The sequence below is a fragment of the Mycobacterium sp. genome, from assembly GCF_035570115.1.
In the GTDB taxonomy this organism is placed as follows: domain Bacteria; phylum Actinomycetota; class Actinomycetes; order Mycobacteriales; family Mycobacteriaceae; genus Mycobacterium.
Genome location: NZ_DATMLH010000316.1, coordinates 1 through 57,671 on the forward strand (window position 1 = coordinate 1; position 57,671 = coordinate 57,671).

51 protein-coding genes (1 of these 51 running past the window's edge) are annotated in these 57,671 nt (G+C 64.1%); 35 read left to right on the plus strand and 16 right to left on the minus strand.

Going from position 1 to position 57,671, the window contains the following annotated elements; genetic code table 11:
* From VNW74_RS29515 to VNW74_RS29540, 6 genes are all read right to left on the minus strand, one after another.
* Positions 1-425, minus strand: a 425-nt coding sequence (locus VNW74_RS29515) for a DUF5078 domain-containing protein (RefSeq protein ID WP_325683515.1), incomplete at its 3' end; no start/stop codon positions are given.
* 57 nt (positions 426-482) lie between these two features.
* Positions 483-833: a DUF732 domain-containing protein gene (locus VNW74_RS29520; RefSeq protein ID WP_325683517.1), complete on the minus strand. Its 351-nt coding sequence runs from the start codon at positions 831-833 to the stop codon at positions 483-485.
* Positions 830-3,745, minus strand: a complete 2,916-nt coding sequence (locus tag VNW74_RS29525) for an MMPL family transporter (protein ID WP_325683519.1) — start codon at positions 3,743-3,745, stop codon at positions 830-832. Before VNW74_RS29525 ends, VNW74_RS29520 begins: the two co-directional genes overlap by 4 nt.
* Complete coding sequence (locus VNW74_RS29530; protein WP_325683521.1) at positions 3,742-4,182, minus strand: MmpS family transport accessory protein; 441 nt, start codon at positions 4,180-4,182, stop codon at positions 3,742-3,744. The genes VNW74_RS29525 and VNW74_RS29530 overlap by 4 nt, the downstream gene beginning before the upstream one ends.
* Before the next feature lie 215 nt (positions 4,183-4,397).
* The gene (locus VNW74_RS29535; RefSeq protein WP_325683523.1) at positions 4,398-4,685 is read right to left on the minus strand and encodes a hypothetical protein; all 288 of its coding nucleotides are present in this window, start codon (positions 4,683-4,685) and stop codon (positions 4,398-4,400) included.
* Positions 4,682-5,365, minus strand: a complete 684-nt coding sequence (locus tag VNW74_RS29540) for an NADPH-dependent F420 reductase (protein WP_325683525.1) — start codon at positions 5,363-5,365, stop codon at positions 4,682-4,684. Before VNW74_RS29540 ends, VNW74_RS29535 begins: the two co-directional genes overlap by 4 nt.
* Before the next feature lie 150 nt (positions 5,366-5,515).
* Here VNW74_RS29540 and VNW74_RS29545 point away from each other — a divergent pair, with 150 nt between their 5' ends.
* The 26 genes from VNW74_RS29545 to VNW74_RS29670 all read left to right on the plus strand — a co-directional run bounded on the left by VNW74_RS29545 (position 5,516) and on the right by VNW74_RS29670 (position 31,978).
* Positions 5,516-6,151 carry a TetR/AcrR family transcriptional regulator gene (locus VNW74_RS29545; RefSeq protein ID WP_325683527.1) on the plus strand — a complete coding sequence of 212 codons (636 nt, stop codon included), beginning with the start codon at positions 5,516-5,518 and terminating at the stop codon, positions 6,149-6,151.
* Positions 6,152-6,414: 263 nt separating this feature from the next.
* Complete coding sequence (locus VNW74_RS29550; protein ID WP_325683658.1) at positions 6,415-7,647, plus strand: cytochrome P450; 1,233 nt, start codon at positions 6,415-6,417, stop codon at positions 7,645-7,647.
* A gap of 139 nt (positions 7,648-7,786) precedes the next feature.
* Complete coding sequence (locus VNW74_RS29555) at positions 7,787-8,113, plus strand: 2Fe-2S iron-sulfur cluster-binding protein (protein ID WP_325683529.1); 327 nt, start codon at positions 7,787-7,789, stop codon at positions 8,111-8,113.
* A gap of 332 nt (positions 8,114-8,445) precedes the next feature.
* A complete protein-coding gene (locus tag VNW74_RS29560; RefSeq protein WP_325683531.1) occupies positions 8,446-8,739 on the plus strand; it encodes a Dabb family protein in 294 nt (97 codons plus the stop codon).
* A gap of 12 nt (positions 8,740-8,751) precedes the next feature.
* Entirely contained in the window at positions 8,752-9,909 is a 1,158-nt protein-coding gene (locus VNW74_RS29565) for a serine hydrolase domain-containing protein (protein WP_325683533.1), read from the plus strand.
* A 54-nt stretch (positions 9,910-9,963) separates the two neighbouring features.
* Positions 9,964-11,187 (plus strand): cytochrome P450, encoded by a 1,224-nt coding sequence (locus VNW74_RS29570; protein WP_325683535.1) that lies wholly within the window; start codon positions 9,964-9,966, stop codon positions 11,185-11,187.
* 72 nt (positions 11,188-11,259) lie between these two features.
* Positions 11,260-12,093, plus strand: coding sequence for an SDR family NAD(P)-dependent oxidoreductase (locus VNW74_RS29575; RefSeq protein ID WP_325683537.1), 834 nt, complete (start codon positions 11,260-11,262; stop codon positions 12,091-12,093).
* A 79-nt stretch (positions 12,094-12,172) separates the two neighbouring features.
* Complete coding sequence (locus VNW74_RS29580; RefSeq protein WP_325683539.1) at positions 12,173-12,937, plus strand: glucose 1-dehydrogenase; 765 nt, start codon at positions 12,173-12,175, stop codon at positions 12,935-12,937.
* A gap of 61 nt (positions 12,938-12,998) precedes the next feature.
* Positions 12,999-14,234, plus strand: a complete 1,236-nt coding sequence (locus VNW74_RS29585) for a cytochrome P450 (protein ID WP_325683541.1) — start codon at positions 12,999-13,001, stop codon at positions 14,232-14,234.
* Between the two features lie 47 nt (positions 14,235-14,281).
* Positions 14,282-14,698, plus strand: a complete 417-nt coding sequence (locus VNW74_RS29590; RefSeq protein WP_325683543.1) for a limonene-1,2-epoxide hydrolase family protein — start codon at positions 14,282-14,284, stop codon at positions 14,696-14,698.
* A 90-nt stretch (positions 14,699-14,788) separates the two neighbouring features.
* Complete coding sequence (locus VNW74_RS29595) at positions 14,789-15,340, plus strand: isochorismatase family protein (RefSeq protein ID WP_325683545.1); 552 nt, start codon at positions 14,789-14,791, stop codon at positions 15,338-15,340.
* Positions 15,341-15,371: 31 nt separating this feature from the next.
* Positions 15,372-16,973 (plus strand): thiamine pyrophosphate-binding protein, encoded by a 1,602-nt coding sequence (locus VNW74_RS29600; protein ID WP_325683547.1) that lies wholly within the window; start codon positions 15,372-15,374, stop codon positions 16,971-16,973.
* Positions 16,974-16,992: 19 nt separating this feature from the next.
* Positions 16,993-17,808 (plus strand): HpcH/HpaI aldolase family protein, encoded by an 816-nt coding sequence (locus tag VNW74_RS29605; RefSeq protein WP_325683549.1) that lies wholly within the window; start codon positions 16,993-16,995, stop codon positions 17,806-17,808.
* 12 nt (positions 17,809-17,820) lie between these two features.
* Positions 17,821-18,648 carry a hypothetical protein gene (locus tag VNW74_RS29610; protein WP_325683551.1) on the plus strand — a complete coding sequence of 276 codons (828 nt, stop codon included), beginning with the start codon at positions 17,821-17,823 and terminating at the stop codon, positions 18,646-18,648.
* Between the two features lie 63 nt (positions 18,649-18,711).
* Complete coding sequence (locus VNW74_RS29615; RefSeq protein ID WP_325683553.1) at positions 18,712-21,165, plus strand: AMP-binding protein; 2,454 nt, start codon at positions 18,712-18,714, stop codon at positions 21,163-21,165.
* A 117-nt stretch (positions 21,166-21,282) separates the two neighbouring features.
* The gene (locus VNW74_RS29620) at positions 21,283-21,609 is read left to right on the plus strand and encodes a 2Fe-2S iron-sulfur cluster-binding protein (protein ID WP_325683555.1); all 327 of its coding nucleotides are present in this window, start codon (positions 21,283-21,285) and stop codon (positions 21,607-21,609) included.
* Complete coding sequence (locus tag VNW74_RS29625; protein WP_325683557.1) at positions 21,606-22,811, plus strand: NAD(P)/FAD-dependent oxidoreductase; 1,206 nt, start codon at positions 21,606-21,608, stop codon at positions 22,809-22,811. Before VNW74_RS29620 ends, VNW74_RS29625 begins: the two co-directional genes overlap by 4 nt.
* Positions 22,812-22,879: 68 nt before the next feature.
* Positions 22,880-24,043, plus strand: a complete 1,164-nt coding sequence (locus tag VNW74_RS29630) for a thiolase family protein (RefSeq protein WP_325683559.1) — start codon at positions 22,880-22,882, stop codon at positions 24,041-24,043.
* Between the two features lie 8 nt (positions 24,044-24,051).
* Positions 24,052-24,456 carry a Zn-ribbon domain-containing OB-fold protein gene (locus VNW74_RS29635; protein WP_325683561.1) on the plus strand — a complete coding sequence of 135 codons (405 nt, stop codon included), beginning with the start codon at positions 24,052-24,054 and terminating at the stop codon, positions 24,454-24,456.
* A complete protein-coding gene (locus tag VNW74_RS29640) occupies positions 24,456-25,619 on the plus strand; it encodes an acyl-CoA dehydrogenase family protein (RefSeq protein ID WP_325683563.1) in 1,164 nt (387 codons plus the stop codon). The genes VNW74_RS29635 and VNW74_RS29640 overlap by 1 nt, the downstream gene beginning before the upstream one ends.
* Positions 25,616-26,440: an enoyl-CoA hydratase/isomerase family protein gene (locus tag VNW74_RS29645; protein WP_325683565.1), complete on the plus strand. Its 825-nt coding sequence runs from the start codon at positions 25,616-25,618 to the stop codon at positions 26,438-26,440. Before VNW74_RS29640 ends, VNW74_RS29645 begins: the two co-directional genes overlap by 4 nt.
* Before the next feature lie 34 nt (positions 26,441-26,474).
* A complete protein-coding gene (locus tag VNW74_RS29650) occupies positions 26,475-27,260 on the plus strand; it encodes an enoyl-CoA hydratase-related protein (RefSeq protein ID WP_325683567.1) in 786 nt (261 codons plus the stop codon).
* Between the two features lie 19 nt (positions 27,261-27,279).
* Positions 27,280-28,029, plus strand: a complete 750-nt coding sequence (locus VNW74_RS29655) for an SDR family NAD(P)-dependent oxidoreductase (RefSeq protein ID WP_325683569.1) — start codon at positions 27,280-27,282, stop codon at positions 28,027-28,029.
* Complete coding sequence (locus tag VNW74_RS29660) at positions 28,026-29,837, plus strand: CoA-transferase (protein ID WP_325683571.1); 1,812 nt, start codon at positions 28,026-28,028, stop codon at positions 29,835-29,837. Before VNW74_RS29655 ends, VNW74_RS29660 begins: the two co-directional genes overlap by 4 nt.
* A gap of 418 nt (positions 29,838-30,255) precedes the next feature.
* On the plus strand, positions 30,256-31,518 hold the full coding sequence (locus VNW74_RS29665) for a hypothetical protein (RefSeq protein ID WP_414686822.1): 1,263 nt from the start codon (positions 30,256-30,258) through the stop codon (positions 31,516-31,518).
* Between the two features lie 46 nt (positions 31,519-31,564).
* Positions 31,565-31,978 carry a hypothetical protein gene (locus tag VNW74_RS29670; protein ID WP_325683573.1) on the plus strand — a complete coding sequence of 138 codons (414 nt, stop codon included), beginning with the start codon at positions 31,565-31,567 and terminating at the stop codon, positions 31,976-31,978.
* Between the two features lie 152 nt (positions 31,979-32,130).
* On the opposite strand, the gene mmsB is transcribed toward VNW74_RS29670, so the two are convergent.
* Genes mmsB through VNW74_RS29690 form a run of 3 tightly spaced genes read right to left on the minus strand, consistent with a single transcriptional unit; the run spans position 32,131 to position 35,746 of the window.
* Complete coding sequence (gene mmsB, locus VNW74_RS29680) at positions 32,131-33,015, minus strand: 3-hydroxyisobutyrate dehydrogenase (protein WP_325683575.1); 885 nt, start codon at positions 33,013-33,015, stop codon at positions 32,131-32,133.
* Between the two features lie 21 nt (positions 33,016-33,036).
* Entirely contained in the window at positions 33,037-34,212 is a 1,176-nt protein-coding gene (locus VNW74_RS29685; RefSeq protein ID WP_325683577.1) for an acyl-CoA dehydrogenase family protein, read from the minus strand.
* A 13-nt stretch (positions 34,213-34,225) separates the two neighbouring features.
* Positions 34,226-35,746 carry a CoA-acylating methylmalonate-semialdehyde dehydrogenase gene (locus VNW74_RS29690; RefSeq protein WP_325683579.1) on the minus strand — a complete coding sequence of 507 codons (1,521 nt, stop codon included), beginning with the start codon at positions 35,744-35,746 and terminating at the stop codon, positions 34,226-34,228.
* Between the two features lie 155 nt (positions 35,747-35,901).
* On the opposite strand from VNW74_RS29690, the gene acs reads away from it, so the two are divergent.
* Positions 35,902-37,878 (plus strand): acetate--CoA ligase, encoded by a 1,977-nt coding sequence (gene acs, locus VNW74_RS29695; RefSeq protein WP_325683581.1) that lies wholly within the window; start codon positions 35,902-35,904, stop codon positions 37,876-37,878.
* Positions 37,879-37,900: 22 nt separating this feature from the next.
* Here acs and VNW74_RS29700 read toward each other — a convergent pair whose 3' ends face one another.
* From VNW74_RS29700 to VNW74_RS29720, 5 genes are all read right to left on the minus strand, one after another.
* Positions 37,901-38,725 (minus strand): helix-turn-helix transcriptional regulator, encoded by an 825-nt coding sequence (locus VNW74_RS29700; protein WP_325683583.1) that lies wholly within the window; start codon positions 38,723-38,725, stop codon positions 37,901-37,903.
* Between the two features lie 166 nt (positions 38,726-38,891).
* Complete coding sequence (locus VNW74_RS29705; RefSeq protein WP_325683585.1) at positions 38,892-40,022, minus strand: alpha-hydroxy acid oxidase; 1,131 nt, start codon at positions 40,020-40,022, stop codon at positions 38,892-38,894.
* Between the two features lie 52 nt (positions 40,023-40,074).
* Positions 40,075-43,545, minus strand: a complete 3,471-nt coding sequence (locus tag VNW74_RS29710) for an indolepyruvate ferredoxin oxidoreductase family protein (RefSeq protein ID WP_325683587.1) — start codon at positions 43,543-43,545, stop codon at positions 40,075-40,077.
* Positions 43,546-43,757: 212 nt separating this feature from the next.
* Positions 43,758-47,264: a carboxylic acid reductase gene (car, locus tag VNW74_RS29715; protein ID WP_325683589.1), complete on the minus strand. Its 3,507-nt coding sequence runs from the start codon at positions 47,262-47,264 to the stop codon at positions 43,758-43,760.
* An 81-nt stretch (positions 47,265-47,345) separates the two neighbouring features.
* Positions 47,346-48,584, minus strand: a complete 1,239-nt coding sequence (locus VNW74_RS29720) for a cytochrome P450 (protein WP_325683591.1) — start codon at positions 48,582-48,584, stop codon at positions 47,346-47,348.
* 117 nt (positions 48,585-48,701) lie between these two features.
* Here VNW74_RS29720 and VNW74_RS29725 point away from each other — a divergent pair, with 117 nt between their 5' ends.
* The 3 genes from VNW74_RS29725 (at position 48,702) to VNW74_RS29735 (ending at position 51,895) form a co-directional block, all read left to right on the plus strand.
* A complete protein-coding gene (locus VNW74_RS29725) occupies positions 48,702-49,535 on the plus strand; it encodes an SDR family oxidoreductase (RefSeq protein WP_325683660.1) in 834 nt (277 codons plus the stop codon).
* A 66-nt stretch (positions 49,536-49,601) separates the two neighbouring features.
* Positions 49,602-50,405 (plus strand): SDR family oxidoreductase, encoded by an 804-nt coding sequence (locus VNW74_RS29730; protein WP_325683593.1) that lies wholly within the window; start codon positions 49,602-49,604, stop codon positions 50,403-50,405.
* Between the two features lie 290 nt (positions 50,406-50,695).
* Positions 50,696-51,895 carry a helix-turn-helix domain-containing protein gene (locus tag VNW74_RS29735; RefSeq protein WP_325683595.1) on the plus strand — a complete coding sequence of 400 codons (1,200 nt, stop codon included), beginning with the start codon at positions 50,696-50,698 and terminating at the stop codon, positions 51,893-51,895.
* Positions 51,896-51,952: 57 nt separating this feature from the next.
* Here VNW74_RS29735 and VNW74_RS29740 read toward each other — a convergent pair whose 3' ends face one another.
* Complete coding sequence (locus VNW74_RS29740) at positions 51,953-52,720, minus strand: SDR family NAD(P)-dependent oxidoreductase (protein WP_325683597.1); 768 nt, start codon at positions 52,718-52,720, stop codon at positions 51,953-51,955.
* Between the two features lie 706 nt (positions 52,721-53,426).
* Here VNW74_RS29740 and VNW74_RS29745 point away from each other — a divergent pair.
* From VNW74_RS29745 to VNW74_RS29760, 4 genes are all read left to right on the plus strand, one after another.
* Complete coding sequence (locus tag VNW74_RS29745) at positions 53,427-54,368, plus strand: SDR family NAD(P)-dependent oxidoreductase (RefSeq protein ID WP_325683599.1); 942 nt, start codon at positions 53,427-53,429, stop codon at positions 54,366-54,368.
* Positions 54,369-54,580: 212 nt separating this feature from the next.
* Entirely contained in the window at positions 54,581-55,243 is a 663-nt protein-coding gene (locus tag VNW74_RS29750; RefSeq protein WP_325683601.1) for an HdeD family acid-resistance protein, read from the plus strand.
* A 62-nt stretch (positions 55,244-55,305) separates the two neighbouring features.
* Positions 55,306-55,929, plus strand: coding sequence for a sigma-70 family RNA polymerase sigma factor (locus tag VNW74_RS29755; protein ID WP_325683662.1), 624 nt, complete (start codon positions 55,306-55,308; stop codon positions 55,927-55,929).
* Positions 55,930-56,167: 238 nt separating this feature from the next.
* Positions 56,168-56,932, plus strand: a complete 765-nt coding sequence (locus VNW74_RS29760) for an alpha/beta hydrolase family protein (RefSeq protein ID WP_325683603.1) — start codon at positions 56,168-56,170, stop codon at positions 56,930-56,932.
* 27 nt (positions 56,933-56,959) lie between these two features.
* Here VNW74_RS29760 and VNW74_RS29765 read toward each other — a convergent pair whose 3' ends face one another.
* Positions 56,960-57,454, minus strand: a complete 495-nt coding sequence (locus VNW74_RS29765; RefSeq protein WP_325683605.1) for an ester cyclase — start codon at positions 57,452-57,454, stop codon at positions 56,960-56,962.
* 107 nt (positions 57,455-57,561) lie between these two features.
* Here VNW74_RS29765 and VNW74_RS29770 point away from each other — a divergent pair, with 107 nt between their 5' ends.
* Positions 57,562-57,671, plus strand: the 5' end (the start) of a protein-coding gene (locus VNW74_RS29770; RefSeq protein ID WP_325683607.1) for a TetR/AcrR family transcriptional regulator. It continues 496 nt past the right edge of the window; 110 of the gene's 606 nt are visible here — the first part of the coding sequence; the start codon lies at positions 57,562-57,564; its stop codon lies beyond the right edge, outside the window.

The window sequence follows — 57,671 nt, forward strand, 5'->3', positions numbered from 1 at the left end:
CAGTGGTCGGTTTCCTTTGCGGCGACGCCCTTGTTGTTGAAGAAGATCTTCGCCCAATTGGGCCATGCCGCCGTCATGGGATCGGCAAAGTTGGTGACCATTTGTTCGGAGTAGGTTCGCCGGTCTGCAGGGTTGAGTGAATAGAAGTGGTGCGCACTGTCGATGGCGGCCTGTTGAACCTGGGGTGACTTGTTGTGCTTGTCTATCATGTAGCGCTCGTAATAGATTGGCGCGAAATCGCGTGCGGCGGCGAGGATCTGCTCGGTGGTGCACGTCGTGACGATCATCCGGCGGGGGATCGGGTAATCGTCGGTGGAGTCGGCCATCGCGGTGGCGGGCAACGCCGTCGTCGCGACCGTGGCGGTAAGCGCGGCGATCCCGGCTCGCAGAACCGAACGTGCTCGTGGTCGCCTCGGTCGGTGCATGGCTATCTCCTCTCTGGTCGATGCGGCAGGTTGGTGTCGCGCCCTTGGGCTACAACATCATTGGTGGCGTGCGGCCGCCGCGGTCAGGATCGGTACCTGGTCGGGGCAGTAGGTGCTGATTGCGGCGGCGAGGAATTGGTAGCTTTGGGCGATGGTCGTACGGCGCGGCAGGTTGACCAACGCGAAGTGGGCGGACTTGTCCGCGGTGGTGTCTAGGCCGTTGTGTAGTCGTTCACAGGTGATCTTGCCCAGCCACGCGTTGTAGTCAAGGGGGCCGTAGATGCCTTGCCCGTGAAGCTGATTGGCGAAATCGGTATCCGGGTCGGCGTGCGTCGGGGCGGCTAGGGCGACTAGGGCGACTAGGGCCGCCCCGACCATTACCAGCACTGAGAGCCTCGTTGATCTCATTGCGGTCCTTGGTGACTCGGCGCACCGACGAGGAGCGGCTGGGTCGCGGCGGTGTCGTCGGTCGGCTGCTGAATCCGGGGCAGGTTGCGGTCACCGCGGGGGTAGATGACTTGCGGCCACCAGAACCAGCGGCCCAGCAGGGTGGCGATTGAGGGCATCAGTAGGGTGCGCACGATCAGGGTGTCGAGCAGCAGTCCGATGGCGATGGTGGAACCCATCTGCGCGATGATCCGCAGACTGCTGCCGAGCATGGAGGCCATGGTGACGGCGAACACCAGGCCGGCAGCGGTCACCACGCCACCGGTGCCGGCCATGGCCCGGATATATCCGGTCTTCAGTCCGGCGTGGATCTCTTCTTTGAACCGGGAGACCAAAAGCAGGTTGTAGTCAGCCCCGACAGCTAACAGGATGATGACCGACATCAACATCACCAGCCACTCGATTTTCATGCCGAAAATGTCCTGCCAGATGAGCACCGAAAGCCCGAAAGATGCCGCGATGGAACTGGCGGCGGTGCCGACGATGACGGCCGCAGCGACCAGGGCTCGGGTGAGGATCAGCATGATCAGAAAGATCAGCGTGAGCGAGGACACCACCACGATCATGAGGTCATATTTGGCGCCGTCGGCCATGTCGGCGTAGGTGGCGGCCGTCCCACCGAGATAGATTTTGGCGTCCGACAGGGAGGACATTTTCAGTCCGTCCTGCGCGGCGGTTCTCTCCGCGCCGACACGCGCGATTCCCTGCGGGGTCATCGGATCATCCTGGTGGGTGATGAAGGCGCGAGCGGACTTGCCGTCGGGTGAGAGGAACATTTTCAAGCCCCGCTGGAACTCCGGGTTTTGGAACGCTTCGGGTGGCAGATAGAAGAGGTCACCGTCCTTGGCGGTGTCGAAACTCTGCCCCATGACGATCGCGGTGTTATTGAGCGCCGCATTTTGGTTCTGTATTGCCGTCATGGTGCTTAACGTCGACAGTATCAATCCCCTGGTGTTCCTCGTGGTTTCGATAATCGGGGGCAGCAGTGCGACCGTCTGCGGCAGAAGGGAATCCAGTTTTTGGGTGTCTTGGTTGACGTTGTGCACCTTGTCGGTGAGCTCATCTATGCCGTCCAAGGCGTCGAATAACGACCTCAGCGACCAGCAAACTGGAATGTCGAAGCAGTGCTTGTCCCAGTAGAAGTAGGACCTGATCGGACGATAGAAATCATCGAAATCCGCAATGTGATCGCGCAATTCGTCGGTGATACCCGTCAGGTCGTTCGTGTTTTGAGCCAGGTCGTGAGTGGTCGCGACGACCTGCTGCAGAACGCCGTACAGCCGCTCGGTGTTCTGTGCGAGGAACTCCAAATCGTCGGCCGTCTTCCGCAGATTAGCGAGGCTAGTTTGCTGAAACGGATATTGCTGCATGGTGCTCTGGCCCCCCATGCTGTTCTGGAACGGTATCGAACTGTGCTGAATCGGAATCCCCAGCGGCCGGGTGATGTCCTGGACCATGGCGATACCGTGGGTGTTGAGGACGTTTCTGACCACCCTGTCCAGAACCAGCATGTCGGCCGGATTACGCATGTCGTGGTCGGCCTCGACCATCAAGATGTCCGGATTCATCCGGGCCTGTGTGAAATGCCGGTCGGCGGCAGCGTATCCGAGATTGGCCGGGGAACTGGCGGGTTGGTAGTAGCGATCGTTGTAGCTCGTGACATAGCCGGGCAGCATGACCATGCCGATCAGCACGACGATGGCACTGGCGACCAGGATCGGGGCGGGCCACCGGACCACCGCGGTACCCACCCGGCGCCACAGCTGGCCGCGCGCCGCACGCTTGGCTTCGAACCATCCGAAGCGGCTGCCGACGAAAAGAACCGCCGGCCCCAGCGTGATCGCGGCCGCCACCAAAACGAGCATTCCGATCGCCACGGGTGCACCCATCGTGGAAAAGTAGGGCAGCCGCGCAAAGCTCAGACAGAACGTCGCCCCGGCAATTGTCAAGCCGGAACCCATGATCACCGGAGTAACCGATCGAAAGGTGGTGTAGTACGCGGTTTCGCGATCCTCGCCGGCCCCACGCGCCTCTCGATAGCGGCCGAAGATAAATATCCCATAGTCTGTCGCCGCCGCGATCGCCAGCATGGTCAGGATGTTCGATACGAACGTGGTCAGCCCGAAGATGTTGTTGTTGCCCAGAACCGCGACCACACCCTGGGACGACATCAACCCGATCGCGGTCAGGAAAAGCTGGATCAGGGTGGTGACGATGGAGCGGTAGACCAGTAGCAACATGATCGTGATCGCCACCAGAGTAAACAGAGTGATCTTCTTCAGGCTGGCGTTGCCGATGACGTGCTGATCAAAGGCGAGCGCAGCCGGGCCGGTGACATAGCCCTTGACCCCGGGCGGGGCAGGCGTTGCTGCCACGGCATTGCGGACAGCCTCGACGGATTTGTTGGCTTGTGTCGTCCCTTGGTTGCCGGCGAGATTGATCATCACGTAGGCGGCCTTGGCGTCCGCGCTCTGAGCCCCGGCCGCCGTCAGCGGATCCCCCCAGAAGTCCTGAATGTGCTCAATGTGCTGGGGATCCCGCCGTAGCTTGGCAATGATGCTGTCGTAGTAACGGTGCGCATCCGGGCCGAGCCGCTGCTGGCCCTCGAGCACGACCATCACCGTGCTGTTGGAATTGAATTCCTTGAAGTTATGGCCCATCCGCCTCATCGCGATCATCGACGGCGCATCCTCCGGGGCCATCGGCGACGAATGCGCCTCCCCGACCACGGCCAATGAGGGCGCGATCGTATTCACTACGACGGTGATGGCGACCCAGAACAGAATGATCGGCACCGCCAACACGCGGATGGTGTGCGGGATGAACGGCCGACTGGCCTGCGGCATGGCGTGTTTGGTGCTCGAGTCGGTCATGCGGACTTCACCAGGCAAAAGGTCTGCGCGTGCACACCATCGGTGCTTTTCTGGTCGCGCACCACCCCGTCCACGGTGACACGACAGCCGATCTGATCGCCGTCACCGCGCACCATGATGTTAGCGCTGACCGCGGGCAGGGTCGTTGATATCGTGGTCGACCACGGCAGAACCGCATTGACTTCGTGGGTGTTGGCGTCCGCGTCGAAGTAGTCGATCATGGCGGTGGTCCCTGGCGGCCCGAACACGTCATAGACCACAATCTTTGGGTTGAACTGCACTATCTCGATACCGGCGCCGGCAGCAGCATTGAGGTCCTGGGAGCCAAAGACTTTGTGCAGCCGCACAACAATCAATCCCGAGACAGCCAACACCACCACGATCACCAGCGGTATCCATGTGCGTGCGGCAACGCCTGTGACTGGAATGGCCTTCACCTAAATACCTTTCGTTCAGTAACACGCCGTCGCCGGCACCACTTGTTAGCTGTCACCAGCACCGCGAAGCTCCGGCAGCCGCCCTGCCCGCCGGGCTGTAGACCTCACGGAACATGCCTTCGGATGCCGTGCATGGTGTCGGAGTCGAGACGGTTTCGGCCCCAACGTGATCCGCGCGCGAGCTTGGAAGGCGCGCGGAGGGGCGTGGCGCGCCCTCACAGCCCGTCCATCGCCCGAGACATCCGCGCCGCCTCGAAATAGGCAAGCTGACGACGCGGGCGGTGCGGCCGTGGCTGTGTCAGTGCGATGAGGATGCGGCCAAGTCCGCCCATCAGGGCTGTGCCCAGCCACCGGCGGCGGGTCGACGCGACTGGCCTGGCCGCTGCCGTGCTAAATGCGACTTGGTTCTCGGTGATGAGGACCGGTACGTGCTTTCGTAGCGTGCAGGCAGCTGTCACCGGAACCGACTCGGTGTCTGAAGTTGCCAGAGGCGCGGGTGTCACGTGCGACATGGGAGTTCGCTTGTGAATGGCCCTTTATCGAGGGTCGTCCGCATACCATGTGGGCTGAACAGTCCCAAGAGGCCGGGGAATAGCACTCCGCCGGGATCAATGGGCGCCGAGTGGGCCAGCGTGCCGACTCGGATCGGCGCGAACCCGGTTTGGGTGATGATTTCGGCGGTGATCCAGGCGGTATCGTTGTCGTCGGCCGCGTACCCGATACCCCATCGACCAGGTTCCCGGCGACCTCGCAGCCACAGCGTTTCGGCGAGCTGGTGTGAGAAGGCCCGTGCCACCGATGATTTCGGGAATAACTCAGCGGTCACCGTGCCGGAGGTCTTGCCTCCGAGATCCTTGAGGGTCATCACACCGTCGTCGTGCCAGCGGAACGGGTTCGAAGGATCAATGATGACCGCGCCGGCCAACCGGTCGCGATAAACCTCGGCGAACGGCGCCACGGCGGCGTTCGGGATCGCGAGAATCGCCACTTCCGCCCCGGCGATTGCTGCCTCAATCGTGTGGACCGGATAGTCGATGTCTTCCCGCTGATAGTCGGGTGGAGTGAAGGCGTCAGGGCGTCGCGTTCCAATGGTGACCTTGTTTCCGGCCAGGATCAGGTGACCGGCCAACGCCGACCCGATCGGCCCGGCGCCGACGACAGCGATCCGGTGCTGCAGTCTCATTGGCATCTCCGCGTTCCTGACTGACGAAAAACGAAAAGTGTCAGCGGTCAGTATGGATCTATCAATCGCGATGTGTCAAGCAGTGCCGCAGCGAAAGACAGGCCGCATTGATGTCAATAAACGATTGACGTATGTAGTAATATGACCCGTGTGCCTCGCCTACCGACCAATCAGCCAGCCGCCCCTACGAGCACAGACGACGCACGCGAGCGCATCCTGGCCGCCGCCGAACGCTGCATTGATCGCCATGGGATCCGCAAGACCACGATGGACGACGTCGCGTGTGAGGTTGGATTGTCGCGGCCCAGCGTCTACCGCTATTTCGCCGACCGCGACGATCTGCTCATCGAGCTGATCAACCGGCACGCGCGGGGATTGATCGCCCGGGCACACAAATCGACCTCCCGGCAGAGCAGCCTTCGGGATCAGATCGTCGAGACTGTGCTCTACACCGCCGAACACAGCCGCCGCGACCCCCTGACGCGGCACATCATCGACCCGGATGGCACGAGCCTCGGCAAACGAATGGTCGCTTCGGGCACGAGGGAGATGATGCGAGCCGAGATGTGGGATCCCGTTCTCGACGCGGCCGTGGCGAACAATGAACTGCCACCTGGGCTGGCGCGGTCGGACATCCATTTGTGGCTGGGCGACGTCACGGTGATTGTGATGCGCGGCCTCGAGGACGGTGAGGGCGACGTCAGGCGCTACCGGTCCATACTTCGTCGCTTCGTTGCGCCCGCTTTCGTCAGCTCATCCGGCGACATCGCCACCACGATCAAGTAGCCCGCCGCGAAGGGGTGCGGCAGCGCTGCCCAAGCCGGCACGCGTCGCAGTCGCAGGTCGCCCTACTAGACGGAAATCCGGTCCTTCACCGACGGCGACAGAGTGGCCCGTGGGACACTTGCCCGCCACCAGGACACAGGATACTGTATACAGAATAAGGTGACGGGGCGCACAAAACGGGAACGGCTGGCCCACCCGGCTTTGGGCTCGTCTGAACACGACAGGCGCCGCGCCGCCCAACATGGAGGTGACCATCAGTGACGATGCTGACAGATAGCACGATCGAGATTCCCGACTTCACCGATCCTGCCACCTACGTCGCGGGCGTGCCGCACGCGGCTTTCGACGAGCTACGCTCGCGACCCGGTCTGTACTGGCAGAAGGCGGATGAGGGCACCTTTAACGGCGGATTCTGGGTTGTCACACGGTTCAACGAGATCATCGAGATCGAGCAGCAGCCGGCGGTGTTCAGCTCGGTGCCGGGGGCGTTTTTCCCGCTGGCCAACATGAGCGGCGACAGCCCGATGCGCAAGCACATCTTGTTCATGGATCCGCCCGAGCACAGCCGTGTGCGGCGGGTGGCGATGAAATCGTTCGGCCCGCGGGTGGTCGCTCACTTTGATGGGTGGATCCGCGAGATCGTCAACGAAACGCTTGACGACGTGCTACGCCGCGACAGCTTTGACTGGATCGCCGATGTGGCCCGGCTGATTCCCTCGCGGGTGATCGCGGCGGTGATGGGGGTGCCTCGCGAACTACGCGGCCAGGTGGTGGAGTGGTCGGACGCCATTTTCACCAGCACGGTGACCCAGGACGACGACGGCGCCGCCATGTCGCGCGCGTTCGACGAAGTCAACGTCTACATGGCCAAACTCGGTGAGGAAAAGCTGCGGGATCCCCAGGACGACACGGTGACTGTGTTGGCGCAGTGCCTGGACCGCGGCGAGATCGACGAGGCGGAGTACGCCATGTACACCACGGCGTTGCTGATCGCCGGCTACGAGACGACCCACACGCTTATCGGGCAGTCGATGCTGCTGATGTTGGAGGACGAAGACATTCAGCGCACCTGCGACGCGGTGTTCGACGCCGGCGAGTTCAACGCCGTTGTCGATGAATTCTTGCGCTATGTCACACCGGCGATGAATGTCACGCGCACGGCCACCGGCGACGTGGAGTTCCATGGTCAGACCATCCGTCGCAACGACACCATGCAATTGATGCTGATCGCGGGCAATCGTGACCCTGAGGTGTTTGCCGATCCGCACCGATTCGATCCGTTGCGGCCGCGGGCCAAGACACTGTCCGGCGACGGTGTGGCGTTCGGCAGTGGGTTGCACCGCTGCGTGGGCAATGTGCTGGCCAAGATGGACACCCGCATCTTGTTCGAGGAGCTCTACCGCAGGGGTGTGTCGTTAGAACTCGACGGCGAGCCCGAACGCGGCTGGAGCACGCTGATCAACCAACTACTTTCGCTGCCCGTCCGTGTCGGCTAACGGTGTGGTTGAGGGACTGCATGCTCGCCGTCGCGAGGCATGCTCGGCCCAGCGTGCCGACCCAAACGGTAGCGAAGTGGCACGCGACGACATGGGTGACCATTCAGAGCCACCGGCTATGACGCGGCAAGGAGTTACTGTGCCCCGGATCGTTTTCATCAAAGCTGACGGCGAACGCCACGAGGTCGTTGCCGGGGCCGGAGAGTCGGTGATGCAGGCCGCGGTTAACAACCTCGTCGACGGGGTCGTGGGCGAGTGTGGCGGCGACTTGTCGTGTGCGACATGCCATGTCTTCGTCGCCCCGGACTGGTTTGAGGCACTGCCCGAGGCCACCGCAGAGGAAGAAGACATGCTCGAAGCCACCTCCGAGGAACCCACGAAGTTCAGCCGTCTGTCGTGCCAAATCAAGTGTGCTGCCAAACTCGACGGGCTCGTCGTCCACGTTCCTGCCAGCCAACGGGTCTGACCCGGCGCCGACACCACCCCCCGCCGGGTCGGGCCCCCGGCGACGCCGTCGCCAGGGGCGCCACGACAAGCGATTTCGGGGCACGCGCATCGATGCGGCCCAGAATCCAGCCCAACCGGGTGGCTGGCCGCGAAGTCGGCCGCACCGCAACGGCGCGTTGTGGCGATGGACAGCTGCTCGGCGGCCAGACCGGGGGACCGACTTTACTCAGCGTTCTTGCCAACTCAACCGTAGACCGGATACTGTATACAGAATGTCGGATGTGTGGACATCCACGGCGAAGCAGGTCTGCTGAGCACGGCCACCGTGCACCGACCACAAATGAGGAGAACATGACATTTCGTCATGCAGTACTGATCAACTTCAATGCCAACGCCGACGAGTCATATCACGCCGAGCTCGCACAGAAGGTCAACGCCCTGCCGCAGGCCATTCCGGAGGTGCGTGCGGTGGCCTGCGGGGCCGACGCCGGCCTGACCTCTGGCAGCAGCGATTTCGCGATCATCGTCGATCTGGAGTCAGCCGATGATTATGCGAGCTACGAAAGCCATCCGGCGCACCTTGACCTTGTCGACCTTATCCGTCGAGGGGTCGCGAGCCGCACCGTCGTCGATTTCCAATTCTAGAGAGGAAAGTCGTTGTCAGCGACGGGTACTGAACCGATGAGCCGCGGTGGTTCGGCACTGCAGAAGGTGCTGCAGACCGCGATCGACCGCGGTGAACGCGGGGTGCAGGTCGCGGCCTACCTTGGCGATGAACTGATCATGGACGGCTGGATCGGCCAGGCTGATTCCCGCGGCACCGCGGTCACCGCGACCACGCTGTTTCCCATCTTTTCGGTGACCAAAGGTCTGACCGCCACCGCCATTCATCTGCAGGCCGAACGGGGATTGATCGACTACGACACCCCAGCGGCGGCTTATTGGCCGGAGTTCAAAGTCAACGGCAAACAGGACATCACGGTGCGCCAACTGCTGACTCATCAATCCGGTCTGCCTCAGATGCCGGCCGGTGTCACCGCCGAACGCCTACGTGACTGGGACTGGTGCGTGGAAAGCATTGCCGCGCTGGAACCGATACTGCCGGTGGGCGGCAGCGCCTACGCGTCGCTGAGCTACGGATGGCTGCTGGGCGAACTTGTCCGTCGCACCGATCCCGCGCACCGGGGTTTCGCCGAGTTCACCCGGGAAGACATTCTCGAACCGCTAGGCATCGACGACTTTTATGTTGGGATGAACGGTCGCCAGCATGAGCGTGTCGCTGAACTGGTGACCACCGGCACCTTGCGCACCGACCCGCCACCGTTACGCGCGCTGGCCATGCCACCCGCGGTCGAACCCGGGGTGTTGTGGAACAATCCGGTGCTCTACGACGCCGTCGTTCCCGGCGCCGGCGGTATTGCCAATGCGCGCTCTGTAGCAAGGCTTTTCGCGATGCTGGCGGGCAAGGGCAGCTTGGGCGGACACAGGATCCTCAGCAAAGAACGGGTGATGGCCTGCACCCAGCCGCGACCCAATCCTGATCAGCTCGACCCCGTGTTGGACCAGGTGCCCTGGATCGGTGTGGGCGGGTACTGGCTTGGCGGTGAGACCCCGCCGGCCGAACCGGTGATCGGCACCGGAGCGCACACGCTGGCCTCCAACGGCGCCGGCGGATCAATCGCCTGGGCGGATCTGGACACCGGACTGGCCGTGGCGATTTGCCACAACCGGATGTTTCGGATCAGCCCGCCGCTTCCGCCCGACGAGCATCCGTTTCACGAGATCGGCGAGTATGCGCGGTCGTTGGTCGGTTGACGCAGCGAAGACCACCGTCGGTCACATCGAAGGCGAATGAGGAGCAAGCGACACATGAGTGAGGCGATCCACTACCTGGGTGACACCGTCGACAAGTGCCCGTATGACTACTACGCCGAAGCCCGGGCACGCGACGCGGTCACCTGGGAGCAACCTACGCAGAACTGGATCGCGGCCTCCTACGGCGCGGTACGCGACGTGTTGACCGACGAGGACACCTTCGCCAGACCGTTGCCGACCGAGATCGTCCCCAGCGAGAAGTACAGCCGCATCGTGGCCTCACCGTTCAGCCTCGTCGGCGCGGAACGCCTGGCGCATCGCCGGTGGTGGTTGGAGATCTTCAACCCCCGCGAGATCGAACGCTATCGCAACGGCGTGGTGGCCGACGTGGTGGAAGCCACCATCGACGAGATCGCGCCGCGCGGGCGCGCCGAGCTGGTGCAGGAGTACGCCGAACGTGTCTCCGATCGCGTCATCGCCGGGGTGCTGGGCTTGCCTTGGCACGACGACGATTACATGACCGCGATACGCACCAACCTCAACAAGATCGAGCACTACAAAGGCATCGTCTACCTCAAACCCGAGGACGCGATACCGCATGCGGAGGTCGCCCTGGCCGCGACCTACGAAGTGGACGCGCTGTTGCGCCCCTACATGGACGAGCGTAAGAAGACCGCCGACGACAGCATCATCAGTCGAGTCTGGCGTGACGAGGCACTTGACGGGTGGACAGAGGATGCCCGCTACGGCCTCGTCCGCACGTTCTTCGCCGGCGGCAGCGACACCACCCGCACGTCGATGGTCAACGCGCTGCACCTGATGCTCACTACACCGGGAATGTTGCAGAAGGTCCGCCACGCTGACGCGCGCACCCTCGGAGCCTTCGTTGAAGAGGCGCTGCGCCTGGTCGGCACGGTGCATTTCCGCAACCGTATCTGCCAGCGCGACAGTGATCTCGACGGAGCGCAGGTGCACCGCGGGGACAAGGTCGCGGCGGTCATCGCGTCGGGAAACCGCGATGCCGCCAGATTCGACGACGCCGACGAGATCAACTTGGAACGCAAAAACCCGCGACAGCACTTGGCTTTCAGCGTCGGAATCGGCGCCTGCGCGGGCTCCCCTTTGGCCAGAGTCGAACTGCAAGAGGGTGTCTCGAGAATCGTCAATCGACTCGAGAATTTGCGGCTGGATCCCGATGCGCCCCGGCCCGGATTGGAGGGATCCATCTTCAAGCTCACCACCCCGGTCCATGTCCTGTTCACGCCGCAGCGGCAATGAGCCGCGGGACACGCGCCGGCCAGCGGCGGATGGCCGCGAATTCATCGCACCGAAACGAAGGAGAAGCAACTCATGGGCAGGCTTGACGGCAAGGTCGCAATCATCACCGGCGGCGCATCAGGACTGGGGGAGGCCACCGCGCGGCTGTTCGCGCAGGAGGGAGCCGCGGTCGCGCTGGGCGACATCCACGAGCAGCGCGGCGCCGAGGTCGTCAAGCGGATCGAGGGCGATGGCGGCAAGGCCGTATTCCAGGTCACCGATGTGCGTAACGCCGATCACGTGAAGTCGTTGGTGGACGCCGCGGAGGCCAGCTTCGGGCACGTGCACATCATGGTCGCCAATGCCGGAATCGGCGGTGCGGCTTCGCGCAAGCAACTCGAAGACGTCACTGAAGACGAGTTCGACGAGGTCATGCAGGTCAATGCGGCCGGCCTGTGGCGTTCCTTCAAGTACGCCGCACCGGCAATCCGCCGCGCCGGCGGTGGCGCGATGACCTCCAGCGCCTCGATCGCGGGCCTGAGCACCCTGGGTGGGGCCAAGCTGGGGGCCTACAGCGCCTCCAAGCAGGCAGCCGTCAGCCTCACCAAGCACTTCGCCGCCGAGCTCGCCGATGACAACATCCGGGTCAACTGCGTGTGTCCGGGCCGGATGCTGACCAACATCGACGAGTCCTACAAATATGACGAGCAAGAACTCGAGAAGGCGCGAAACACCCGCCGTACCGGCAAGATTGAGGGCGCGCGCCGGGTGATCTGCGACCCCATCGAGGTGGCCTATCTGCACCTGTTTTTGTGCTCGGATGAGGCATCGTTCGTCAACGGCCAGGCGATCATGGCAGACGGCGGAGGCGAGCTGTTCTTGAACCGGGCCGGAACCGTCACGCCACCGACCAAACAGCAGCGATGACCGCGGTGACCAACCTCGCGCAGGATCGCGGCGGCGACGGTTTTGCCCGGTCGGCCACGCCGGCGGGATTGAGTTGACGATGGCGGCATCGAGGGACAACTGCACGCGACTGGCGGACAAGATCGCAATCGTCAGCGGCGGGTCCCGTGGCATCGGACGAGCGATCGCCGAACGCTTCGCCGCCGAGGGTGCGCGTGTGATGATCGGTGATCTCGCGCGCCCAGAGACCGATGGCGCCGACCGGGAGCACGTGCACTTCGAGACGCTCGACGTCCGCGATCGGGCGTCCTGGAAAAACATTGTCGCGCAATGCCGCGAGGCGTTCGGCGCACCCAATGTACTGGTCAATAACGCCGGTGTGATGATCGCCAGTTCGATAGCGGACACCGACGGCAGCGACTACCGAACGAGCTTCGACGTCAATGTGCTCGGCGCGGTTTTCGGACTGCAGGCGGTGATCCCGGCTATGCGTGAACGCGGCGGTGGTTCGGTGATCATCGTATCCTCGACCGCATCCGTGGTCGGGGCTGCCGGGTTCGCCTCCTACGCGGCCAGTAAGGCCGCCAACATGTCGTTGGCCAAGTCCGCGGCCCTTGAACTGGGGCCCCTGGCGATCAGGGTCAATTCCCTGCACCCCGGGGGGGTCGAGACTCCCATGAGTCAGGGTCCCGCGTTCGATGGCTTCGACCAGGACGCCTTCTACGCTCGATTCCCGATCCCTCGGATTGCGCAGCCCGAAGAGATCGCCGGTGCCGCAGCCTTTCTGGCCTCCGACGACAGCGGCTTCGCCACCGGGTCGCAGTTCTTCATCGACGGCGGTCAACTCGCGGGGCCGGCCTTATGACCACGACGCGAGCACAGCACCGTCCATCGCCAACAGGCCAACACAGTGCCGGAGGAAGCACATGACGTCACAGGTCGAGCAGTTCATCCCGTTCGAAGACCCCAATTTCTACAACGATGACGCGTATCCGGTGTTCGCCCGTCTGCAGCGCGAACAGCCCGTCTACTACTACGAGCCGTTGGACATCTTCGTGCTCACCAAGATCGATGACATCCGCGAGGCTGCCCGCCAGGCTGGCATCTTCTCCTCGGGTCATGGGTTGTTCCTCAACGACCTGCGCATGCGGAAGGACAACGTCGCCGAGGAGTCGGTGTTCGACGGGTTCTTCCCAAGCGGCGCGGAGCATTTCGCGTTTGCCGACCCGCCTCGCCACAAAACACTGCGGGGCCTTATCACGCCGGCCTTCGCTGTCCGCAACATCAATGACATGAAGCCGCTCATCGAGCAGTACATCACCGAACTGATCGACAAGATCCAGCCCGGGGTCCCGATCGACTTCGTCGCCGAAATCGCCGACCGGCTACCCATCATGATCGCCACCCGCCTACTGGGAATTTCGGTGCAAGACATCGAAATGGTCAAGAATTGGAGCGATTCCCTCGAGGACATGAACTCCGTTGACACCATCGAGGAGATCGAAGCCGCCAAGGCCACCTTCGCCTCGATGAACGCGGTGTTCGAAGAGGAGTTCGCCCGCCAGCGCGTCGCTCCCGGCAACGGCCTGGTCGCTGACATGTTGCAGGCCAGCCTTGACGGGCACCCGGTGTCGGACGCCAATATCTTGGCCTACAGCACCACGGTGTTGGCGGCCGGCAGCGACACCACTAGGGCCTTGCTCACTGGCACCATGTTGGCGTTCGCCGACTTCCCGGACCAGTTGACGCGCCTCAAAGAGGACCGGTCGAGGATCAACCTGGGAATCGAGGAGGCGCTGCGCTGGGTGACCCCGGCCCGCTCGTTTGTGCGGACCGCGCTGCAGGACACGGAGATTCGCGGCATAAAGATCAAAGCCGGCCAACGGATCTTCCTGCTCTACGCGGCAGGCAACTTTGACGAGGAAGCCTTCGCGAATCCGCATACGTTCGACGTCGGTCGTGCAAACGCAACCCAGCATGTCGCGTTCGGGTTTGGACCCCACATGTGCATCGGGGCACAACTGGTTCGCATGGAAATGAGGATCTTCCTCAACCAGCTTCTCGACCGGTTCTCGCGCATCCGCAAGGTCAGTGAGCCGACCCCCGTCCTCCATGTGTTGCGGCACAGCTGGTTCAACGCGCCATTGGTCTTCGACGAGTAGCGACCCCACAAACTCACCGTGATTGCTGACAGAAAGGAACCCGCACCATGACCGATCAGCCACATGTCGAGAGCGTTCTAAAGTTCTTCGACGAATGGAACACCGACTTCCCGACGATGTGTGCGTCGTTTCGCACGTACTTCGCGGAGGACGGGATTTGGTGGAACACTCCGGTTTTCCCCCAGGTCCAGGGCTTCGAGGAGGCATACGAGCAGATCCTGCGGCCCTCCAACGAAAGTTCGTTGGCGATGGACCGTATCCACGTGGAGACGCTCAACATCGCGCAGGTCGGCAACCTCGTCTACAACGAACGGATCGACCACATCGTCCGCGCCGACGGCTCGGTCGCGCTGTCGATTCCGATTTGCGGTGTCATCGAATTCAACGCGGACGGCCGGATCCAGCATTTTCGTGACTACTGCGACACCACTACTCTCGTCGCTGCGATGACCGGTGAAGGATAACCAGACCCACTCAGTGCCCGTCCGGGTCCACTGACAGCATTGCCCAACTTCCCCAACGCCACTCGGGTAAACGCCCGGAAAGGAAATCTCATGGCACTGAGCACAATCGACAGCGACGCCGCCCTGATCGTGCTGGATCTGCAGGTCGCCACGGTCGGCATGCCGACCACGCCGCATGCAGCCGCCGACATCGTTGGCCGCTCCGCCGGGCTGGCCAAGGCGTTCCGCGACAAAGGCCTTCCGGTGGTGTGGGTGAACGTGGCCGGCGGCAGTTCGGGACGTACGGAGATCACCCCTCAGATGGGCGAGTTGCCGGACAACTGGACTGAGCTACCCGAGGAACTGGGCGTGGCCGCCTCCGACCAGACCTTCACCAAATTCGGGTGGGGCGCCTTCCACGACGAGCGGCTGGTTGCTCTGCTCAATAGGGTCGGGGCCGGTCAGGTCTTTTTGACCGGCGTGACCACCAGCCAGGCCGTGGAGTCCACGGCGCGCTCGGCCCATGAGCGCAACTACCACGTTGTGGTGGTCACCGACGCCATCGGCGACCTCGATGCTGAGGCCCATAGCCACAGCGTCGACCGGATTTTCCCGAAGATCGCGGAGTTGGCTACCACCGACGAAATTCTGGCACACTTGTGAGCCGGTCGCCCAGTTCGCGGGGTCGACGCTGATGCACGTCTATGAGGCGTTGGCTCAGGCGCTGTATGACAACGACATTCACGAGATGTTCGGTGTAGTCGGCGACGCCAACCTGTTCATCATCGACAGTTTCGTCAACACCTCGGGAGGACGTTACGTCGGGACGTCCTCGGAGGGGGGCGCGGTGATGGCGGCCTTCGGCTATGCCCAGGTGTCGGGCAAGCTCGGCGCGGCCACGGTGACCCACGGGCCGGGCTTGACGAACACGGTGACCGCGCTGGTCGAGGCGCAGCGCGGCGGTGTTCCTCTGCTGGTCTTGACCGGCGACACACCGAGGGCCCAGCGCGATCACATCCAGGATATCGACCAAGCTGCTGTCGCTGCGGCCGCCGGAGTCCGCTTCGAGCAGGTCCGCAGTGCGGCGAGCGCCGTTGCCGACCTCGCCGAAGCGGTGCGGATCGCGTGGATCCAGTCGGCCCCCGTTGTGCTCAACGTCCCGATCGACATCGAGTGGGACAGCGTCGATTACCGACCGATCGTGGGCACTCCAACGCCGGCGACGACGGTGGCGGCCGACCAGGAAGCTGTGGAAGAGGCCGTTGGTGTGATCGCCTCCTGCGACCGGCCGCTGGTACTGGCCGGGCGGGGAGCACGAAGCGCCGACGCCACGGCGGCTGTGTTACAGCTGGCCGAACGCATCGGTGCGCCGGTGGCCACCACGCTGCGCGGAAAAGATCTGTTCTGCGGGGTTGGGGGGAATATCGGAATTTTCGGCACCCTGGCCGATGACGCCGCGCTCGATGTCATCGGCCAAGCGGATTGCGTGATCGCGTTCGGCGCCGGGCTCAATCAGTGGACCACCGCGGAGGGTGCCTTGCTTGACGGCAAACGGATCGTGCACGTCGATGTCGACCGCACTCGTCTCAACCGCTTCACCCGCGTCACCGTCGCCGTGACAGCCGACGCCGCCAGCGCGGCACGAGAGTTTGTGCGGCTGTTGGACGAAGCAGAGATACCCGCCAGCACGTTCATCGATCGGGCGACCCAAAGAATCGCCGCGCGCACCGCCGATACCACCGACCGAGGCACCGACGACACCATCGACATCCACACCGCGTTACGTCTGGTCGACGACGCTGTGCCGGGTGACCGCGTTCTCGTCACCGACAACGGAAGGTTCATCAAACACGCGTTTGTCGCCCTGCACGTCGAGCACCCCTCCCGCTACGCGCATGCGGTCAATTTCGGGTCGATCGGGCTGGGTATGGCCACCGCGCTGGGTGCGTCCTACGCCGCCCCCGAGCACCCGGTGCTGTTGGCGTGCGGTGACGGTGGCTTCGCCGAGGGTGGCCTGTCCGAACTGGTGACCGCGGTCATGCAGGGACGCAACATCACCGTGCTGCTGCTCAACGACAGCGCCTATGGCGCGGAGTATGTGCATTTGGCCAACCGCGGCATGGACCCAGCGTGCACCACGTTCGACTGGCCCGACTTCGGGCCGATCGCCTCGGCGATCGGTGCGCAAGCCGCCACCGTTCGCAACAACACAGAACTCGAGGATGCCTTGGAAAAGCTGGATTTCGCTGCCGGGCCGATCTTGCTCGATGTACGTATCGATCCTCAGCGCGTGTAAGGGAAGGACGGAATGCGCGATGCGTGACAACCCATTGCTGAGACGGCTGCGCGACGGCATGGCCTCGGTGGCCAGCTTCATCACGATCCCCGATTCGTTCACCGCCGAAGTCATGGGCGCCGCCGGCGTGGACGTGCTGCTCATTGACACCGAGCACTCCGCGATGAGCGCGGCCCAACTGCAGACGGTCTTAACCGCGCTGTACACCACCGAGGCGGCCGTGATCGTGCGGGTGGCCGACAACGATCCCACCCTGATCGGTCAGGCCCTCGACCTCGGCGCTGAAGGAGTCCTGGTGCCCGGTGTGCGTTCGCCCGCGCAATGCAGGCTCGCGGTCAACTCATGCTTCTACCCTCCCAAAGGTATTCGAGGCTTCGGACCCCGCCGGGCCAGCCGGCTGTATGGCGACCGCGCCGACTATCTGGCGCGAGCCAATGAGGAGATCGCGGTCATCGCCATGATCGAACACGCGGAGGCTTTGGACGACCTTGACGCGATCCTCACCACGGAGAACTTGTCAGCGGTCTTTATCGGCACCGCGGACCTGGCGGTGTCGATGGGGTATTTGCACGATTTAGCCAATCCGGCGGTGCAGCAAGCGGTCATGGCCATCGCCGAGGCGTGCCGTGGGCATCAGGTTCCATTTGGCCTGTTCACCGCAAACGAGCAGGCCGCCGCGACGTGGATCACCCGCGGCGCTCAGATCGTCACCATGGGTTCGGATCTGGGCTACCTCGACGCCGGCGTCGCCAACACCCGTCAGGCGCGAGCCGCCCTGTTGAGCCGACCCGACGGTGCCGCACCGACGGTTTCATCTCACTCAGCTCGCCATTAGGAGGAAGACAACATGTTCGTTTTGGACACCGCCGCGATGGCTTGGGATCCGGTCAGGGCCAACACTCGCACTGGCAAGATCTCGCGTAAGTTCATCCGGGAAGCCGAACTGGCCCCCGGCGTGGGCTACACCTCCGATCTTGTCAAATATCACGGCGGCCACGGTGTGTTCACGGCGCCGCGGCACCGGCACAACTTCGACCAGATCCGGCTGACCTTGTCCGGTGAAACCGACTACGGCTATGAACAGATCGCCGGCCCGGGGGATGCGACGTTTTTTCCGGCCGGTGCCTACTACGGACCCGAACGGTTCGAAGCCGCGGAAATCTTTCTCCTGCAATGGAGTCCGGATTGGGTCACCCGCGAGCAGTCGGATGCTGCCTATGCCGAACTGGCCAAAACCGGAGAGTTCAAGGACGGGTTTTACGTCTATACCGGCGATGATGGTCAGGAGGTGCGCAAGGACGGTACCAATGCCGTGTGGGAGGCGGTCAACGGCAAACCTCTGATCATCCCCTCACCGAAGTATCAACAGCCGATTTTGATGCGGCCCGACGGATTCGAGTGGCAGCGCACGTCCGAGGACCTCAGCGTCAAAGATCTCGGGCATTTCACCGACGAGGACCTCAACATCGCCACCTACCGCTGGTCCGAGGGTGCGCTGATCCCGCTGTCGGCCGAACGCACTTACATCTTCTGGATCGGTTCGGGGGCAGTTTCTTTGGATGGGCGCCGGCTCGGCGAGAAAACGATCCTGTTCTCAGATTTCGGCGAAACCCACGAGCTGTGTGGTGCGCAAGCCGGCGAAGCGACGTGCATTGCACTGCCGGTGTCGACGTGATGTCGGCGGGCATCGATTAGCCGGCAACGACACGCCCGAACCGCACCGTCATCGGACCCGTTGATGTCCACGAACCGCTCAGACTTCGCAACGTGGGTGAACGACGCCATCCGCGCCGAGTTCGAAGAACGCGGCCATTGGACATCGGAGACGTGGCTGGACCTATTTTTGGCCAGTGCCGAGGGGCAGCCATCGGCACTGTGCGTGGCTGACGAGCAGGCAGCCCTGACCCGCGCGCAGATACTGGGAGCGGCCCGACGCCTGGCCGACTACATGGCGCGCCGCGGCATCGACACCGGCGATGTCGTAACGGTGGCAGTACCGAACTGGTGGGAGTTCGTGGTCATTCACACCGCTGTCGGTCTGCTTGGGGCAGTGCTGAATCCGGTGCTACCGCGCCTGGGCGTCCCCGACTATCGCCACATCTTGCAGACGAGCCAGAGCCGCATGGTGTTCGCCGCCCAGTCACATTATCGGGAGTCACCTGTCGAGCTGTGCCGGGCGGCAGCCGACGGTGTCGCCTCGGTACTCGACGTCATCGCCGTGCGCGCGCCCCAAACTAATTACAGCGCAGCATCTTTCGAGCAGATCCTGTCGGTGCCCGTCGATGAAGAGGCCGTGTTCCCCGGCATCCGCGATGCTCGCGACTGGGATACCGTCACGTTCACGTCGGGGACCGAGTCGGCGCCCAAGGGTGTCATCCACACCCACCAAAGCACGATGTTCGGTTTGCGTGCCTATATCGGATCGGTGCTGAGTTTGACGGTATCGGATTGTGTGTTTATGCCCTCTCCGGTATGTCATGCATCGGGCCTTCAGTGGGGACTACGCGCGGCGCTGGTTTCGGGTGCACCGCTGATCCTGCAGGACCGCTGGGACCCGCAGATCGCGCTGAGCCTGATCGACAAACACCACTGCACCTACACACTGGCGGCGACACCGTTCATCGTGGACCTGATCGCCGCGCGCGAAACCGAAGCCGGCCAAGGGGAATCGCTGCGCTACATCTGCTCGGGCGGGGCTCCCATTCCACGACATCTGGTTGGCGATGTGCGCCGCGCGTTCGGGGCACAACTGTTGTCGGTGTTCGGTGCCAGCGAGACCTATGTCGCCACCTGCACGCGACCGCAGGACAGCGACGAGCAACTGGCCACCGACGGGATCGCGCTGGACGGCGTGCAGATCGCCATCGTCGATCAGGATGGCACCGAGGTCGCGGCGGGAGTCGAAGGCGAGATCACCAGCCGCGGCCCCAACACGTTCCTGGGCTATCTGGGAGATCCGGCGCTCACCCAGCGGGCATTCCGGGGTTCCTGGTACCGGTTCGGCGATCTGGCGACCATGGACCGCGACGGGCGAACACGGGTGACCGGCCGCGTCAAGGACATCGTCATCCGCGGCGGCGAGAACATCAGCGCTCGTGAAATCGAAGACCTGCTGACCGACCATCCCGGCATCGCGTCCGTCGCCGTCGTTGGCTACCCCGACGAGCGGCTCGGCGAGCGATGCTGCGCGGTGGTGGTGCCGACGATCGCCGCCGCCGCGCCCACGCTGGAGGATTTGTGTTCCTTCCTACGCCAACGCGGAGCGGCGAAATTCAAGCTTCCCGAACGGCTCCACCTCGTCGAGGCGCTTCCCCTGACCGCGACCGGCAAGGTCAAAAAAACAGAGCTTCGAGCCCTGCTGGCCAACGGGCGTCATATCATCGGCGCGCCCGGCGAGCCGCCCCCCGAGCGCGGATATGGTATACAAGAACAGGAACCCAAAGAGCCTAAGCAGGCACCGAAACGGCGTTCCGCGGCTCGCAACAGGAGGACTTCGGTGAGCCCTAATGCTGCCCTCGATGCCTTGTCGTCGACCCCGCTGCAGCGAGATCCGCTGGGGAATCAAATCGCCGAAACGCTTCGGCGCGAGATCCTGCTGGGCGTGCTGTCGCCGGGAACACAGGTTTCACAGCAACAGTTGTGCGAACGGTTCGGAACCAGCCGCATGCCCGTACGCGACGCACTGCGCGAGCTGGTGCAAGAGGGCCTGATGACGCTGGACAGCGCCCGCCACATCGTGGTCGCGCCGCTGAGCAAACAAGACCTTCTGGACGCCTTCACCATCGAGGCTGTCCTGACCGGAATGGCCGCAGAGCGCGCATCCCAGCGGGCGTCAGCGGCCGATTTGGACTCGCTGGAGCGGCTTCACGAGGCGATGCTCGACGCCGCGGCGGGCAATCAGCAAAGCGCCATGGTGGAACTCAACTGGAGCTTTCACCGCACGATCAACCACCTGTCGGGTTCGCGGAAACTCATTCTGGCGCTTCGCAAGGTCTCGGTTGACTTGCCCCGCGACTTCCTCGAACAGGTTCCCGAGTGGAACGTCACTTCCAACGCCGATCATGAGCGGATCCTGGGCGCCATGCGTGCCGGAAAACACAAGGCTGCCGGGAAGTACATGAGCGAGCACGTGACAGTGTCGGGACGTGGCCTGGTGGAGCACCTGACCGCGCACGGCGTTCAATTCGACTAACCCGGGCGCCGGCATCTTTGTTGGCGCGGTTGCAGGCTAACTCAAGATGGTATACCGTATACAGTAATCCTGGGTGATGTGATCCCATGCCGTCAATGACGATGAGAGGCGACCGGCATGCCGAAGGTGACCTACGTTCAACCTGATGGTGCGCGTGAAACATTTGACATCGCGGCCGGTAAATCGTTGATGCTCGGAGCTCAATCACATGGTGTGGCAGGCATTCTCGGCGAATGTGGTGGGCAGGCCATGTGTGCAACCTGTCACGTCTACGTCGACGCCAAGGACCTCGACCTCCTCCCGCCGATGTCCGACGACGAGGACGCCATGCTGGAGGACACCGCTTCAGAACGACAGCCGACCAGTCGGCTGTCATGCCAGCTGGAAGCCAGCGACGAGCTGGACGGGATCGTCGTCCACCTGCCGGAAGAGCAGGCGTTGTGAGCGTGCGCCGGGTCGCGATCGTCGGCGCGGGGCACGCCGGCTTCACGGTGTGCGCCACGCTGCGCACGCTGGGATGGGACGGCGAGCTGACGCTGATCGACTCCGACCAGACGTTGCCCTACCAACGTCCGCCGCTCAGCAAAAAGGTCCTGGCCGGCGCGGAAACCCTTGAGGACGCCTACTTTCGGCCGCGTGCCTTCTACGACGATCACGGCATCGGCTTGGTTCTGGGCCATCGCGTGGTGGGCATCGACCGGGCGCAGCGCGCGGTGCAACTCGATGGCCGCCCGCCGGTGAGCTATGACCACTTGGTGCTGGCAACCGGTGCGCGTCCGCGGGCATTGCGGCTTGAGGCGTTGTCGGGCCTGGGCCCGGAATCGGTTTGTTACCTGCACACCGCCGATCAGGGCATCGGTCTGCGCGAGCGTATCGCCGCGGGCACACGGGTGGTGATCATCGGCGGCGGATTTATCGGGTTGGAGGTCGCCTCGATGGCCGCACGCGCTGGAAAGGACGTCGTCGTTTTTGAGGTCGCCGAGCGTCTGATGGGACGCGCCGTGTCGGCACCGATCGCCGAGTACTTCCATGATCTTCACACCGGCGCCGGCGTCCAAGTGCGGCTGTCGAGCACGGTGTGCTCGGTGCAACGGGTGGTGGATCGGCTCGAGTTGCACGACGGGCACTCGAGTGTGGCCGCCGATGTGGTGGTGGCCGGTGTGGGTGTGGTGCCCAACGACGAGCTGGCCGCCGAAGCCGGCCTGGCGACCAACAACGGGGTCGTGGTGGACGCGCAGCTGCGCACGACGGACCCGCACATCTCGGCGATCGGTGACTGCGCCCGGTTCCCGCACGCCGCGGGCGAGCAGACGGGGATTCGGCTGGAATCGGTGCAGAACGCCAGCGACCACGGGCGCCACGTCGCGGCGTTGCTCGCCGGCGAACCGGTGCCGCCGTATGACGTCGTTCCATGGTTTTGGACCGAACAGCACGGCCGCAAGCTCCAAATGGCCGGTCTGACAGCCGGTTACGACCGCACCGAGATCGTGCACACCGAGCCCGATAAGTTCTCGGTGTACTGCTATGCGGGCACCCGGCTGTTGGGATGCGAATCGGTCAACTCACCCAAGGACCACGCCCGAGCCCGCAAGCAGCTGGCCGCCGCCCGCGGCAGCGGCGGTGGATCGCAACCTGTGACGGTGTGACGTCCATGCACGCAGGCATTCCCACGTGCCGGTAGACCGTATACAGTATCCGTAAAGGGAGGCGATCGATGACCACTTACCTCGCCGGCGTGGGAATGACACCATTCGGCAAGTTCCGCCACTCCACCCTGGCAAGCCTAGGAAGCCGCGCCGGGCGCGAGGCGCTGGCCGATGCCGGAGTTGATCCGCGCGCCATCGAGATGATCGCGTGCGGGTCGGCACGCAGCGGGATGCTGCACGCCCGCGAAAGCGGGGTTGGGCAGCTGATCGGTTGGGATCTGGGCATCGAAGGCGTGGCCGTCTACAACGAGAAGGCGTTTTGCGCCTCCGGCGCAGTGGCATTCAATATCGCGCACATGGCAGTGGCCTCGGGCACCCATGACGTCGCTCTGGTCGTCGGGGTGGAGAAGATGTCGTCGCGAGAGGGCGCCGGGCGCCCCCTGACCTCCGACGGGATGGCGCTGGAAGGCGAACAGGGCTTTACTCCGCCCGCCTACTATGCGATGGCCGCGCGCCGGCACATGGAGACCTACGGCACGACGCGGGAGCAGATCGCCTCGGTTGCGGTAAAGAATCGCGCAGCGGCACAACACAATCCGAAGGCCCAGTACCGCGACCCCATAACCGTCGATGACGTGTTGGGGTCCAAAGGAGTGGTGTGGCCGCTGCATCTATTGGACTGCTGCCCGACCGGCGACGGTGCCGCGGCGGCGGTCTTGGTCAACGAGGCCGGCGCCGAAAAGCTGGGCCTGGAGCCGACTGTGCGGGTGGCCGCATCGGTGATCGGCAGCGGCTACTACCAAAAGCAGGACCGCGATATGACGTCATTCTCGCTGGACAAGTTTACCTCGGCACGTGCCTACCAGCTCGCCGAACTCGGACCCTCGGACATCGATGTGGCAGAGGTGCATGACTCGTTTTCGGTCGCCGAGATCATCCACTATGAGGACTTGGGATTCTGTGAACCGGGCAGTGGGGGCAAGCTGGTCGAAGCAGGCGAAACGGCGTTGGGCGGGCGTATTCCGGTCAACACGGGCGGAGGTCTGCTCAACCGGGGCCACCCGCTGGGTGCGACTGGCGTCGCACAGATCGTCGAGCTGTGCGATCAGCTCACCGGCCGCGCGGGAGCGCGTCAGGTCGCCGACGCCCGAACCGCGTTGGCGCACATCTCCGGTGGTTTCCACGAGGGGGACTTCGCCACGTCGGGCGTCACGATCCTGGCAGTGCGGTAGAGCCACGGATGACCGAGCTGGGAGAGCTGTCACTGGGCGCTTCGCTGCTGCTGCGCGGCCCCGATTCGCAATACCAGTTGCGTGCCAGCATTTGCCCGCGTTGCGGGGATGTCAGGGTGCCGCAACGGCAGTGGTGCCCGAATGACTCCACGCCCTGTGACCAGGTTGGGCTGTCCGGCGCCGGGACGATCTATGAGGCGGTCAACGTCCTGATACCGCCTCAGGGATTTGATGCCCCCTTTTGGGCTGGATATATCGACCTCGACGAAGGGGCGCGCTTTTTCGCTCAAATCGCCTGTGCCGAAGGTGAAAACCCGCCGCGGCACGGGGATCGGGTCCAGATGAAGGTGGAGTGGATCGGAACCGGCCAGCGTCGAGTGTTGGCGCCGGTATTTGCACGGGTGGCGACCTGATGCAGCAATCAGACCTCAGCGACGACCTGCGCGACCTTGCTTCTTTGACCCGCGATATCGCCGAGCACAAGATCTCTCCGCTGATCGAGGAGACCGAGGAGCGCGCGACGTTTAGCCCCGAGATCCAGCAGATCTTGGCCGACGCGGGATTTTTCGGGCTGGTGGTGCCGGAGGATTACGGCGGCATCGAAAGCGACATCGGGTATCAGTGCATCGTTTTGGAAGAGCTTGCCCGCGTCTATCCGAGTGCGTGTACATATCTGACCGCACACTGGCTGGCCACCAAGCTCATCGCCCTGCACGCCACCGGTGACGGCGAAGCTCAGTGGGTTCGTCCGCTGTTGCAGGCCGCGGCGGCCGGTCAGATGCTGGGCGCCATCGCGGTCACCGAACCCGACCACGGCTCAGATCTGGGCAGCATCACCACGAAAGCCCGAAGAGATGGTGAGAGCTGGATCATCAACGGCACCAAGCGATTCATCACCAACGGGGGCTTCGCCGATTTCTACACGGTGCTGGCACGTACCGGGGGACCCGGTCCGCGTGGACTGTCGCTGCTCACGGTCGAAGCCGACCGCCCCGGAGTCGCCGCGGCGCGCTGGGAGAAGAAGATGGGCCTGCACGGGTCGGCGACCGCGGAAATGCAGTTCGACGATGTGCGAGTGCCTGCCGACCACCTCGTCGGAGACTCGGAGCGCGGATTCAGCTACCTGATGCGCGGATTCGATGAGGGGCGACTCGGCGTTGCCGCGATGTCTCTGGGTATTTCGCAGGGTGCGCTCGACGCCGCGACCCGCTACGCCGGCGAACGCAAACAATTCGGCAAGGAGATCGCCGCCTACCAAGGGGTGCAGTTCCTCATCGCCGACATGGCGATAGGGGTATACACCTCGCGGGCAATGGTTTACGACGCGGTACGTGCCTTTACCGAGCAGCATCCCGACGCGTCACGGTTGGCGGCGATCGCGAAGACCTATGCGTCCGATGTCGCGATGAACGTGTCCTCGGCGGGCGTACAGGTCCATGGCGGCGCCGGCTACGTCCGTGACTTCCCGGTCGAGATGCTCATGCGTGACGCCAAGATCAATCAGATCTACGAGGGCACCAATCAGATTCTGCGCATGGTCATCGCGCGGACCTATTTCGGGGAATTGGCCCGATGACGCAAGATCTGGTGTGGCTGCCGCTGGCCGAAGACGTCGCGAACAGCTGTGAGGGGCGGGTCCTGCTCGAGATCACGTCGTCGGTGGCCACCGTCACGATCAACCGCCCGGACAAGCTCAACGCGATCGATTCGGCTGTGCTGAACGGCATTCGCACCGCTCTGGCCGGCATCGAGGACAATCCGCTGGTTCGCGCGCTGATTCTGCGCGGTGCCGGACGCGCTTTTTCAGCCGGCGGTGATCTCGGCGAGGTGTCGGCACTGGTCGGCGACAAAACGCGATTCAGCGAGTTTCTCGACCACTGGCACGAGTCGCTGCTCATGCTGCAGGACAGCCCGGTGCCCTCCATCGCCGCGGTGCACGGGTTCGCCTACGCGGGCGGCCTTGAACTGACCCAGGCATGTGACTTCGTGGTGCTGGGACGTGGCGCGCTGCTCGGCGATCAGCACGCGAACTTCGGGCTCTTCCCCGCCGGCGGTTCCACCCAGCGACTGCCGCGACTGGTGGCACCGCGGGTGGCCAAGTGGCTGCTGATGACCGGGGAGGCCATCGACGCTGGCACCGCGCTGGCGTTGGGCCTGGCCAACCGTGTCGTCGACGACGACGCCATCTTCGAAGAAGCCCAACGCATGGCAGAGACGTTGGGCCGCAAGAGCCGCGCGGGGAACGCGGCGATCAAAGCCGCGGTGCACGTGGGTGCCGGCCGGCCGCTGACTGATGCGATCGCTGCCGAGCGCCACCTGGCCGTCGATCACATGGCCTCCCAGGACGCCAGGACCGGTTTCGAGGCGTTCCGGTCGCGCACCACCCCTGTTTTCTAAGTTGACCCGCCTGAGCTCATAGGAGAGAACACGCATGGACCTGACCGATGTGTTGTACGAGGCCGCCGACGGCGTCGCGCGGATCACGATCAACCGGCCGGAGAAGTACAACGCCTTCCGGGAGGAAACGCTCGACGACCTGATCGCGGCGTTTTCGGCCGCCGAGGCCGACCCCACTGTCGGCGTCATCGTGCTGACCGGGGCGGGCGAGAAGGCATTCTGCTCGGGCGGTGACATCGCATGGGAAGACGCCTCCGACCCGGTCGGGGCGGCACGAATGAACCGACGCACCAGCAATCTGTCGCTGATCATGCGCGGCTGCGGCAAGCCGATCATCGCGCGGGTCAAGGGATATGCCGTCGGGGGCGGCAACGAGTTGCAGATGTTGTGCGATTTGACCATCGCCTCCGAGGACTCCAAGTTCGGGCAGGCGGGGCCGAAGATGGGCAGCGTGCCGGTGTGGTGGGGCACCCAGCTGCTTCCGCGCATTGTCGGCGAGCGGCGCGCGCGTGAGATCGTAATGCTCTGCCAACGGATTCCGGCTGGTGAGGCTGTGGAAATGGGCCTGATCAACAAGGTTGTTCCCGCCGAAGAACTCGATAAGGCCGTGGATGAGTGGTGCCAGCAACTGCTGGCGCTGAGCCCGCAGGCACTGCGGGTCGCCAAGATCTCACTGAACTTTGAAAGCGACCAGTTGTGGCCGTCCGTGCAGCACGGCCAGCAGATGATCAATTTCATCCACGGCACCGCGGAGTTCCACGAGGGCACACAGGCATTCCTGCAGAAGCGTGCCCCCGACTTCGCCCAGTTCCGGAAATAACTCTTAGGAAGGTAACGAAGTGAATTGCAACGGCAAAGTGGCCATCGTCGTTGGTGGCGGAAGCGGCATCGGCCGCGCCACCGCCGAACTGTTCGCCGCCCAAGGAGCCAGCGTGGCCGTCGCCGACGTCAAGAAGTCGGGAGCCGCAGAAACGGCGGAGATCGTGCGCTCCTCGGGGGGAAAAGTGTCCGAACACGTCTGCGACATCACCCGTCCCGAACAGGTCGATCTGTTGATCAGCGAGGCCCTCGAGGCGCACGGCCGCCTGGACATGGTGACCAGCACCGTGGGGTGGTCGGACACGACATTTTTCGCTCAGGAAGACGAGACTTATTGGCGCAAGATCGTTGATATCAACCTGATGGGCTCAATCTTTCTGTCCCGCTCCGCGTTACGCGTGTTCAGCGAGCAGAAATCCGGTTCGATTGTGCTCACCAGTTCCGACGCCGGCAAGGTCGGCACCATGGGCGAGACCGTCTATGCCGCGGCCAAGGCGGGTGTGATCGGGTTCGTCAAGTCGTTGGCGCGCGAGATCGCCCGAGACGGTATCCGCATCAATGCGATCTCGCCCGGGCCCACCGACACGCCGCTGCTTCGCGCGCAGTCCGATCAGCACGTCATCGCAAAGATGATCAAGGCGGTGCCGCTGAAGCGGATGGGCACTGCGGCCGAGCAGGCCGGGCCCATCGTGTTTTTGGCATCCGACGCTGCGAGCTACATCACCGGCCAGACACTCAGCGTCAGTGGTGGATTGACGATGACGTCGTGACTGCACCCGGTGGCAGCCGCGAAGTTCATTTTGACCTGCCGATCAACGAGGGAACGTCGAAGCTGCTGGATCTGGGTGAAGCAATCGAGCGTTTCGTGCGGCCCGGTGCGACAGTGCACATCGGCTATTCCGACGCGCGGCCCAACGCGGCGCTGCAAGAGCTGACCCGCCGCTTCGCCGGCCGCAATCCCGAATTCACCATCGTTTCGGCGGGTTTGGTCAATCTTCAGCATGCTTTGATCGAGCTGGGGCTGGTGCGCAAACTCATCGTCTCCTTCGCCGGGGAGAATTACCCGGTGGCCCGGCCCAACCCGGCACTGGTGCGCGCCATCGCCGCGGGCCGTGTCGAGATCGAGCACTGGTCGCTATGGGCGTTGATCGCGCGGCTCACCGCTGCCGCGTTGGGTGTCTCGCATTTCCCCGTGCAATCGATGCGGGGCAGCTCGATGGGCGATGAGGCGGCGCGCCGCGGCGAACTCATTGATGTCCCCGGCGACGCGGGTGGTTCGACGTGTCTGGTCAGCGCCTTGCGCCCTGATGTGGTGTTCGTGCACGGCGCCGCCGCCGATGAGTTTGGCAACATCGTGCTCGCCGCGCCCTACGGCGAAGGGCAGGTGGGGGCGCTCGCGGCCAGCGGCGGTGTCATCGCGACGGTGGAAAAGGTGGTGTCCACCGAGGAGATTCGTGCACACAACACGTTGACCCGCATCCCCGGCCACGTGGTGCGCGCGGTCTGCGAAGCGCGTTACGGCGCCCATCCGTACGGGTTCAACAATCCGGGCATCGCGGGCGTCGACAGCTACACCGAGGACGCCGATTTCATGGCCGCAACGCTCAAAGCCGCCAAAACCCCGGAGTCGTTTCGCGACTACATCAGCGAGTGGATATTGGCGCTGCCAGGCCACGAGCGGTACCTGACCAAGCTGGGTAGTCAACGGCTCGCGGGTTTGCGCCGCAGCACGCCGGGCGGGCAGACCGTTGTCCGGGTGCCGACCGATAGCAGCCCGAACGCACTTGAGACCCAAGTCGTTGTCACCGCGCGACGGCTCGAACAGGCTGTGCGGGTGCGCAAGCACCATGCCATTCTCGCCGGGGTCGGTCTGGCCAATCTGGCCGCCTGGCTGGGCGCGCGCCGGTTGCGCGAGGCAGGTGTGGACATTGAGCTCATGGCCGAGATCGGCTTATTCGGCTACACCCCCGGCCCCGGGGAGCCGTTCATCTTCGCCGGGCAAAACGTTCCCAGCAACAAACTGCTCACCGACGTGATGAGCGTGTTGGGCACCTACGTCTCGGGTCCGGCAACAAAGTGCATCGGCCTGGTCGGAGCGGGCCAGATCGACGGCGCCGGGGCGATCAACTCAACCTACGCCGACGACGGCAAGTTCATCGTGGGATCCGGGGGCGCAAATGACGTGCTCAGCGCGGCTGACGAGGTCATCGTCACGGTGTCACACCAGCGCGAACGGCTCGTCGAGGCCGTGCCCTACGTCACCTCGCCTGGACAACGGGTGCGCACCATCGTGACCGATCTGTGCGTGTTCGACCGCGCCGAAGGCGACTCACCCTTTGAACTGACCGCGCTGTTACCGGCGGCGGGGCATGATCCGGAGACCGCGCTCGGCGAAATTCAGTGCCGCACCGGGTTCAGCTACACGGTGGCACCACGGCTGACCCTCGAGCCGGCGCCCACCCCGGCCGAACTTGATGTTCTGCGCGCCTACGATCCCGACCGGTTGTTTCTGCGCGATCGGCGCGCGACGTCCGCGCCGGCCGCCGCCTCAGCGGTGCCCGTCCACCCAGGTTCATGACGGCGCCCTGTGCAGCTTCGTACATTTTTGTCGCTGGTCAGGCCGGTTCAGGGTACGGAGTCATGTTGCTGCCCACCCTGATCCTGGCGCGCCGAGCACGCACACTACCCGGCATGCGGGCTGCTCAGGTCCCCGCGTCGGAAACAATGTGTCAATTGTGAGCAGGCGCTTAGTCCAACGGCAGTAATCTCACCGCATGGCCACCGAAAGAGACCACCGAAAGTTTCCGCGGTGCGAACTGACAACGCATGGGTATTTGAAAATTAGTGTGACCGCAATACTCCTGGCAATGTTTTCTTCGGGGAAAACGTTGTGTTGGGGGAAGAGGGTGTTAGCGGTCGCGTTGTTCTCGGGCACCGCATTCGGCCTAGCCACCTTATCCTCCTATCTACCCGGCACGGGGACATCGTCTCTGGGGATGGCGGTGGCGGCGGCTGACCCGTGTGGTGATCGCTGCGGAGACGGCGGCGACGGGCAAGGCTCCTACGGTCCGGATACCTCCGGTTTTCAGCCGCAGGGCATGCCCAATCAGTTGCCGGATTATCAAACCGGCGCCAACTCCGGAAACCCTGCCCCAGACCAAGCTGTCAGCCACGTCACCCAACAAGCCGGACAGCAAGGCGCCACTCAGGCCGCGAGCCAAGGACTACCGAAGCCACCACCACCGGATTCATGGTCGGGGCAAATCACCAACACCCCCGACCCCACGAGGCCGAACGCCAACAATGCATTGACCATGGCGCAGCTGGTGCAAAGCGTTTACGATCCGGCCAATCCTCTGCCCGGAGGCTGGTCGCAGCTCAGTTCGGCGCAGGTGGAGCAACTCACCGGAATCAACCCGGACAACATGGCCTCCGGTGTGCACGTCGGCGTGCTCACCGACGGCGCTGGGCACTATGTAGGTTCGTTCGCCGGGGCCGAAAACCAGTTCGATGACGCTGCGGTGGTTGTTGAGGAAGTCGGGGGCAACCCACCCCAGTACCAGATGGCTGTCCAGGTCATGCACGGCCTGCTCAACAACTTCGGCGCCGGAAACGTCGCCGCCACCGGACATTCCATGGGCGGTGGAGAAGCTGCCGCCGGGGCCCTCCACAACGGCACCACCGCCATCACCTTCGAAGCCCAAGGGCTGTCGCCCGGCTACCTGCAAAGTCTCGGAATGGACCCCCAAGCAACCTTCGCTCAAGCCGCCGACGGACAAGTCCAGCACTACTTCATCGAAGGCGAATTTGCCACCGCTCTACAACGCGAAATACCAGTAGTCAACGGCCTACCCAACGCCCCCGGCCTGAACTACTCACTCCCCTTTGTCACCACCGACCCCGTTACCGGAGCCACCAGCATTTCCCCCGTCGGCCCGCTTGAGCAAGCCCATAACATCGCCGCCGTCATAGATTCGTTGGCACAACCAGGGGTGGAACCTCAGTTGGTGTTCACGCAGCCCATCCCGGGCGAAAAAGCCGCCGAAGACGTTTTTAATGCTGTCGCTCCAGTTGTCGCACTACCCATCGCCGAAGCCGTTCTCAGCGACCTAACACCACCACCACCAGCAGCGCCAGCGCCAGCGCCAGCAGCGCCGGCAGCGCCAGCCGCGCCGGCACCAGCACCAGCGCCAGGGGCGCCGGCACCAGCACCAGCGGCGCCGGCACCAGCGCCAGCGGCGCCAGCGCCAGTACTATAAAGAATAAAAAGGAAATCGAAAGAATAAATAAAGAGGAAATCGCATAATGAGGCACGTCAAGAAAATCGGTGCCACCGCCATAACCGCCGCGGGACTAATTGCGGCCCCTATCGCTAACGCCGGGGCACACAACGTCACCTACACCTTGTGGGTGGATGGCCCGGCCCCGAACGGCTTCAGTGTCAGCTACGTAGCTAATGATCCGGTCGATCAGCAAAGCCCTCCCCGTGGCGGCGATTCCAATTTGTTTTTGTCGCCCGGTCAGGTCTGGACGCGTGACACCACTATGGACGACCCGACTCAGTGGGCCTACATGGTGGCGGTTTACAAGTACGCGAACGCCAATCCGGTCGGTACACACTGCGAAATTAGAGTCGATGGAGTGGTGGAAGCCACCGGCGTAAGCGTCTGTTCGATTCGGCAGCTGAATGCCGGAAGCGGTCCGCCTGGGACTATGTGAGAGCGGATTTTTGGCGTCAGCCGCAATTTTTCGCGCGGTCTGATCTGGGAGGGTGTCGCAGGTGTTCGCCGACATCGGAATGGTTGCTGGCGAATCGCGGGCCCTGGTGTTATCGATCGACGCATTGCGGCGCAACGCCGGCGACTTCTGATTCAGGTGCCGCGCAGCGCCTCGATCACCGCGCTGAAGTCCTTGTCGGCGTGGTCGGCCGCGAACTTGGCGTAGATTTCTGCGGCGTGGCTGCCCAGCGGCGCCGCCGAGCCGGTTGACGTTACCGCATCCATCGCCAGACCCAGGTCCTTGTTCATCAGCGCGGTCGCGAAGCCCGGCTTGAAGTCGTTGTTGGCCGGTGACGTCGGCACCGGGCCCGGTACCGGGCAATTGGTGTGCACCGCCCAGCAATTGCCGGTTGCGCCGGTGATGACGTCGAACAATGACTGCGCGGTTAGCCCCAGCTTTTCGGCCAGCACGAACGCCTCGCCGATCGCGATTTGATGCACCGCCAGCACCATGTTGTTGCACACCTTGGCGGCCTGACCGGCACCGGCCGCGCCGCAGTGAATGATCTTGCCCGCCATAGGCTCCAGCACCGGTCGTGCTCGCTGCACCGCGGACTCATCGCCGCCCACCATAAACGCCAGAGTCCCGGCGGCCGCACCCTTCACCCCGCCCGAAACCGGCGCGTCCAGCTGGGAAACGCCGTGCGACTCCGCCTGCGCGTGCACCTCGCGGGCATCGCTGACCGAGATGGTGGAACTGTCGATGAACAACGCACCGGCCCGCGCGGCAGGCAGCACCTCGGCATAGCAGCGCTTGACGATGTCTCCGTTCGGCAGCATGGTGATGACCACGTCGGCCTCGGTGACGGCGTCGACAGTGCTGTCGAATACGGTGGCGCCGTTGGCGACCGCGGCAGCCGCCGCCGCGGGAACCGGGTCGAACCCGCGCACGGCATGGCCGGCGCTGATCAGATTCGCCGCCATCGGCCCGCCCATGTTGCCCAAACCTAGGAAGGCGATCGTGAAAAGTTCACTCATCTCGGACCTCTGACAGCCTTTCTAACTGGTGGCGCGAAACCGCGCGGCCTCGGCGCGGCCGATGACCACCCGCATTATCTCGTTGGTCCCTTCCAGGATCCGGTGCACCCGAAGATCGCGGACGATCTTCTCCAGACCGTACTCGCGCAGGTAGCCATAGCCCCCGTGCAGTTGTAACGCCCTGTCCGCGACGTCAAAGCACGTGTCGGTGACATAGCGTTTGGCCATCGCGCACAGCTCGACCTTGTCGGCATCGCCGTCGTCTAATGCACTCGCGGCCCGCCACAACAATATTCGCGATGTCTCAAGCCCAGTGGCCATGTCGGCCAGGGTGAACCGGATGGTGGGCTCGTCGAGCAGGGGAGAACCGAATGCCTGCCGCTCGCGTACATAGGCTCCCGCTTTGTCGAAGGCTGCCTGCGCGCCGCCGAGCGAGCACGCCGCGATATTGAGCCGCCCCCCGTTGAGGCCGTTCATCGCGATGCCGAAGCCGGCACCCTCGCCGTCCGCGCCGCCCAACATCGCGTCGGCGGGTATCCGCACCCCGTCCATGATCACCTGCGCGGTCGGCTGCGCATGCCAGCCCATCTTATCTTCCAGCGCGCCGAAACTCAGTCCCGGAGTCCCCTTTTCGATGATGAAGGCCGATATGCCGCGTGGGCCTGGTTGTTCTGGGCCTCCCGTTCGTGCCAGCACCACGTAGACATCCGAGGCTCCCGCGCCCGAAATGAACTGCTTTACACCGTCGAGCACGTAATCGCCGCCTTGCTTGACGGCGCGGGTGCTCAATGCGCTGGCGTCGGATCCGGCGCCGGGCTCGGTCAGGCAATAGCTGGCGATGGCATCCATCGGGGCCAGCCGCGGAATCCATCCCTTGCGCTGCTCGTCGGTGCCGAAGGCGTCGATCATCCACGCGCACATGTTGTGGATGGATAGGAATGCGGCGGTCGCCGGGTCGGCGATGGCCAACTGCTCGAAAATCCGGACCCCGTCAAGTCGACGCAGCCCGCTGCCGCCGACGTCATCGCGGCAGTAGATTGCCGCCATGCCGAGCTCGGCGGCCTCACGCAATACGTCGACCGGAAAATGCTCGGTGGCATCCCATTCCAGGGCGTACGGGGCAAGGCGTTTGGCGGCGAACGCGGCTGCCGTCTCGGTGATGACCCGTTCGTCGTCGTTCAGGGTAAGAAACTGCATACAGCCCCCAGCCCTAATTCATGGTCGGGATGACGAATTCGGCACCGTCTTTGATGCCGGATGGCCACCGCGACGTGACGGTCTTGGTCTTGGTGTAAAACTGGATCGACGCCGGACCGTGTTGGTTGAGGTCACCGAAGCCGGAGCGCTTCCAGCCGCCGAAGGTGTGATAGGCCACCGGGACCGGGATCGGCACGTTGACACCGACCATGCCCACCTGCACTCGTGAGATGAAATCGCGCGCGGTGTCGCCGTCGCGGGTGAAGATCGCCACTCCGTTGCCGTACTCGTGCTCCGACGGCAGCCGCAACGCCTCCTGGTAGTCATGGGCCCGCACCACGCACAGGACGGGTCCGAAGATCTCGTCGGTGTAGATCGACATGTCGGGGGTGACGTGGTCGAACAGGGTCGGCCCAATGAAGAAGCCGCTTTCCAAACTCGCGTCGCCATATGCCAGGTCGTCGCTGGCTCGATCGCGGCCGTCGATGACAATGTCTGCGCCCGCGGCCACACCCTGGTCGATGTAATCGCGCACCCGGGTTAGCGCGGCGTCGGTGACCAAGGGGCCGTAGTCGGCCTTGGGATCAAGACTGTGGCCAACCCGCAGGTTGTTGATCCGCTCAACGAGCCTGGCGCGCAACCGTTCCGCGGTTTGCTCGCCGACCGGCACCGCGACGGATATCGCCATGCAGCGTTCGCCGGCGCTGCCGTAGCCGGCGCCGATCAGCGCGTCGACGGCCTGGTCGAGGTCCGCGTCGGGCATCACGATCATGTGGTTCTTGGCACCGCCGAAGCATTGCGCGCGCTTGCCGTTGGCTGCGGCAGTCGAGTAGATGTAGTGGGCGATGTCGGAGCTGCCGACGAAGCCGACCGCTTTGATGTCGGGGTGGTTCAAGATGGCGTCGACGGCCTCCTTGTCGCCGTGCACGACCTGGAATACGCCGGCCGGCAGGCCGGCCTCGATGAATAGCTCGGCCAGCCGCACCGGGACCGACGGGTCACGCTCAGAAGGCTTGAGCACGAACGCATTTCCGCAAGCGAGGGCGGGACCGGCCTTCCACAGCGGGATCATCGCCGGGAAGTTGAACGGGGTGATCCCGGCGACCACGCCCAGGGGCTGGCGCAACGAGTACACGTCGATGCCCGGACCGGCGCCTTCGCTGTACTCGCCTTTGAGCAGGTGCGGGATCCCGATGCAAAACTCGATCACCTCGATACCGCGCTGGATGTCGCCGCGCGCATCGGCCACCGTCTTGCCGTGCTCAAGGGACAGCAGCTCGGCCAGCTCATCGTTGTGGTCGTTGACCAGCTCGACGAATCGCATCATCACCCGCGCGCGCCGCTGCGGATTCCATGCGGCCCAGTCCTTTTGGGCCTCGACGGCGGAGGCCACCGCAGCGTCGACGTCAGCCGACGAGGCCATCGGAACTTTCGCCTGCACCTGACCGGTGCTGGGGTTGAAGACATCAGCGGTACGGGTGGATTGGCCCGCGATGCGCTTCCCATCGATGAAGTGCGGGATCTGTGTGGTCATTGGGTGTCCTCGAATGCACAAGAAGGAGCGACTGGGTTACTAGGATATCCTAGTATCTGCGGGTGATGCTGGCAAGTCGGGTTAGCCGGAGCAGGCCTGGCTCAAGCACCCGCGCACGAATCCTGAACAGTAGTCGAGTTGAAAGGCCCACTTGTATGTCCGAGACTGTGTCCGAGACGCACGCCGCGGTCCCGTCGGCCTACCCGCCGCCTTCGGCGTTTGCCGCGCAGGCCAACGCCACCGACGACCTCTACCGCCAGGCCGAGCAGGATCGACTGGCCTTTTGGGCCGAGCAGGCCAATCGGCTGTCCTGGGACACGCCGTTCGCCGAGGTGCTGGACTGGTCTGAGGCCCCGTTCGCCCGCTGGTTTATCGGAGGCAAGCTCAACGTCGCCTACAACTGTGTTGATCGCCACGTCGAAGCCGGAAACGGGGGTCGGGTGGCGATCTACTGGGAAGGCGAACGGGTCGGCGACAGCCGCGCGATCACCTATTCGGAGCTACTGGCCCAGGTGTGCAAGGCCGCCAACGCGTTAACGGATCTGGGGCTGGTCGCCGGGGACAGGGTCGCGATTTACATGCCGATGGTGCCCGAAGCCATCATCTCGATGCTGGCTTGTGCGCGGATGGGTGTGATGCACAGCGTGGTGTTCGCGGGGTTCTCGGCGACGGCGCTGAAGGCCCGGATCGCAGATGCCCAAGCCAAACTCGTGATCACCACCGACGGCCAGTTTCGACGCGGGCAGGCGGCGTCGCTGAAGTCATCCGTCGATGAGGCTGTGGCAGGACAAGACTGCGTCGAGCACGTGCTGGTGGTGCAGCGCACGGGAATTGAAACACCGTGGACGCAGGGCCGCGACCTGTGGTGGCACGACACTGTCGCGGTGGCCGCCGGCGAGCACACCGCCGAAGCCTTCGACGCCGAGCATCCGCTGTTCCTGCTGTATACATCGGGGACCACCGGTAAGCCCAAAGGCATCATGCACACCTGCGGCGGGTACCTGACGCAGGCGTCCTACACGCATTCCACCGTGTTCGACATCAAGCCACAAACCGACGTGTACTGGTGCACGGCCGATATCGGCTGGGTGACCGGCCACACCTACATCGTGTACGGGCCGCTGTCCAACGGTGCCACCCAGGTTGTCTATGAGGGGACACCGGCGTGGCCCACCGAGCACCGCCACTTTGAAGTGATCGAAAAGTACGGTGTCACTATCTATTACACGGCACCAACGCTGGTCCGGACATTCATGAAGTGGGGCCGGGAGTTTCCCGACGCGCATGACTTGTCCAGCCTGCGGCTGCTGGGCTCAGTGGGCGAGCCGATCAACCCTGAGGTGTGGCGCTGGTACCGGGATGCACTGGGCGCCAACCGAACTCCGATTGTCGATACCTGGTGGCAGACCGAGACCGGGGCCGTCATGATCTCGCCGCTGCCCGGAGTCAGCGCGGCCAGGCCGGGCTCGGCGATGAAGCCGCTGCCGGGGATCTCGGCGAAGGTCGTCGACGAGGAGGGCACCGAGCTAGTGCCCGGCGCCGACGAAGGCGAGCACGTCACAGGTTACTTGGTGCTGGATCAGCCGTGGCCGTCGATGCTACGCGGCATCTGGGGTGACCCCGACCGTTACAAGCAGACGTACTGGTCGCGCTACGCCGAAAGGGGCTGGTATTTCGCCGGTGACGGCGCCCGGGTCGACTCCGACGGCTCGATCTGGCTGCTTGGTCGCATCGACGATGTCATGAACGTCTCGGGCCACCGGATCTCGACGACTGAGGTGGAATCGGCGTTGGTCGCGCATTCCGGGGTGGCCGAAGCCGCCGTCGTGGGCGCAAGTGACGAGACCACTGGCCAGGGCATCTGCGCGTTCGTCATGCTCACCGTCGACGCACACCGCAGCGGTGCCGACATGGTCGACGAATTGCGCGAGCAGGTCGCCAGGGAGATCGGCAAGATCGCCCGGCCGCGTGAGATCCATGTGGTGCCCGAACTGCCCAAGACCCGCAGCGGCAAGATCATGCGTCGCCTGCTGCGCGACGTCGCCGAGGGACGCGAACTCGGCGACACGTCAACATTGCTGGATCCCACCGTGTTTGAGGAGATCCGGGCCGGTAAGTCGCCGCTGGCTTGACGGTGTGCGCCCCTGGTCAGACCTACCAGGGCGGTGATGAGTCGTGCCTGGACGCGAATTCTTTAAGCACGCGTAGGCCGCATTGGGTGGGGATTCCGTCGGCCTGCATCGTCACGAGAAATTGATCGTCGCAGCCCTCGATGCGGAACCGGCAGTAGTACAGGTCCAGCTTGCCTGCGGCGGGATGGTCGAGCAGAAGGCTACCCTCGCCCGCGGGGTTGACATCACTTTCCCACACGTCGCGAAACTGCGGTCGCTCCCGCGAGATGTCGCTGATCATCCGAGTCCACGACGCATCGGGGGGATCCTCGGCGGTCAGCTTTCTGGCCCACGCCGCGACGACTCCTTCGACGGCGGCGGGGTTGCGAATCATGCGGTAGGTGTTGGCGTCGAGATACGTTGCGCGCAGCACGTTGGTGCCGCCGTCGAACATCGGCGAAAGCACCCGGGCGATGGGGTTTGAGGACAGCACGGTGAGTCGCTTGTCACAGATAAAGGCCGGGGTCAGCTCCCAGCTGTCCAACAGCGCCATGAGTTGCGGGTGCACCGTCGCGCCGCTGCCGGCCCCCATGATGGCGATGATTCTGCCCAGCTCGGCGGCCTCGTCGTCAGTGAGGTCGAGGACCTCGATCAGTGCGCGCAGCACCTGCTCGGACGGGGGGTTGTCGGCTCCGTTTTCCAGATGCTCGTAGTCGGCCAGGGGCACCCCGACCGCCGTGGCGACGTCGGCGCGTAGCAGAGAGTCCGCGGAGGCCCGTTGCTGCGTGTCGAGCAGGAGCATCTCCGGTCGCAGTAATTGACGTTTCATGCGCAGAAACTTGGCCAGCTCGGCACCCGGTTTCGCCACTGCGACCTCCGTTGTCTTGCGCTCAGGGCCCTCGGACGTGTGCTACACCACACTGCGCTTTGGGACATGAGACAGTCAAGCAACGATAGTGCCTCGGCAGACCCCCAGGATGGGGTTCAGACGACGACTGGTTGGGCGGGGTTTGCCCGCCGGGCCCGCTGCGTGGTCACCCGTCGGGAAAGACCAGGCTGCGGTCGATTGACTCAATTGTCGGCCGGCCCGCCAACGCCATCGCCATATCGAATTCGGTGCGGAACACGTCGATGATGGCGCTCACGCCGCGAGCGCCGTCGGCGGCCAGTCCCCACCAATAGGGCCGGGCCACCAGCACCGCGCGGGCGCCGAGGGCCAGCGCCTTGAGGATGTCCGCGCCCCGGCGTATACCGCCATCGACGAGCACCTCGGCGCGGTCGCCGACGGCGTCAACGACCCGGGGTAATACGTCGGCTGTGGCGGGAGTGTCGTCGAGTTGTCGCCCACCGTGGTTGGATACCACGATCGCGTCGGCTCCCTCGTTGATCGCCGCGTTGGCGTCTTGGACGGTCAGGATGCCTTTGACCACCATCGGCCCGGGCCACTGGTGCCGCAGCCAACGCAGTTCGCTCCACTGGGCCGCGGGGTTGGTCAGCTCGTCATTAACCCATTTCATCAGTGCCATCCCCCTGGCGCTGGGTGCGAGCGTCTTGAAGTTGACGAAGGTGATCTCAGGTCCGCGCAGCAAATGAGTTGCCCAGCGCGGGTGGCGCGCGCCCTGATAGAGATTGGCCGGGGTGATTCGGGGAGGAATGCTCATCCCGTTGCGGATGTCGCGCTCGCGGCGGCCCAGCAGCGGCACGTCGACGGTGACCACAAGGGTCGAGTATCCGGCCGCCAGGGCCCGGGTGATCACGTGCTCAAGGGCCTTGCGGTCCCGCCATGGATAGACCTGCAACCATAGATCTCCGCTGCCGGCGTCGGCGATCTGCTCCACGGTGAATGCTGTTGACGCGCTTACCACGAAGGGAATGCCGGCGGCTCCGGCGGCCTGGGCCACCTCGAGATCGGCGCGCCGGTGCACAAGGCGCTGCAGCCCGGTGGGTCCTAGCAGCAGCGGCATCGGTAGCGGCCGTCCAAGCACGGTGGTCTCCGTCGAGCGCTTGCTGACGTCGACCTGCTGGCGCGGATACAACCGCAGCTGGGCGAAGGCATCCTGGTTGTGGTGCATGGTTGTCTCATCGCCGGCGGCGCCGTCGGCGTAGTCGAACACGAATTGGGGGAGCCGACGTCGGGCGATCTGCCGGAAGTCGGCTATTGTCACCGGGTTTGGGATGGCCGTCGCTCCTTTCGGCACTGGTGCGGCGCGGGGTTGCTCACCGGATCGACGCGTTAGCGAATTCGTCGAGGTAGCGCTGCTGTGCGGCCATCGCCCGTTGTGCCGATTGGTCCTTGACCGAGTCGTAGCCGCGGATCATCTCTGGCACCGACGCGATCTGGACTGCCGCGTCGTAGTTGTGTTCGTTGAGATCGGCTAGCAGGTTGAGGATTTGGCACTCGTAGTCGTCGATGCGCTGCCGTTCCGCGCGCCGGTGTGCGGTCTTGCCGAAGACGTCCAGCCAGGTGCCACGTACTCTGCGAAGAGCCGCGAGCACGGTGAATGCCGGCTGGACGGCACCGAAGGGCAACTCGAATTTGCGCGCGCGGCCCGACAAGGGATCACGGGGGTTCAGCAGCTGGGGCGCCAGGTTTACCTTGATGCGGAAATCGCCATCGAACTCGTTGTGCAGCTGCTGCTTAAACGACGGGTCCTTATACAGCCGGGCCACTTCGTATTCGTCTTTGTAGGCCATCAGCTTGAACAGGTAGGTGGCCACCGCCCTGGTCAGCTCGCCGTCGTGGCGCCCGATGTGCTGCTCGGCGGCGCGGACCTGATCGACCACGCCGCGGTAACGCTGGGCGTATGCCCGGTTTTGGTAGCTCACCAGCCTGTCGGTGCGGTCAGTGATGATCTCGTCCACTGACGGTGGTTGGGTGCTGGGCTGATGCGCGGCGACGGCGGTGCGCACCGCATCGAGCGATCCGTCGCCGACGACAAGTAGGCGTCCCAGTCGCAACGCCCGCAAATTCTTTTCGACACTGACGCCGTTGAGTTTGATCGCTTCTTCGATCGCCTTGACGCTGATGGGCAGCAGTCCTTTCTGCGCGGCGACGCCGATCAGCAGCACGTTGGAGTAGATCTCATCACCGAGTGCGGCCACCGCCAGCTCATTGGCTTCCACGACCTCGAAGCGTCCGGTTGTGGCGCTGCGCAGGGTGTCGAGCATGTGTTGGTCGGCGAGGTTGAGGTCGGGATTGTCGGCGAAGGCGATGGTGGGCTTGACGTCGCGGTTGACCACCAGGCTGGTGCGGTCGGGGTCGTAGAGTTCCAGGGTCGACGCGGCAGAGGCCACCACGATGTCTCCGCCGATGACCAGGTCGGCCGCGCCGGGCGCAACGCGCGGCGACAGTTGGGCTTCCGAGAGCGCGCTGATCCGGACGTGGCTTTGGACGCTGCCGTTTTTCTGTGCCATCCCGGTCTCGTTGAGCACCGAGACGAACCGGCCCTCGATGAACGCGGCCCTGCCGATGATCGCGCCGATCGTCAGCACACCGCTGCCGCCGATGCCGCCCACCACGATGTCGTAGGTCGGCTGGTTTTCGCCGGCCAGGACCGGTTCGGGCAAAGGCGGCTCCGCGCCCAGCGATTCGATTCCTGGCACCTGCCGGACACGTGGCGTGGCCCCATACAAAGTCACGAAGCTGGGGCAGTAGCCGTCGACGCAGCTGAAGTCCTTGTTGCACGAGGATTGGTCGATCCGGCGTTTTCGACCCAGCGACGTTTCGAGCGGTTCGACCGAGATGCAATTCGACACCGCATTGCAGTCACCGCAGCCCTCGCACACCTCGGGGTGGATGTATGCCCGTTTGTCGGGGTCAACGGCCCGGCCGCGTTTGCGGTGCCGGCGCAGCTCGGCCGCGCATTCCTGGTCGTAGATCAACACGGTCACCCCAGGGACCGTGGCCAGCTCGGACTCGACCTGAAGAAACTTCTTGCGGTGCACCACCTTGACTCCGCGCGGCACAGCGCCGCGGCGGCGCACCCGGCGAGGGTCCTCGGTGACCACTACGACCTTAGCCGCGCCCTCGGCAAGGGCGAGGCGGCTGATCGCGGACGTGTCGAGGTCGCCCGGAATGGCTTGGCCGCCCGTCATCGCGATGAAGCCGTTCACCAGAATTTTGAACGTGATGTTGACCCCGGCCGCGACCGCAGCGCGCAGCCCTAACGAACCGGAATGCGAAAAGGTGCCATCGCCGACGTTTTGGAACATATGGGTGCGGTCAGCGAACGGCGACATCCCGACCCACATGGCGCCCTCGCCGCCCATGTGGTGCAGGATTTCTGTTTGGCGGCCTTGCATTTCGCGCATGGTGGCCATCGCATGGCAACCGGTACCGCCGAGATTCATGTGCCCTTCGGGCACCCGCATCGAGGTGCTGTGCGGGCAGCCCGAGCAAAAGCCCGCCGCTCGGACCAGCCCTCCACCGGCGGGGGTGAGCGGCAAGGTGCGTAGTTTCAGCGACTCGGGGGCCCGGGTCTGAAGTCCAATACCGAAGCGCTCCAACCGATTCCGCAACACTGTAGCGACGATCTGGGCGTTCATCCCGCTGACCTCCGGCACCAGCGGGGCGCCACGTTCATCGCACTTGCCGACGATTAGTGGTCGGTGTGATTCCGGCAGCCGGTTTGCCAGTCGGTTGAGTTGATCCTCGATCAGCGGGTGTTTGGGCTCGACGACGATGACCTCGTCGAGGCCCCGCATGAACCCCAGGGCGCCCTCCTCTTCGAGGGGCCACACCAGGCCGAGCTTGTACACGGTAATACCGGCTGCTGCCGCAGCGCTTTCGGTCAGTCCGAGCCGCTGCAGGGCGTCGATCACGTCGAGAAACGCCTTGCCGGCGACAACGATCCCGACCCGACGTTCGGGTCCAGCTATGGCGATCCGGTTCAGGGCATTGGCGCGCGCGAAGCGAGCGACCGCGGGAATGCGCCGACGCCGGATATCGTCTTCGATTTCCAGCAGGCCTTTACCGAGCTGGATGGGGGGCGGTTCGTCGCCCTCCGGGACGACTAGCGTTGGCAGACGGCCGAGGTCGATCGTGGCCGCGGCGTCGACCAGGTCGTTGAGGCAGATCATGCCGACCCACAGTTTGCTGTAGCGCGACAACGCCCACCCTGCCAGGCCGAAGGTGAGGAATTCCTGCAACGTCGCCGGACTCAGGATGGGCATGCCCATGTGCAGAAACAGCGTTTCGCTTTGTTGGGCGGTCACGGTGCTGCGGGCCTCGTGGTCGTCGCCTGCCAGCGCCAGCACACCACCCAGGCGTGCGGTGCCGAAGTAGTTCGCGGTGCGCATCGCGTCGGTCGAACGTTCGACACCGGGCCCCTTGCCGTACCAGAGGCCAAACACGCCGTCGAAGCGTGTGCTCACCCCGCCGGTATTGAGGTTTTGCGCACCCCAGATCGCCGTCGCGGCGAGGTCTTCGTTGATCGCCGGGTTGAACTGCACGCCCAACGCCGCCAACTGTGACCGCTGTTGGCGAAGCAGCGAGTCCAGTCCGCTCAGGGGAGAGCCTGGATAACCCGTAACGTAACCGGCTGTGCTGTGACCTGCAGCGGCGTCGATCTTGCGTTGAATGGCCGGCAGTCTGGCCAGGATGTCCGTGCCGGTGAGGTAAGCCTGACCCGATGTGCAGTCCAATTCGTCGAGTGCGACGTCGTGTTGGTGGCCTTTGGGTGTCGGCATTTCTGGAAATCGGCCTCTTCGTCGTCGGGACACCAGACCACACCCACCTCGACACCGTTGCCGGCGGCGGCCTGCTGCACGGTGGGCCGTGACCTCTCGATGTGCTGGTGGCCGTGAGACGACCGGCTACCTCTTCGCCACGATCGCCCCACGGATCACCCAACTGTATACGGGATACCGTGTACGGGCAAGTGACTACGTTCTGGGGTGCGTCAAAGCAGCCCGAGAAGCTCAAGGTTGGTGATGTATTTCTCGATGATCGGCGCGGTGACGTGCGGAATGCCGCCGAGAGAGCCGATCTGCGCGGCGTCGACCGCCGCACGGAACCGCCCCGCCGGAGCGACCGAGCCTCGAACGGGCTTCTGCGGCTGCCGGTAGGCATGCATCAGGGGCAATAATGAGTTGTCGCGCTGGCGATCTGGCAGGGCATGCAACGCGCGCTGGAAACGCTCGCGCCATTGGTCGAAGTCGGCGACCCGACGGATCTCGTATCCGGCGTCGATAAGCCAATCGACATACTCGTCGAGTCCGATGCCGTCGTCATGGGGATTCATCACGTGATAGGTTTCGTGACCCTTTACCAATTGTCCGCCAAGGACGCAGATCGCCTCGGCGATGAAATCCACCGGCAATCCGTCGTAATGGGCATTTTGGCGCTGGCCGCTCGAGTCGACTTCGTAGAACGACGCGGGCGCCAGCCCGGTGGCCACGAGACTGAGCATCAAACGGGTGAACATATCCGGCAGGTTCAGCTGACCGTCGTATTGGGTGTCGGCGAGGATCATGTCGCAGCGGAACACCGCGACCGGCAGCCCGAACGCCTCGTGTGCCTCGCGCAGCAGGACTTCGCTGGCCCACTTGCTGGTTCCGTAGCCGTTGGCGTAGCTGTCATCAAGTTTGCGAGTCGGGCAGATCTGGCGGATGTCGGCGTCCTCCACAAACGCCGATGAGCCGATCTGATCGGCCAGGCCGCCCGTCGACACATAGCTGTAGGGCTTGATTCTGGTGGTGAGCGCGAGCCGGATCAGCTCGGCGGTGCCCACCACGTTAGGGCCGAACAACTGGCTGTAGGGCAGGACGTGATTTACCAGAGCCGCGGGGTCGACGATGAGATCAACGGTGGCACACAAGCGTTGCCAGGTCGGTTGATCAAGGCCGAGGTTGGCTTGTGCTTTGTCTCCTGCGACGACCTCGAGGCGCCCGGCCAGGCCTCGGTAGTGCGCCAGCAACTGTTGATCGCCGCCGTCGAAGATGTTGTCGAGGCGTGCGCGGGCGGCCGCAGCGTCCTTACCGCGCACCAGGCAGATCAGTGTGCCGTCGACAGCGGCGAGTCGTTGCAACCAGGCCAAGGCCAGGAACCGGCCGAGGAAGCCGGTGGCGCCGGTGAGCAGCACGGTCCGCACCTGACCGTGTGGGCGAGGCTGCGACGTCGCTGCGGTCAGCACCGCGGTCTCGATGAACTTCTCAAGGCGAAGATCGGCCGCCGCCACCTCGGCTGCACTGTCTGGGTGCACCGAGCCGAAGCCGGGACGTTTGTCGCCCGAGGCCCGCTGGTCCTCGACGTAGTCGGCCAGCGCCCGCAAGTCGCTGGTCGGGCTGACTAGGACGCTGACCGGGATATCCACATCGAAGATGTCATTGAGCAGTTTGGCGAATGTCAACGCCGACAACGAATCTCCCCCGATGTCGGTAAAGTGCACGTCGGGCCCCAACTCGGCGGTCGCGGTGCCTAGCAGTGTTGCTGCGGCTCGGGCGATGGTGTCGACGACGGGTCGGTCGGCGACAGCGTGCCGCAGCTCGCGCAGCTCGCCGGTCTGCGCGGCAGCCAGCTCGGCGTAGAGCCGCTCCAAGTCCTGGCCGTAGCGCTCACGCAGCTTGGGCCGCGCCAGCTTGCGCAGTCCGGTGAGCAGACCGTTTTCCAGTGTGAAGGGCTGCTGCTCGATGATGAAGTCGCGTGGAATCTCATACGATTGCAGGGCCGCCGCTTTGGCAACCTCTTGCAGCGACCGACTGATCTGCTGCTTCAACGAGACCGCGTCAAATCGCTGCAACGCGGTGTCGGTGGGCACGATCACCGCCAAAAGGTAAGGGCGGCCGCTGTTTCCGTAGACGTAAAGCTGGCGCACAAACGGGCTGTTGGTGAACGCCGCCTCCAGCTTGGCGACGGGCACAAACTCGCCCTGGGACAGCTTCAGCACGTTGTTTCGCCGGTCGACGTAGCTGATCCGATCCGGCCCTGTCGCGGCGACAATGTCTCCGGTCCGATAGTAGCCATCGCTATCGAACACCTCAGCGGTCACATCGGGGCGCTTGTAGTAACCGGGAAACATGACCTGCGTCTTCACCAGGAGCTCACCACGCGGGTGGGGGAGATCGGTTGAGAAGTAGCCCAATTCGGGCACGTCGACGAGTTTGTAGTCGATGACCTGTGGACGCAACGCGCGGCCGTTGACAAACAGCAAGCCGCACTCGGTCGCGCCGTAGCCGTCGATGAGGTCAGCGTCGAGAAGCGATTCGACAAACTCTTTGAGTTCGCCCGAGATTGGGGCCGAGCCTGTCATCGCCGACAACACCCGCCCGCCAAGCTGGAGCCGCCGAAGTTCGGCGATCACCTCGGCTTGCACCGCTGCGGTGTCGGCGTCCTTGACACGCCGTCGGTCCAGCTCAGCGCGGAACCCATCCAACAGCATGTCCCAGATTCGCGGCACAAAGTTCAGTTGGGTCGGGCGCACCAAGGCCAGATCGTCGAGCAAAGTGGACAGGTCGCTTTTGGCGACGAAATACGCGGTTCCGCCATTGCCGAGGGTTGCATAAAGGACCCCGCGCGCTGCGCCGTGGCTCATCGGCATGAAGTTCAGCGTTATCGACGGGACGGTTTCCTTGGCGAAAAAGGCCGACGAGCGCCAGAGATTGGCGACCGTACGGGCCGGGTACATGGCCCCTTTCGGGGCTCCGGTGCTGCCCGAGGTGTAGATCAGCAACGCCAAGCGATCGGCATCGCCGGACGGGATCGGCTGGTCGGATCGGGTGGTCGCGCCGCGCGCGCGGACGGTCGCCAGCGTCTCCACGGTAGCCGAATTGCCCAGCGCCTCAACGGCGGCGCACAACGCTTCGCGATGGTCGTCGACTTCGGAGTGGTAGTCGAAGACCACCAAATGGGTGTGGGTAGGCCGGCTGGACACCAGCTCGACGCCGACATCGAGATAGTCCATGCTGCAGGCGATGGTGGTTGGCTCGCATTCGGCGACGATCGCTTGCAACTGATGCGCGGGGGAGCCGGCCTGAAGGGGAACAGCCACCGCGCCGAGTTGGGTCAACGCGATGTCGATGGTGGCGTAGTCGATGCTGACAAAGCCCAACATGCAGACGCGGTCTCCCGAGCACACGCCGCCGGAGACAGTATTGGCTAGTGCGGCTGCGATCTGGCCGGCGCGCTTCCACAGTTCGCCGTAGCTGATGGTGTCGAATTGCGGCCGCAGCTGCGCCGAGGTGCGTCTGGTGGCCGGATCGCGGACGAATGCGACTGCGCGCTGCCCCAGCGCGGGACGCTCCGCGTAGCCCTCCATGGTCGCCCGCACGATCTGATGCAACGGCAAGTCCGGCTTGTTGATCGCTGCGGCGACCGCGGTGCTCGGCCGGGCCGCAGCGAATTGTTGATCGCTGGCATACATTTCGGCAATGCGACGTTGCCGGCGTTGCTCGCGAGTATCAAGTGTCATGGCTGTGCTCGGCGCCTTCACGCTGTCGCTGGGGGAGGGGCGGTTGTGCCAATTCGGAAGCCGCCTGGGCAGCGGAATGGCTTAGTGGGCGGCATGAAAGGTCATCGGGGCGTGGTGCCACCCAGTGCGTAGGACGCTGATCATCGGTGAGGCGGGGGCGGTCTGCTCGAAGCTGGGGAAGCGCGTCACGAGTTCGTGCAGCAGTGCGGTCGCCTCGCGGCGCGCGAAGGCTGCACCAATGCAGACATGCGTGCCGAATCCGAACGACGAGTGCTGCCCACGCATCGCCGTGATGTCGAAGACGTCGGCACGGTCGAACACTTCTTCGTCGCGGTTGGCCGATTCGTAGGCAAGGTAGACCCGTTGTCCAGGATGCAGCATCTGCCCGCCGAGCGAGGTCCGAACAACTACCGTTCGGAAGAACCCGCGCGCCGGGGTGATCCAGCGCAGCGATTCCTCGACCGCGGCGCTGGCCAGGCTCGGCTCGGCGGCCAGCCGGCGCAGTTGATCGGGGTGCTCGGCGAGCGTTAAGACCATGCCGGTCAGCAGTGAGCGCATCGTGTCGTTCCCGGCGCCCAACACGGTGATCAACAGCATCAGGACGTTGTCCGTCGTGATGGCAGTCGAGTTGGAGCTGGCGGCGATCAGGTAAGTCATCAGGTCATCGGCGGGATGGCGGCGTTTGTGCTCAACGTGTTCGGCCAGATAGGCGCCGAGTGGGGCGAAGTCCTCGTACACCTGAAGCAGCTCTTGGGCGCTCAGCGGGTAAGACAACTGCTCCATCGACTCGCTCCAGCGCCGAACCTGATCGACGTCGGACTGCGGGAGCCCTAGCAAGTCGAGGCCGACCATGATGGGGAGTCGCTGGGCGATCGTGACCCAGTCGACGCGTTCACCGTCGGGCAGTTGATCGACCAATGAGGCGGCAAAGGCGGCAATGCGTGCTTCGCGAGCATTGACCGCGCGCGCGGTGAATGCGGGGGCAAGCGCTTTGCGGAGCTCGGTGTGGCGCGGCGGATCGACCGTGGCGAGGAACTCGTCGCCGCGCTTGCCGAACATATCGGCCGAGCTGAGCTCGCCGAGGCGGATGCTGTTCACGTCAATGCCCTGGGCCGCCGAGAACCGGTCGAAATCGCGTGACACGGCGCGGATGTCGTGGTATTTCGCCAGGATCCAGGTGTCCAGCGGCCGGTACAGGTGCACCGGATCGGTGCGACGCAACTCGGCGAATGCGGCATGGGCAGCAAAGGTGTGGAAATGGGACTCACCGAGATGGATGCCGTCGTCGGCGACGGTCGACACATTCGTCAGGGATGACAAAGCTGATCACCCTCCCGGGTTTTGGATGAGTCTTGTATGTATTCCATATACTGTATACAGTGCCACGACACCGTGTGGATCACAAGGACCCGCGCACTGCGGTAAGGGAACGTGAAAGTGCGCAAGAACGTCACCGTGGTGATCGGATACGGGGGGATGGGTCGCGCGATCAGTCGTCGGCTTGGGGCGGATGCGAGGCTGCTGATCGCCGACGTCTCCGCCGAGTCGCTAGACGACTGCGTTGCGCAGCTCGTCGCCGATGGCTTCGACGCCCATGCCAAAGCCACCGACGTGACCTCACCGGAGTCGGTGGCCGAACTCGCCAACACCGCGTCGGCGCTTGGCCCGATCACCCGCGTTGTTCACACCGCCGGTGTGTCACCCGCGCAGGCCCCAATTGAGCAGATTCTCGCCGTGGACGCTGTCGGACCTGCACTGGTCTTGGAGGAATTCGGTGCGCACGTACAGTCCGGTGGGGCTGCGGTCGTGATAGCGAGCAACGCCGGCCACATGTACGGACGGGTGTTATCGCCGGCTGATGAGTGGGCCCTGATGACGCTGCCGGCGCGAGAGCTGATTGCTTCGCCGTTGTTGAACACCGACCGCTATCACGACCGGGCCACCGCGTATCAATTCGCCAAGCTCGCCACCCAACTGAGGGTGCGCGCAGCGGTTCCCCAGTGGGGCGAACGTTCAGCCCGGGTCAACTCGGTCAGTCCCGGCGTCATCGCGACGGCGATGGGGCGCGCCGAACTCACCGGTGCCGACCAGCAGCTAGTGCACCAACTTATCGCCGGCTCGCCTGCCGGCCGGATGGGTACGGCCGAAGAGATCGCCGCGGCGGCGGACTTTTTACTCAGCCCGTCGGCCTCGTTCATCACAGGTGCCGACCTGCTGGTGGACGGCGGAGCCATCGCCACGATGGCGCTCGCGTACCCGCCGGGCAGCTGACCACCGTCCACGCTGGACATAACCAATGCAGGCCATCACCAGAAACCCGAAAGAGAGATCAAGTCAATGCAATTCGGTAGCGAGCCCAGCACCACGAGCCTGACTCCGTCCGCGCATCCGGCAACCTCCGGTACGCGCTTCGCCGGACGCACGATCGTGGTGACGGGGGCGGGCGCCGGCATCGGTCGGGCGACCGTTTTGGGCCTGCTCGTCGAAGGCGCCACCGTCGTCGCCGCTGAGGTGGCACCCGACCGCCTGCAGTCATTGAGCGAACAGGCAGGCACCGAGCGGCTGGTCGCCATTGCCGGGGATCTCACCGATCAGGCGGTCGTGGACCGCGTCGTAGCCGCCGCGGGTTCCCGGGTGGACGGGCTGGTCAGTGTTGCCGGAATTTACGACGGCTGGCTGCCGGCCGCCGAGATAGACGACACGACGTGGCACACCGTGATCGATCTGAACGTCACGGTGCCGATGCGACTGACGCGCGCGGTGCTGCCGGCGATGATCAGCGGCGGTGGCGGCGCGCTGGCCTACGTGTCATCGGAGGCTGGGCTGCGTGCATCAATGTCCGGCGCCGCCTACACCACCTCAAAGCACGCGCTCAACGGGTTCGTCAAGTCGGTGGCCTTCTATTATGGCCCGCTTGGCGTGCGGGCCAACGCGGTCGCGCCGGGCGGCGTTCATACGGGGATGGAAGTCGCATTCCGGTCCGAATACGCCCAAGAACGCACCGCCGCCGCTCTAGCCACGGCGACCCCGATCGTGGAGCCCGAGGTGGTGACGCGAGCATTGCTGTGGCTGTTGTCCGACGACTCGGCGAATGTCAATGGCGTGATCTTGCCGACGGACGGCGGCTGGAGCACTGTCTGAACAACGGGAGTAGCCCACACTTCGCAAAACCCCGACCGGCTGCCCGTGGTCTCAGATATCCGAGGCATCGGCTGCTGGGTGGCACACCCGAAAACTGCCCGTTAGGATACGGTATACATGCGCGGCGGGTTTCCACGTTTACGCGAGTTCGCAGCGCTACAAAGGAGTCCCGATGCCGTCCAGCGGTTTGATGTCCGCAGCTGTCCCGACGCGCTTGACCACCCCGAACTCGGGCGGTTAGGGCCAGTGTCTCAGCGCATCGCGGCTGGTCAACCCCGAGTAGCTGCACGATGACCCAGTTGCCTGTCGCCGGCGTGCCGTCGCAGCACAGCGCCGGTCTGGTGACGGCGTTGTCCGAACGCGCTGAGACGCTGGTGGATGACCTGGTACGGATCGTTGCTGCTGCCCCCAAGGCATCAGAGTCGGCCTGGATTCCGCCCCCAGTCGAGGGGCGAGCGACGTGTCTGGCGAACGTGCGGTCGCTGGTGGCGGGAATGGCGGCACCCTCGCAGTTCGATCCGCGACCGGCAACCGTGGGGGGAGCCGACCGCGCCCGGCAAAGGATGGCGGTGTCGTCGGTGATGGAAGGCATTCGCATTGTCTTCCGTCACCTTTGGCAGGTGTTGGTCGACGAGGCGGCCCGACATCCCAGTGTCGATGCGCAAATTCTGCAAGGTATGACCGCGAATCTGCAGCTGACCGAGGAGTTGTTCACCGCCGCGATGTTCACCGGTTATCGTGACCAGCTCCAACGGCAGGTGATCGAGGAGATGTCGCAGGGATCGTTGATGATGGACACCCTGCTGCACGGCCACACTCACGACCGGTGGAGGCTGTGGGAGATCGCCAACTTCCTGCGACTGCCCACCGAAGGACCGTTCACGGTCATTGCCGCTGAACTGGACAGCGTGGGAAACGAGGTACTGCCCGATATCGGGTCGAAGCTGCGCAGCCTCGATGTGTTCTCGGCGTGGCGGCGGCTACCCGATCTGCAGGTGGGGGTTGCCCACGTCGCCTCCGAGCGCCATCGCGAAAATCTGATCGCGTTGTTGACGCGGATGGCCACCCGTCGCATTGGTGTCAGTGCCTGCTTCGACGACTTGCGCGATACACCCATCGCGTTGCACTTCGCCAAGGTTTCGCTGCGCGGCCACGATCTGGCTGACGCGAAGGTCGCGGTGTTCGATGGGTCCATGTTGGCCACCGCCGCGGTCAGCGCTCCGAGGGCCATGGTGAAATCGGCCGCGGTCGTTCTGGATGGTTTCCATGACCTGCCCGACCAGGTGCGTGACAGGCTGTTTGACACCTTCCGCGTGTGGGTGGACAACGATGCATCGATGAGCGCGAGCGCCGAGGTGCTGTCCTGTCATCCCAATACGGTGCGTAAACGGTTGCGTCGCATCGAGGAACGGACCGGCCGTTCCCTGTCTCGCCCGCGCGATGTCATCGAACTGAGTCTCGCGTTAGAAGTGCATCGCCGGCTGATGTAGCCAACGCAGAGCGCAGACCGGTTGTGGTGCCGGGTTTTTGGTCCCGGCACCACAGGGTCACAGCGGGACGCGATAGCCAGCGTCGAGGCGCGGGGTGCCGGCGTTGTAGAAGCCGTTTTCGGCGATATGTGCGCACAGCGCCGCGAATTCTTCGGGCTTGCCAAGCCGATGAGGGTTGGCGAAGAACTTAATCTGGCTGGCTGCCGCCGCACGCCCGGTGACGTCGAGGATCGGGGTGTCGAAACCGCCGGCCACGATGGTGTTGACCCGGATGCCGCGGCCGGCGAATTCGCGCGCCGCCGGTAGCGTCATGCCGATGAGAGCGGCCTTGGTGGCCGCGTAGCCCAGCATGCCGGTGGTGCCGTCCTCGCCGGCGACCGACGACGTGTTGACGATGACGCCACGCTCGCCGTCAGCGTCGGGCTCGTTGGTCAACATCACTGCCGCAGCCCGGCTCATCATGTTGAAGGTGCCCGCGACGTTGATGGTCCACATCCGGGTGAACTCGGCCACGTCAGTCGGGGCGCCGTCGGCGCCCACCAGCGGCACGAAACCCTGGATGCCGGCGGTATTGATATTGATGTCGATCCTGCCGAACCTTTCCAGCGCAGAACTGATCGCGGCGGCGACTTGTTCGGGGTCCGCGATGTCGGCGCCCACGCCAAGCGCCGCCTCGCCGATCTCGCCGGCGAGTTGGGCGGCGAGCTCGCCGCGCCGTCCAATCAGCACGACGTTGGCGCCACGCGCGGCGAAGTCGTGGGCTACCGCCAGGCCTAAGCCCGAGGTGGCCCCGGCGACGATGACGGTCTTTCCTTTGATGTCCATGGTGAGTGTGCTGTGCCTTTCAGAAGCGGAGGATCGCCGTCACAGTCGTATACATCGAGTCGCTGGCTGAACCTGCCCGGCTGCCAAGCCAAATTTGCCGGGACTGCTCGGGCGAAAAAGGAATGGATCTAACAACATTCGCAGGCACCGTCGCCGCCGCGAGCACCCGCGACCAGTGGCCGCTGGCTCCGATGACCGGCTGCGCGAATGCCAGGCAGACCTCCTTTCCGGCCTGAGTCGGCCGTGGCTTGCCCGCTCGCCGGCGCGGCGTTGCCGATGTGCGATGCCGTGCCTGCCGTCGTCGACGACGTCCGGCTGCCGGACTGTTGTTGTGGTGTTCTCAATCGTCGCGATCGCAGTGACAGCCGTCGATGTCGTGCAGTACACCGTCGATCGAGCGTCGGTGTTGTCGCCGATATCCGGGTGCGCTTAGCCCGGTTGTAATCCGGTTCTGCGCGCGCGGGTTTCGGCCTCATCGGCGATGATCTCGCGACGCAGGAGACAGTCATCGAGCGTTCGCGGCGTTATTGAGTGAGTTCGAGGGAGATCCGCCACAGACGATCGGCGTTGGCGTGGTCCACTGCGTACGGAGCAAACCCACCGATGTGGCCGCTGCGCTTGGAAGGTTCATCTCCGGGCCATGCCGGCTACTGCGGTGTTACCGAATTTGGTATACGGTATACGGACGGTCTTTGAAGGAGGCAACGTGACATCGAGCGAGTTGATCAGCAGTAAGTTCTCCCGACACTCCACCGCCGACGACGTCATCGCGGGCATTGACCTGTCAGGACATCGCGCGGTGGTCACCGGCGCCAGTTCGGGGATCGGCACTGAGACCGCCCGCGCGCTGGCTTCGGCGGGTGCCCAAGTGTGTTTGGCCGTGCGCAACCTTGACGCGGGTCGCCAGGTCGCCGCGGTAATCGAAGAGCAGACCGGGAACTCCAATATCACGGTCGAGCCGCTGGAGCTGGCCGACCGCGCCTCGGTGCGAGCATTCGTCGAAAGATGGCGTGGCCCGCTGCACATCCTGGTCAACAACGCCGGCGTCATGGCAGAGCCGCTACGGCGCACCGCGGAGGGATGGGAACACCAATTCGCCACCAACTACCTGGGGCATTTCGGGTTGTCGGTCGGGCTACACGACGCGCTGTCCGAGGGTGCGCCAGCCAGGGTCGTGGCATTGACGTCGAGTGGCCACTTCTTTTCGCCGGTTGTTCTCGATGATCTGCAGTTCGACCGAAGGCCTTACGACCCGTGGCTGGCCTATGGACAGTCAAAGACCGCGATCGTGCTTTTTGCGGTGGAGGCGACTCGCCGCTGGGCCACCGACGGTATCACCGCCAACGCGGTGATGCCCGGGGGCATCCGGACCAATCTGCAGCAGCATCAGTCGGGCCCCGAATGGGAGGAGATCGACCGCAACTACGACTGGAAGACGGTCCCAGAAGGCGCCGCAACGTCGGTGTTCGTGGCGACCTCGCCGCTACTGGACGGCATCGGTGGCCGATACTTCGAGAATTGCCAGCAAGCACCGGTCGTGGATCCCCAGATCGGCCATGAGCGCCAACAGGGTGTGGCTGCCTATGCTCTTGACCCGCAGACCGCCGAACAGCTCTGGGATGTATCGCTGCAGCTGCTCGACCAGTAGGCCCGTTACCCGGCTCGCCACGTTCACCGGGCTGCCGAACCAGTCCCCGAGGAACTGAGCGCTGTAGAACCAAACGACGCCCGTCGGACGCCGCTCGGGGCGCATCGTCATGCGGCTGTGTGCGGGCTAGGTGCGCCTGTGGCTATGGCGGCGGCAACACCGCTGTGTGGTCTGTGGTGTCTGAAAATACATCGACATTGGCGTCCGATGGAATGACGATCGACGCATTGGTCGGAAATGTAAGGGCGGCAACAAAATCATCAGCCGCGCACAAAATAAGGAGCATCATGAACGGCGGTCTCGATCAGCAGCTGTGGAAGGGCGCGCTGGTAGCGAGCGTCCTGACCACCGTCTTGGGCGCGATGGTACTGCTATGGCCCGGTCCCACAATCCTTGTTGCCTCAACCATGTTTGGCGTCTACCTGCTGATGAGCGGATTCGCAGAACTGTTTTTGGCATTTACATTGCCCCCATCCGCAGCCACACGCCTCATGCTGTTTCTCACTGGCGCGCTGTCGCTTGCCTTGGCGATATTGTCCTTCCGCCACTTCGGCGAGGATTATGCCGTTCTACTCCTGTCCGTATGGATGGGAACTGGTTTGATCCTCCGGGGTGTTTCCGAGAGTGCGGTTGCGCTGAGCGAGCGGGACTTGCCCGGGCGGAGCTGGTATGGCGTACTTGGCATCCTGTCCATGATCGCCGGCGGCATCGTGCTTGCTTGGCCGTTCGATTCCGTCATCGTGCTTATCCTCGTTTCCGGCGTGTCACTGGTGATCCTCGGCTTCGTCCAGGGCGTGCAGGCCTTCCAGATCCGCAGCGACACCAAAGCCGCACGGGAAACGTTCGAGGCCCTGTACAACTGGCTGGCAGCGTGACGACGCAACACCTGCCCGCGCGACCGATCGGCAGCGGAGACCCGATATACACCCCAGCCGACATCACGCTACTCAAACCCGCCGAGTGCGACTTCCGTGCCGATGACCTGAAAGTGACGGAGTTGACTGCACGGTTTGAACAGGAGGTGCTGCCCCTACGGAATATCCTATACCGCAATGCGTTTCGTATGAGCCGGAATCATGCGGACGCTGAGGACCTGGTGCAGGAAACCATGATGAAGGCGTACGCGGGCTTCCATTCCTTCCAGCGTGATACCAACATGCACGCCTGGCTGGCGCGAATCTTGAAAAACAGCTACATCAATGGTTATCGCACGAAGCGGCGTCGACCTGTGCAGTACTCCACCGAAGAGGTGACCGAGCAACGTTTGGTAGATACGTACTCCCGGTCTGCGCCGGCGCAGCTGCGCTCCGCCGAAGACCAGGCGCTAGATTCCTTGGAGGATAACGAGATCAAGACGGCGATGCAGGCACTGCCGGAGCACCTTCGCAACGTGGTGTATTACGCGGACGTCGAGGGTCTGCGTTACCAGGAGATCGCGGCGATTATGAACACCCCAAGGGGGACCGTGGCGTCGCAGCTTTCCCGTGGCCGCAGGCGACTACGCAGGCTACTCGATGGCGTCGGCGATGCCGGAACCGAGACGATCTGCGCTGCGGTGTGACGCCTACGTCCGATGTTCAGCCGGCGGCTGGAGGTGGGATGCAAGTGCTGGGGCCCCGCTGCCCGATTCGAACGTGCAAGGTCACGCGGGCTGAATCTCGGCGAGAGGTCGTAGGCGCGATAGTATTTGACGGAAGTGCCAGGATTGATGCGCTTGCCGGTACGAGACTTCAATCATCTAATTCGTAACGTTTGGCCGACAGCACAATCAATCGCGAAGGGCATGGTAAATCTCTACCATGAGCGAACGTGTCGTGTTCCGTAGCTCCACGGGCCCGCATCTGGCAGGGATCATCGAGGTGCCGGAACGAGAGGTGCGCGGTTGGGGCGTGTTTGCGCACGGCTTTACGCTCGGTAAAGACTGCCCGGCCGCGGCCCGGATCTGCAAGCAGCTGGCCGCGGACGGTATCGGCATGCTGCGCTTCGATGCGCTGGGTCTCGGTGCATCAGAGGGAGACTGGGGTGACGGGTCGTTCACCGTCAAGGTCGACGACATCGTCAAGGCATGCGAGTTCATGGCCAACCGTGCGACCCCGGCGGGCATCCTGGTTGGGCACTCGTGGGGCGGCGCGGCCGTGATCGCCGCGGCGCGGCAGTCGTCGGGTGTGCGGTCGGTTGTCACGGTGGCAGCGCCGGTCGATCCCCGCCACGTCGAGCAGCACTACGACGCGGTGGTCGAGCGGGTGCTGTCGGAGGGCGCGGCCGAGTGGATGGTCGGTGGGCGCACGCTGACCCTGAAGCGGGCATTCGTCGAGGATGTCCGCGCGGCTCACCTGCACGCCAAGATCAAAGGCTTGCGCCTGCCCCTGCTGATCCTGCACTCACCCACCGACAACACCGTCGGCATCGAGAACGCAAGCGAGATCTTCCGCTTGGCGCGCCACCCGCGCAGCTTCGTCTCACTCGAAGGTTCTGACCATCTGCTCACCGCCCGCGGCCAGGCTCAGCGGGCAGGCCGAATCATCGGCGCCTGGGCGGACGCATACCTCGACAATCCACGTTAAGACTCGTCCGATGACCTGAGCGCGATGTCACGTGCGCGATCTGGTGGCGTGGTGAATGCCGGTCTGCTTGTTGAGGATGGCTAGGTCATAGACCGCGTTGAGGTGACACGCCTGCTCACCGCGGAAGGCGAATATCTCGAGCCCTTCGAACGTGAAGGCATTGCCGGTGCCCTGGATGCCGGCCGGCAGAAGTACGCCAGAAAAGTGGCCGCTGCCCCGCCAGCTGAACGCGGCCTGCCGGACATCGGTGCGGAACATCGGCGGTGCGATCACTTCCCACACCAGATCGGGGTATGCGGTGATGACGAACCGCATGTAGTCGCTGGCGCTCTGGGGGCCCTGCACGACCCAGTCAGTCAGGCGGGTTGTCGGCGAGTCCAAGACAAAGTCATCGGTCACTAATTCCTTGAGCCGATCTGGCTCGTGACTGTTCCACGCGTCGATCCACCGTTGATACCACGTGACAGCGAAATTGGGGTCGAGGACTCCGGCCTCTGCCTCGGGGACGGTCGATGTCGACACCCTGGCTCCTTCGATCGGCTCAGATTCGGACGATCGTCCGAATCTGTCCATAAGAATTTAGCACGCATTAGAATGAGCGCAAGTGCCTGCGCTAAGGTCGGCTTGGCATGGGCGATGGACTAGACACCAAGGCGGTCAGAACGCGCCAACGCATCCTGGCCTCGGCAGCGCGCGAGTTCGCGGCGCGCGGTTTCGATGGGACCAGCCTTCGTCAGGT

Excerpts from the sequence above, each read along its gene's own strand:
- VNW74_RS29520 (WP_325683517.1), bottom strand. The coding sequence starts at position 833 with ATGAGATCAACGAGGCTCTCAGTGCTGGTAATGGTCGGGGCGGCCCTA.
- VNW74_RS29525 (WP_325683519.1), bottom strand. The coding sequence starts at position 3,745 with ATGACCGACTCGAGCACCAAACACGCCATGCCGCAGGCCAGTCGGCCG.
- VNW74_RS29540 (WP_325683525.1), bottom strand. The coding sequence starts at position 5,365 with ATGAGACTGCAGCACCGGATCGCTGTCGTCGGCGCCGGGCCGATCGGG.
- VNW74_RS29550 (WP_325683658.1), top strand. The coding sequence starts at position 6,415 with ATGCTGACAGATAGCACGATCGAGATTCCCGACTTCACCGATCCTGCC.
- VNW74_RS29560 (WP_325683531.1), top strand. The coding sequence starts at position 8,446 with ATGACATTTCGTCATGCAGTACTGATCAACTTCAATGCCAACGCCGAC.
- VNW74_RS29570 (WP_325683535.1), top strand. The coding sequence starts at position 9,964 with ATGAGTGAGGCGATCCACTACCTGGGTGACACCGTCGACAAGTGCCCG.
- VNW74_RS29575 (WP_325683537.1), top strand. The coding sequence starts at position 11,260 with ATGGGCAGGCTTGACGGCAAGGTCGCAATCATCACCGGCGGCGCATCA.
- VNW74_RS29580 (WP_325683539.1), top strand. The coding sequence starts at position 12,173 with ATGGCGGCATCGAGGGACAACTGCACGCGACTGGCGGACAAGATCGCA.
- VNW74_RS29585 (WP_325683541.1), top strand. The coding sequence starts at position 12,999 with ATGACGTCACAGGTCGAGCAGTTCATCCCGTTCGAAGACCCCAATTTC.
- VNW74_RS29590 (WP_325683543.1), top strand. The coding sequence starts at position 14,282 with ATGACCGATCAGCCACATGTCGAGAGCGTTCTAAAGTTCTTCGACGAA.
- VNW74_RS29595 (WP_325683545.1), top strand. The coding sequence starts at position 14,789 with ATGGCACTGAGCACAATCGACAGCGACGCCGCCCTGATCGTGCTGGAT.
- VNW74_RS29600 (WP_325683547.1), top strand. The coding sequence starts at position 15,372 with ATGCACGTCTATGAGGCGTTGGCTCAGGCGCTGTATGACAACGACATT.
- VNW74_RS29605 (WP_325683549.1), top strand. The coding sequence starts at position 16,993 with ATGCGTGACAACCCATTGCTGAGACGGCTGCGCGACGGCATGGCCTCG.
- VNW74_RS29610 (WP_325683551.1), top strand. The coding sequence starts at position 17,821 with ATGTTCGTTTTGGACACCGCCGCGATGGCTTGGGATCCGGTCAGGGCC.
- VNW74_RS29615 (WP_325683553.1), top strand. The coding sequence starts at position 18,712 with ATGTCCACGAACCGCTCAGACTTCGCAACGTGGGTGAACGACGCCATC.
- VNW74_RS29620 (WP_325683555.1), top strand. The coding sequence starts at position 21,283 with ATGCCGAAGGTGACCTACGTTCAACCTGATGGTGCGCGTGAAACATTT.
- VNW74_RS29630 (WP_325683559.1), top strand. The coding sequence starts at position 22,880 with ATGACCACTTACCTCGCCGGCGTGGGAATGACACCATTCGGCAAGTTC.
- VNW74_RS29635 (WP_325683561.1), top strand. The coding sequence starts at position 24,052 with ATGACCGAGCTGGGAGAGCTGTCACTGGGCGCTTCGCTGCTGCTGCGC.
- VNW74_RS29640 (WP_325683563.1), top strand. The coding sequence starts at position 24,456 with ATGCAGCAATCAGACCTCAGCGACGACCTGCGCGACCTTGCTTCTTTG.
- VNW74_RS29645 (WP_325683565.1), top strand. The coding sequence starts at position 25,616 with ATGACGCAAGATCTGGTGTGGCTGCCGCTGGCCGAAGACGTCGCGAAC.
- VNW74_RS29650 (WP_325683567.1), top strand. The coding sequence starts at position 26,475 with ATGGACCTGACCGATGTGTTGTACGAGGCCGCCGACGGCGTCGCGCGG.
- VNW74_RS29665 (WP_414686822.1), top strand. The coding sequence starts at position 30,256 with ATGGCGGTGGCGGCGGCTGACCCGTGTGGTGATCGCTGCGGAGACGGC.
- VNW74_RS29670 (WP_325683573.1), top strand. The coding sequence starts at position 31,565 with ATGAGGCACGTCAAGAAAATCGGTGCCACCGCCATAACCGCCGCGGGA.
- mmsB (WP_325683575.1), bottom strand. The coding sequence starts at position 33,015 with ATGAGTGAACTTTTCACGATCGCCTTCCTAGGTTTGGGCAACATGGGC.
- VNW74_RS29685 (WP_325683577.1), bottom strand. The coding sequence starts at position 34,212 with ATGCAGTTTCTTACCCTGAACGACGACGAACGGGTCATCACCGAGACG.
- VNW74_RS29690 (WP_325683579.1), bottom strand. The coding sequence starts at position 35,746 with ATGACCACACAGATCCCGCACTTCATCGATGGGAAGCGCATCGCGGGC.
- acs (WP_325683581.1), top strand. The coding sequence starts at position 35,902 with ATGTCCGAGACTGTGTCCGAGACGCACGCCGCGGTCCCGTCGGCCTAC.
- VNW74_RS29710 (WP_325683587.1), bottom strand. The coding sequence starts at position 43,545 with ATGCCGACACCCAAAGGCCACCAACACGACGTCGCACTCGACGAATTG.
- car (WP_325683589.1), bottom strand. The coding sequence starts at position 47,264 with ATGACACTTGATACTCGCGAGCAACGCCGGCAACGTCGCATTGCCGAA.
- VNW74_RS29730 (WP_325683593.1), top strand. The coding sequence starts at position 49,602 with ATGCAATTCGGTAGCGAGCCCAGCACCACGAGCCTGACTCCGTCCGCG.
- VNW74_RS29735 (WP_325683595.1), top strand. The coding sequence starts at position 50,696 with ATGACCCAGTTGCCTGTCGCCGGCGTGCCGTCGCAGCACAGCGCCGGT.
- VNW74_RS29740 (WP_325683597.1), bottom strand. The coding sequence starts at position 52,720 with ATGGACATCAAAGGAAAGACCGTCATCGTCGCCGGGGCCACCTCGGGC.
- VNW74_RS29750 (WP_325683601.1), top strand. The coding sequence starts at position 54,581 with ATGACGATCGACGCATTGGTCGGAAATGTAAGGGCGGCAACAAAATCA.
- VNW74_RS29760 (WP_325683603.1), top strand. The coding sequence starts at position 56,168 with ATGAGCGAACGTGTCGTGTTCCGTAGCTCCACGGGCCCGCATCTGGCA.